Origin of the sequence: Desulfovibrio sp. (genome assembly GCF_034006445.1) — a bacterium.
Classification (GTDB): Bacteria; Desulfobacterota; Desulfovibrionia; order Desulfovibrionales; family Desulfovibrionaceae; genus Desulfovibrio.
In genome coordinates this window covers 1-57,671 of record NZ_JAVESS010000019.1, presented here as the reverse complement: position 1 = coordinate 57,671, position 57,671 = coordinate 1, and the positions used below count along the sequence as shown (strand labels likewise).

General features: G+C 60.1%; 42 protein-coding genes and 2 pseudogenes. 22 read left to right on the top strand and 22 right to left on the bottom strand.

All coding sequences use genetic code 11. The features are described 5' to 3' along the window. Nucleotides 1-725: 725 nt before the first annotated feature. Genes cobM through RBR41_RS12290 form a run of 4 tightly spaced genes read right to left on the bottom strand, consistent with a single transcriptional unit; the run spans nucleotide 726 to nucleotide 6,136 of the window. A complete protein-coding gene (gene cobM, locus RBR41_RS12305; protein WP_320352917.1) occupies nucleotides 726-1,583 on the bottom strand; it encodes a precorrin-4 C(11)-methyltransferase in 858 nt (285 codons plus the stop codon). Continuing rightward, nucleotides 1,576-3,786, bottom strand: a complete 2,211-nt coding sequence (gene cbiE / locus RBR41_RS12300; RefSeq protein ID WP_320352916.1) for a precorrin-6y C5,15-methyltransferase (decarboxylating) subunit CbiE — start codon at nucleotides 3,784-3,786, stop codon at nucleotides 1,576-1,578. The genes cobM and cbiE overlap by 8 nt, the downstream gene beginning before the upstream one ends. Then, nucleotides 3,783-5,228 (bottom strand): cobalt-precorrin-5B (C(1))-methyltransferase CbiD, encoded by a 1,446-nt coding sequence (gene cbiD / locus RBR41_RS12295; protein ID WP_320352915.1) that lies wholly within the window; start codon nucleotides 5,226-5,228, stop codon nucleotides 3,783-3,785. Before cbiD ends, cbiE begins: the two co-directional genes overlap by 4 nt. Before the next feature lie 2 nt (nucleotides 5,229-5,230). Then, nucleotides 5,231-6,136, bottom strand: coding sequence for a hypothetical protein (locus tag RBR41_RS12290; RefSeq protein WP_320352914.1), 906 nt, complete (start codon nucleotides 6,134-6,136; stop codon nucleotides 5,231-5,233). Nucleotides 6,137-6,448: 312 nt separating this feature from the next. Between RBR41_RS12290 and RBR41_RS12285 the strand changes: the two genes are divergently transcribed. Together RBR41_RS12285 and RBR41_RS12280 are read left to right on the top strand one after the other, a co-directional pair. Beyond that, complete coding sequence (locus RBR41_RS12285; RefSeq protein ID WP_320352913.1) at nucleotides 6,449-7,444, top strand: OmpA family protein; 996 nt, start codon at nucleotides 6,449-6,451, stop codon at nucleotides 7,442-7,444. A gap of 78 nt (nucleotides 7,445-7,522) precedes the next feature. Then, the gene (locus RBR41_RS12280; RefSeq protein ID WP_320352912.1) at nucleotides 7,523-8,098 is read left to right on the top strand and encodes a translation initiation factor 2; all 576 of its coding nucleotides are present in this window, start codon (nucleotides 7,523-7,525) and stop codon (nucleotides 8,096-8,098) included. A gap of 553 nt (nucleotides 8,099-8,651) precedes the next feature. Here the strand turns inward: RBR41_RS12280 and thrB are convergent. After that, on the bottom strand, nucleotides 8,652-9,254 hold the full coding sequence (gene thrB / locus RBR41_RS12275; protein ID WP_320352911.1) for a homoserine kinase: 603 nt from the start codon (nucleotides 9,252-9,254) through the stop codon (nucleotides 8,652-8,654). A 403-nt stretch (nucleotides 9,255-9,657) separates the two neighbouring features. Between thrB and RBR41_RS12270 the strand changes: the two genes are divergently transcribed. The 12 genes from RBR41_RS12270 (at nucleotide 9,658) to RBR41_RS12215 (ending at nucleotide 22,368) form a co-directional block, all read left to right on the top strand. Further along, nucleotides 9,658-10,653, top strand: coding sequence for a hypothetical protein (locus RBR41_RS12270; protein ID WP_320352909.1), 996 nt, complete (start codon nucleotides 9,658-9,660; stop codon nucleotides 10,651-10,653). A gap of 307 nt (nucleotides 10,654-10,960) precedes the next feature. Next, nucleotides 10,961-11,095, top strand: a complete 135-nt coding sequence (gene rpmH, locus RBR41_RS12265) for a 50S ribosomal protein L34 (RefSeq protein ID WP_165064844.1) — start codon at nucleotides 10,961-10,963, stop codon at nucleotides 11,093-11,095. 41 nt (nucleotides 11,096-11,136) lie between these two features. Next, complete coding sequence (rnpA, locus tag RBR41_RS12260) at nucleotides 11,137-11,529, top strand: ribonuclease P protein component (RefSeq protein ID WP_320352907.1); 393 nt, start codon at nucleotides 11,137-11,139, stop codon at nucleotides 11,527-11,529. Further along, nucleotides 11,526-11,795, top strand: a complete 270-nt coding sequence (yidD, locus tag RBR41_RS12255; RefSeq protein ID WP_179979959.1) for a membrane protein insertion efficiency factor YidD — start codon at nucleotides 11,526-11,528, stop codon at nucleotides 11,793-11,795. The genes rnpA and yidD overlap by 4 nt, the downstream gene beginning before the upstream one ends. Nucleotides 11,796-11,803: 8 nt before the next feature. After that, nucleotides 11,804-13,444 (top strand): membrane protein insertase YidC, encoded by a 1,641-nt coding sequence (yidC, locus tag RBR41_RS12250; protein WP_320352906.1) that lies wholly within the window; start codon nucleotides 11,804-11,806, stop codon nucleotides 13,442-13,444. Between the two features lie 42 nt (nucleotides 13,445-13,486). After that, nucleotides 13,487-14,923 (top strand): Jag N-terminal domain-containing protein, encoded by a 1,437-nt coding sequence (locus tag RBR41_RS12245; RefSeq protein ID WP_320352905.1) that lies wholly within the window; start codon nucleotides 13,487-13,489, stop codon nucleotides 14,921-14,923. 351 nt (nucleotides 14,924-15,274) lie between these two features. After that, the gene (gene mnmE, locus RBR41_RS12240) at nucleotides 15,275-16,687 is read left to right on the top strand and encodes a tRNA uridine-5-carboxymethylaminomethyl(34) synthesis GTPase MnmE (RefSeq protein WP_320352904.1); all 1,413 of its coding nucleotides are present in this window, start codon (nucleotides 15,275-15,277) and stop codon (nucleotides 16,685-16,687) included. Nucleotides 16,688-16,702: 15 nt separating this feature from the next. After that, on the top strand, nucleotides 16,703-17,347 hold the full coding sequence (locus RBR41_RS12235; RefSeq protein ID WP_320352903.1) for a 3'-5' exonuclease: 645 nt from the start codon (nucleotides 16,703-16,705) through the stop codon (nucleotides 17,345-17,347). Further along, complete coding sequence (locus tag RBR41_RS12230) at nucleotides 17,344-18,603, top strand: 2-phospho-L-lactate transferase CofD family protein (protein ID WP_320352902.1); 1,260 nt, start codon at nucleotides 17,344-17,346, stop codon at nucleotides 18,601-18,603. Before RBR41_RS12235 ends, RBR41_RS12230 begins: the two co-directional genes overlap by 4 nt. Next, nucleotides 18,604-20,199: a pseudouridine synthase gene (locus RBR41_RS12225; RefSeq protein ID WP_320352901.1), complete on the top strand. Its 1,596-nt coding sequence runs from the start codon at nucleotides 18,604-18,606 to the stop codon at nucleotides 20,197-20,199. Between the two features lie 542 nt (nucleotides 20,200-20,741). Continuing rightward, nucleotides 20,742-21,371, top strand: a complete 630-nt coding sequence (locus RBR41_RS12220; RefSeq protein ID WP_320352900.1) for a DUF47 domain-containing protein — start codon at nucleotides 20,742-20,744, stop codon at nucleotides 21,369-21,371. Further along, nucleotides 21,364-22,368, top strand: coding sequence for an anion permease (locus RBR41_RS12215; protein WP_320352899.1), 1,005 nt, complete (start codon nucleotides 21,364-21,366; stop codon nucleotides 22,366-22,368). The genes RBR41_RS12220 and RBR41_RS12215 overlap by 8 nt, the downstream gene beginning before the upstream one ends. Nucleotides 22,369-22,793: 425 nt before the next feature. Here the strand turns inward: RBR41_RS12215 and RBR41_RS12210 are convergent, their stop codons facing one another. The 5 genes from RBR41_RS12210 to RBR41_RS12190 form a co-directional block, all read right to left on the bottom strand. Then, a complete protein-coding gene (locus tag RBR41_RS12210; RefSeq protein WP_320352898.1) occupies nucleotides 22,794-23,012 on the bottom strand; it encodes a TraR/DksA family transcriptional regulator in 219 nt (72 codons plus the stop codon). Nucleotides 23,013-23,139: 127 nt separating this feature from the next. After that, nucleotides 23,140-24,345: an aspartate aminotransferase family protein gene (locus tag RBR41_RS12205; protein WP_320352897.1), complete on the bottom strand. Its 1,206-nt coding sequence runs from the start codon at nucleotides 24,343-24,345 to the stop codon at nucleotides 23,140-23,142. Nucleotides 24,346-24,413: 68 nt separating this feature from the next. Further along, nucleotides 24,414-24,938, bottom strand: coding sequence for a dUTP diphosphatase (dut, locus tag RBR41_RS12200; protein ID WP_320352920.1), 525 nt, complete (start codon nucleotides 24,936-24,938; stop codon nucleotides 24,414-24,416). Nucleotides 24,939-25,661: 723 nt separating this feature from the next. After that, a complete protein-coding gene (locus RBR41_RS12195) occupies nucleotides 25,662-26,333 on the bottom strand; it encodes an adenylate kinase (RefSeq protein ID WP_320352896.1) in 672 nt (223 codons plus the stop codon). A 146-nt stretch (nucleotides 26,334-26,479) separates the two neighbouring features. Beyond that, a complete protein-coding gene (locus tag RBR41_RS12190) occupies nucleotides 26,480-29,677 on the bottom strand; it encodes an AsmA-like C-terminal region-containing protein (RefSeq protein WP_320352895.1) in 3,198 nt (1,065 codons plus the stop codon). A 120-nt stretch (nucleotides 29,678-29,797) separates the two neighbouring features. On the opposite strand from RBR41_RS12190, the gene RBR41_RS12185 reads away from it, so the two are divergent. Next, nucleotides 29,798-30,820, top strand: coding sequence for a glycosyltransferase (locus RBR41_RS12185; protein WP_320352893.1), 1,023 nt, complete (start codon nucleotides 29,798-29,800; stop codon nucleotides 30,818-30,820). A gap of 143 nt (nucleotides 30,821-30,963) precedes the next feature. On the opposite strand, the gene RBR41_RS12180 is transcribed toward RBR41_RS12185, so the two are convergent. Beyond that, nucleotides 30,964-31,467, bottom strand: a complete 504-nt coding sequence (locus RBR41_RS12180) for a hypothetical protein (RefSeq protein WP_320352892.1) — start codon at nucleotides 31,465-31,467, stop codon at nucleotides 30,964-30,966. A gap of 86 nt (nucleotides 31,468-31,553) precedes the next feature. Between RBR41_RS12180 and RBR41_RS12175 the strand changes: the two genes are divergently transcribed. From RBR41_RS12175 to RBR41_RS12160, 4 genes are all read left to right on the top strand, one after another. Beyond that, entirely contained in the window at nucleotides 31,554-32,960 is a 1,407-nt protein-coding gene (locus RBR41_RS12175) for a radical SAM protein (RefSeq protein ID WP_320352891.1), read from the top strand. Nucleotides 32,961-33,846: 886 nt separating this feature from the next. Beyond that, nucleotides 33,847-34,293 carry a flavodoxin gene (locus RBR41_RS12170; RefSeq protein ID WP_320352889.1) on the top strand — a complete coding sequence of 149 codons (447 nt, stop codon included), beginning with the start codon at nucleotides 33,847-33,849 and terminating at the stop codon, nucleotides 34,291-34,293. A 328-nt stretch (nucleotides 34,294-34,621) separates the two neighbouring features. Further along, nucleotides 34,622-35,608 (top strand): UDP-glucose 4-epimerase GalE, encoded by a 987-nt coding sequence (gene galE / locus RBR41_RS12165; RefSeq protein ID WP_320352888.1) that lies wholly within the window; start codon nucleotides 34,622-34,624, stop codon nucleotides 35,606-35,608. A gap of 565 nt (nucleotides 35,609-36,173) precedes the next feature. After that, nucleotides 36,174-37,223 (top strand): bifunctional methionine sulfoxide reductase B/A protein, encoded by a 1,050-nt coding sequence (locus tag RBR41_RS12160; protein WP_320352887.1) that lies wholly within the window; start codon nucleotides 36,174-36,176, stop codon nucleotides 37,221-37,223. 336 nt (nucleotides 37,224-37,559) lie between these two features. On the opposite strand, the gene RBR41_RS12155 is transcribed toward RBR41_RS12160, so the two are convergent. The 3 genes from RBR41_RS12155 to RBR41_RS12145 all read right to left on the bottom strand — a co-directional run bounded on the left by RBR41_RS12155 (nucleotide 37,560) and on the right by RBR41_RS12145 (nucleotide 41,264). Then, complete coding sequence (locus RBR41_RS12155; RefSeq protein ID WP_320352886.1) at nucleotides 37,560-38,639, bottom strand: ABC transporter substrate-binding protein; 1,080 nt, start codon at nucleotides 38,637-38,639, stop codon at nucleotides 37,560-37,562. A gap of 325 nt (nucleotides 38,640-38,964) precedes the next feature. Next, entirely contained in the window at nucleotides 38,965-40,134 is a 1,170-nt protein-coding gene (locus tag RBR41_RS12150) for an MFS transporter (protein WP_320352885.1), read from the bottom strand. Between the two features lie 41 nt (nucleotides 40,135-40,175). Further along, nucleotides 40,176-41,264, bottom strand: a complete 1,089-nt coding sequence (locus tag RBR41_RS12145; protein WP_320352884.1) for a BMP family ABC transporter substrate-binding protein — start codon at nucleotides 41,262-41,264, stop codon at nucleotides 40,176-40,178. 782 nt (nucleotides 41,265-42,046) lie between these two features. Here RBR41_RS12145 and RBR41_RS12140 point away from each other — a divergent pair. The 3 genes from RBR41_RS12140 to RBR41_RS12130 all read left to right on the top strand — a co-directional run bounded on the left by RBR41_RS12140 (nucleotide 42,047) and on the right by RBR41_RS12130 (nucleotide 49,455). Continuing rightward, the gene (locus RBR41_RS12140) at nucleotides 42,047-43,438 is read left to right on the top strand and encodes a radical SAM protein (RefSeq protein ID WP_320352883.1); all 1,392 of its coding nucleotides are present in this window, start codon (nucleotides 42,047-42,049) and stop codon (nucleotides 43,436-43,438) included. Between the two features lie 800 nt (nucleotides 43,439-44,238). Beyond that, nucleotides 44,239-47,241, top strand: coding sequence for a hypothetical protein (locus tag RBR41_RS12135; RefSeq protein WP_320352882.1), 3,003 nt, complete (start codon nucleotides 44,239-44,241; stop codon nucleotides 47,239-47,241). Between the two features lie 1,014 nt (nucleotides 47,242-48,255). Beyond that, nucleotides 48,256-49,455, top strand: a complete 1,200-nt coding sequence (locus RBR41_RS12130) for an iron-containing alcohol dehydrogenase (RefSeq protein ID WP_320352881.1) — start codon at nucleotides 48,256-48,258, stop codon at nucleotides 49,453-49,455. A 231-nt stretch (nucleotides 49,456-49,686) separates the two neighbouring features. Here RBR41_RS12130 and dapA read toward each other — a convergent pair whose 3' ends face one another. The 8 genes and pseudogenes from dapA to RBR41_RS12090 all read right to left on the bottom strand — a co-directional run. Then, complete coding sequence (gene dapA, locus RBR41_RS12125) at nucleotides 49,687-50,565, bottom strand: 4-hydroxy-tetrahydrodipicolinate synthase (protein ID WP_320352880.1); 879 nt, start codon at nucleotides 50,563-50,565, stop codon at nucleotides 49,687-49,689. Nucleotides 50,566-50,679: 114 nt separating this feature from the next. Next, nucleotides 50,680-50,955: an HU family DNA-binding protein gene (locus RBR41_RS12120; RefSeq protein WP_179979932.1), complete on the bottom strand. Its 276-nt coding sequence runs from the start codon at nucleotides 50,953-50,955 to the stop codon at nucleotides 50,680-50,682. A 377-nt stretch (nucleotides 50,956-51,332) separates the two neighbouring features. Further along, complete coding sequence (locus tag RBR41_RS12115; RefSeq protein ID WP_320352879.1) at nucleotides 51,333-52,145, bottom strand: MinD/ParA family protein; 813 nt, start codon at nucleotides 52,143-52,145, stop codon at nucleotides 51,333-51,335. After that, a complete protein-coding gene (locus RBR41_RS12110) occupies nucleotides 52,145-52,969 on the bottom strand; it encodes a diguanylate cyclase domain-containing protein (RefSeq protein WP_320352878.1) in 825 nt (274 codons plus the stop codon). Before RBR41_RS12110 ends, RBR41_RS12115 begins: the two co-directional genes overlap by 1 nt. Then, nucleotides 52,953-54,066 (bottom strand): peptide chain release factor 2 gene (gene prfB / locus RBR41_RS12105; RefSeq protein WP_320352877.1). Its coding sequence is split into 2 segments (ribosomal slippage): nucleotides 52,953-53,990 and nucleotides 53,992-54,066, totalling 1,113 coding nucleotides; the frame shifts between segments, so codons are not numbered across the junction. Before prfB ends, RBR41_RS12110 begins: the two co-directional genes overlap by 17 nt. 69 nt (nucleotides 54,067-54,135) lie before the next feature. After that, nucleotides 54,136-56,058, bottom strand: coding sequence for an apolipoprotein N-acyltransferase (lnt, locus tag RBR41_RS12100; RefSeq protein WP_320352875.1), 1,923 nt, complete (start codon nucleotides 56,056-56,058; stop codon nucleotides 54,136-54,138). 248 nt (nucleotides 56,059-56,306) lie between these two features. Further along, nucleotides 56,307-57,131, bottom strand: a pseudogene (locus RBR41_RS12095) (hemolysin family protein); the annotation flags it as partial. A 304-nt stretch (nucleotides 57,132-57,435) separates the two neighbouring features. Then, nucleotides 57,436-57,671 (bottom strand): annotated as a pseudogene (locus RBR41_RS12090) (hypothetical protein); the annotation flags it as partial.

Sequence of the window (57,671 nt, the reverse complement as noted above, 5' to 3'; positions counted from 1 at the left end):
TGTTATAGGGTTGTGAAACGGAAAGAGTGATACAATGTGCTTTAATTGTGAAAAAAATATCAAATCAATGGTGTAGTGTTCGGAATTGATACAGTCAAAACACGTCACCATGTTTGATGAAAGAAAACGCCAAAAGAGAAAAATCGGCAACTGTATCACGCTCTGCATGATTATCAGGATAAGTTATAAATAAATTGCCTGCGATTCAGGTCAGATGGATGTATGACTACGGCATCGGCGCCATCTGTTCCGTAATGTGCCCTATCCAGGCGGACTTTTTTGAAAAGCGCAGCGTATGACGCGAGGTGCGTGTGGCGTTGGGGAGCGATATGTCGGGGTGCAGTGAGGCGGCGGTGTTACGGGGCGGGTTTATCTGCAACTGTATGGGCGGCTGTGTGAACGGGGCTTCGCTGTGGGTAGATCTGGGGGAGACGCTGTCTCTGCCTCCCTTTTGGGATTATGAAAAACTTCGTGTCACGCTGGAATATGATGAGAGTTTTAGGGGGAGGGGGTGTGGGGGAGGCGACCCTTTTTTAGAGCATTTAATTTCGTCAAAGTTAAATGCTCTAACGCTGCACGAGAGTGCAGCGCGCCACAACGTGGCGTGGATCCTGCCGAAAATCATACTTTTCGGCAGGATGACAACTTTGAAATGTGAAGCATTTCAAAGTGAATCTGGCCTAAGAAGGGTCCCTCCCCCACAAAGTATTTTAAAGTCCGAAATCCTAGTCTTGACCGGACTGCCTGTAGCCGTGGCTGAAATTGGCCGCATACAGGAGCGAGGCCGTGTCAGCGGCGTTTTGACCCGGCAGCACCAGAAAAACGGTCTGCCGCACAAGGCCGTGCTCGTGTACGCAGTGGGCCAGGGTTCCGGCGGTGGCCCATATGAGGCGCTGTTCGGGCCAGCCCACGCGGTAGGCGCATAAAACGGGCGTGTCTGGCGGGGTGTGGGCCAGCAGTTCTGCCTGCAGATCTTCGCAGGCTCCGGCTGAAAGATAAATGGCCATGGACGTGCCGTGGGCCGCCAGCAGGTGCAGGGCCTCGCGTTCCGGCACAGGGGTGCGGCCTTCCATGCGGGTGATGATGAGGCTCTGGGTCACTTCCGGCACGGTAAAGGTCACGCCTGCGGCGGCGGCGGCCGCACAGGCTGCGGTAACGCCCGGTATCACGCGCCAGGGGATGCCGTCCTGATCCAGCAGGCGGGCCTGCTCACGCAGCGCGCCGTAGAGGGAGGGATCGCCAGTGTGTACGCGCGCCACCGGGCCGCCCGCCAGAGCCGTGCGCCGCACAAGGTCATGACACTGCTCAAGGGTCAGGGGGGCGGAGTCCACCACGGGGACGCCGGGGGCCGCGCAGGCCACCACGTCCGGCGGAACCAGCGACCCTGCATAGAGCACAAGGCTGGCCTCTTCAATGGCTTTGCGGCCTTTGAGGGTCAGCAGTTCCGGGTCGCCGGGGCCTGCCCCCACAAAACTGACAAGACCGGGGGCTGCGCCTCTGGCGTGGGAGGGGCCGTTCGCGCCCGATGGGGTGGAGGCGTTCAAGTTGTCGACCGGAGGTGTTTTTGTGCTGCCGCTATTCATGTTCACGCTTCTGCATGACGCCGTCGGGGGCGGGTTTTTGGGCTGTAAGCAAAAATACGGGATTCATGGCCGCCAGGTGCACGTCGCCGCCCAGTTCCCTGCCTTCTGAAGCCTGAATCTGGCAGATTTCCACAGGCCAGCCCAAGCGCTCGAAAAAGTTGCGGCAGAGGCAGAGGGTGTCCAGCAGAACGCAGCTTGCCACCACACGCCCGCCTACGGGCAGGCGCAGGCAGACGTGGCCAAGGATGTCCTCACCGTCCTCGCCCGAAAGACCGCCGCCAATGAAAACCCGGTGCGGATCGGGCAGGGAGGTCAGACATTCGGGCGCTTCGCCCAGGCGCACGTCCAGAATGGCCACGCCAAAGCGGCGGCGGTTTTCCTGAATGCTCATGGCCCGACCCACGGAGCGCTCCACAGCGATGACGCGCCCTTCATGGGCCAGTACGGCGGCTTCAAGGGCCACGGCCCCGGAGCCAGCGCCCACATCCCAGACCACATGGTGCGGCTCGATGCGCAACAGGGCCAGAGCGGCGGCCCGCACGGGTTTTTTGCTGATAAGCCCCCTGTCCACGGCCAGTTCGTGAGCCTCAAGGCCGAGGCGCGCGCGGCGCGGCGTGTCGGCGGGCACAAGAACAAGCGTGCAGGCGGGGCCAAACGAGGTGCTGGCGGCTTGTGCCATGTCCAGATTGTGGCAGATTTCATCCGGCGCGCCCATGCGTTCAAAAACGTGGGCGCGGAACCAGTCGACGCCACGGTCAAGAAGGTGGCGCGTGAGGAAGTCCGGGGTCATGCGCGCGTCGGTGAGCACGCAGAGCGGCGCGTTTTTGCTCACAGCCGCATTGAGGGGGCCGAGATCGTCACGCCCGTGCAGGGAAAGGCAGATAACCCTGTGCCAGGGCAGGGCCAGCCGGGCGCAGGCCTGCTGCAGGGAACTGACGGCAGGCAGGAGGCGCACTGCGTCCTGCCCGAGAAGGCGCACCAGGGTTGCCCCGATGCCGAAAAGCAGGGGGTCGCCGTCGGCCAGCATGACAACGCGCTCGCCAGAGGCGCGCATCTGGCTCAGTCTGGTGAGTACGGGCTGCAACGGAGTGCTCAGGGGCAGCAGACGCGCCTTGAGCGTGTGCGGGCCTGCATTGTCTTCATAGGCGGCAAGCGTAGAAACGGGCGCAGAACCTGGCGCAGAATCTGGTGCAGAAGCTGGCGCAGGGGCTGGGGAAGCAGTGTCGGAAGACGCATGGGAAGAAGCGCGCGCGGCGTCGCTCTGGTCAGCGGGATTTTTCTCCTCAGCCGCGTCGGTCAGTTCGCGTAAAAGATGACGTCCGCCGCATATGACGTCCGCCTTTTGCAGCAGGTCGCGTTGCGCGGCAGTGAGATCCAGCAGGCCGCGCGGGCGGGCGCAGTCAAGGCCGAGAACCGTGATGGGCGAAGGTTCTGCCGTGGTGGGCTCAAAAATGAAAAAAGATTGCAGAATTTCGGACATGGGCGGCCAGTCGTCCGTCTGGGATTCCGCAGGCTGGTCTTCCGTGAGTTGTGGCGAGAGCTGTGGCGAGAGCAGTGGCGCAGGCGATGTCGCTGGCTTGCGCTGTTTTTTGGCCGGACGCGCTACGGCAACCGTTTCTGCGGGTCGGGCGGCAGTGCCGGGAGCGCCATGTACGGCGCTGTTTTCAGTTTCTCTGGCAGGGGCGGCTGCATCGGGGATTTCCCATGCAGCGGGCGACACCTGAGGGGCGGAAGCATCCTGTGAATCCGGGGCAGGCGAATCCGGGGAGGGCGAATCCGGGCCGGGCGAATCCGGGCCGAGCGAATCCGGGCTGGGCCATGCGGCTGGCCCCTCCTGCGGGTGGGGGGCAGGCTCGGACGCGTTGAAGGAATGTGGGGCCGCGTCCGAGGCGGAATCGGGAAGAGATGGCGCGGCATCCTTTGGCGAAGCGGCCCCTGGTAGGGCAGCCTCTGGTGTTACTGCTTCTGATGCAGCGGCTTCTGGCGCGGTGGCTTCTGGCGCAGCGGCTTCCAGTGGGGCGGCCTCGGGCGCGGCAGCTTCCATTGGAGCGGCTTCTGGCGCGACAACAGGGACGTCAGGCGAGATGACCCTGACCGCGCCGGGCGCGGCTTCGGGTTTGGAGTCGCCCCTGCGCTCGCTTGCGCTTTCGGGGCCGCTCGGTGCGGGCACGGCGATGCCGGGCAGTGCGACCTGATTTTTCATAGTGCCAGTAATTCCCTGCCGTCGGTGTGAAAAAGATGCAGACGCACATGGCGGCCTGCGAAATTTGCCGCCACGGCGGCGGCTTTTTCGCCTGTGAGGGCGATGACATCGTTTCCGGCCTTGTCCTGCAGGAGCAGTTCCAGAGCGTGGGCCGCCGTGACGCAGTGGCCCACCTGATCCGCGCAGGACGCGCCGCACTGGCGGCACAGGCGCGCGAGTTCCTCCATGTCCAGTTCCGCGTGACGGGCATGGGTGTAGGCATGCCCCTGGGCAAGTTTGACCAGTTTGCCGAAAAAACATCCCCATATAAGATTGTCAAAAGGCATGGCGCCGGCAGCCTTGAGGGAAAATGCCGCAAAGTCCGCCACCTGAATGAAACTTCTTTGCGGCATCTGCGGATATTTGTCCATAAGCAGGCGCTCGGAGCGTCGCCCCGTGGTCAGGCCCATGTCGCGGCAGCCTGTGGCCGCAGCCACGGCCAGACCCTGCTCAATGGTGGCCTTCCACGCCTGATGGCTGTAGGGCCGCACCGTTCCCTGCGTGCCAAGGATGGAAATGCCGCCCACAATGCCCAGGCGCGGGTTAAATGTTTGCCGGGCCAGACGCTCCCCTTCAGGAACGCTGACAATGACCCTCAGGGGAGGGCACGGGCCTGTGCCGAACACCCGCGCGCCGTGGCGCATGGCAAAGGCTATCTGCTGGCGCGGCGTGGGATTGACGGCAGCTTCACCCACGGGAACGGGAAGCCCCGGCAAGGTGACGCGCCCAACGCCCGGCCCGCCCTCAATGCTGACGGCAGGGGAGTTGGCGGCGTCCGTCCCCGTGGCGGCGGCAGCGGTGACGCCAGTTTGTCCGGTCATGGCGAAATTTTCAACTACCGTCACTGTGATAAGCGCGCCGGAAGTGGCGTCGGGGTCATCACCGCCGTCCTTGCGTATGGAGGCGTGGGCCACGCGAAGGCCGCCATTGCGTCCCTCTGCCCCGATGGACTGGGCGCAGCCCCCCTCAACAAAAAGCGGCGCAAATTCCGGACATGCGGCCAGCTCCGGGGCCGGGCCATGGCCGCAAACAGCCACCTCAAGCCGCAGCCAGCCCCTGGGCGTGGGGATATCTGCGTGTTCGGGTGTTGCATCATTTGCCGCGCCCGAGACAGCGTCCGGGGCAGCGTCCGGGATTGCCGCGTCCGTGGCCGCGTCCGAGGCAGCGTCCGAGACAGCGTCCGAGACAGCGTCCGGGATTGCCGCGTCCGTGGCTGCATCCGCTGCGACGGCCGCCGCGGCATCCCGCGGCCCGGAAGAAGCGGAAGAGCCGGAACTGAAAGGGGGCAAGGGCACGTCCACATGACCTGGCGCGCACCCGGCGCGCAGGAGGTGCAGGGCGGCCAGAGCCGCGCCCGTTGCTGCCGACCCGGTGGTAAATCCTTCGCGCAGTCTGGCGGTCATGATTAATCGGCCGCGTCAGGCAGCCAGACCTGCCCCTTGGCCACCAGAGACACTGGCCCGTCCACACCGGCCATGGACACTCCGCCCTCGGAAAAAAGACGTACATCAAGCGGGGAACCGCTGGGCTGCATGATGCTGAAGCTTTTGGCTCCGGCAGTCTGCGCACGGCTCAGAGCCAGGGCCAGCGCGCCGGAACCGCAGGCGCTCTCAAGAAAATCGCTGCGCGTGTCGCGCACGTGCACCAGGGGCAGCATGTCCATCTGGCCCTGAAGCGTCCTCCACCATATGACGCCCACGGCCGCTTCCTGTTTGAGGTCGTAGCGCTCACGCAACAGGGCCGCTGCGGCAAAGCAGTCCTCGGGCTGGCTGTGTATGTGCCTGTCGAGCAAAAGGTGGCTGATGCCGGGCAGGCGTACCAGATGTATGCCCTCGGCCTCGCGCTGTATGGTGATGTCGGGCAGTTGCAAAATGGCTTCCACGCGCCAGTAGGGCGCGTACCCGCGCACACGGAGCTGCACGGGGCTCTGCCAGCCAGAAACGCTGATTTCATAGCGCCGCTGTAATGCGGGGCCGTCAGGAGCGTCGGGCAGGGGGCTATCGGCAGATTCGACGGACAGCACGCAGTTTTCATGTGGTCGGGCCGTATCGTCAGTCTGCTGGCGACAGTCGTCGGCGCTGGCCAGTAGTGCGCCCACGGCCCGGCTGGCGTTGATGCAGAATTCGCCCCCGGCCATACGCAGACTTTGGGCTTCAATGTTGACAAAACCGGCCTGTTCGCCGCCAAGGCAGGATTCGGTAAGGGCCTGTCTGGCCAGTCGGCACTGCAAGGCGGGAGCGAGCCCGTCTGACGGAAACAAGAGAGTGGTGTTGCCGCCTGGGCTCCATTTTGAAAAAGGCAGGGTAGGCATAGAGATACTTTCCTTTTATTCTTCCTCAAAGTATGCCTCAGGCTCGGCAGGCTGTCCAGCCGTGGGGGGTTGCTATGGCTTTTCCTATGGAACGGGGCACCGTAAAAACCCTTGGGGAATCGTAAGCAACAGGCAGTTATCAGAGAATATTTCCTATTTAAAACTTGCGGTTTTTCATAAAGGCGGTTATGTCTAAGCCAGTTGCCGTCTCCATAGGCCAAGCCTGGAGCGAGCCGGCAACGTGGCGGGCACACCGCGATTTACTGTTGGTTGACGGTAATTCGACGAACTTATCAACGTTTGGGAGGCAGTATGAAATCGTTTCGTCTTCTTGTTCTGGCCGCTGCTCTGGTATTGAGCTACGCTGTGGCCGCCGCGGCCGCACCGGCCTGCACCAAGAAAATTGACAGCTTTGACTTCGTTGTGGACTATTCCGGTTCCATGATGATGAAGAACGCTCAGCTGAAGCAGGATAAAATCATTGTGGCCAAAAGCGTGTTGCAGCGCATCAACGCCGCTATTCCTGCCTTGAACTATAATGGCGGCCTGCACACCATTTCGCCCAACGGCGTTATCGTTGCCCAGGGTCCCTGGGACCGCGCCACCATGGCCGCTGGCATCAACAAACTGCGTTCTGGTTTTGACGTCTTTGGCCGCATGACCCGTATGGGTACCGGCCTGCAGGCTTACGAACCCTTCCTGTCCAGCATGAAGCGCGACGCCGCCGTTATCCTCGTGACCGACGGCGACAACAACCGTGGCGCCGATGTGGTGGAAGTTGCCCGTCAGCTGTATGCCAGCCAGCGCAATCTGGTTGTCCACATCATCTCCTTCGCCGACACCAAGAACGGTGAAGAAACCATCAAGAAGGTCGCCGCCCTGAACCCCGCCACCATCGTGGTGCGTGGTGAAGAACTGGCCACCAGCGACGCCGCCGTTGAGCGCTTCGTTCTGTCAGTGTTCTGCCAGGATGAAGACGTGATCGTGCTGCGTGGCGTGCACTTCGCGTTCAACTCCTATGCTCTTGACAGCAAGGCCATGGGCATCCTGAACGAAGCCGCCGGTCTCATCAAGGCCAGCCCCAACAAGCGCGTCGTGCTTGCTGGCTGGACTGACTGGATCGGTTCCGACGCTTACAACATGAAGCTTTCGCAGGAACGCGCCAACAGCGTGAAGAACTACCTTGTGAAGCAGGGCATCCCCGCCAGCCGCATGACCGCCATCGGCCGTGGCAAGTCTTTCAAGTACAACAACGAAACCGCTGAAGGTCGCGCCATGAACCGGCGCACCGAAATCTCCTTCGAATAATCGAAGGCGGTTTCCACTGGAATAATATGCAAAAAGCCGGGTGGCCCTATGCCGCCCGGCTTTAATGTGTGAGGTGCTATGCGCAAACAAACATTTCTGGCTCTTTTGCTGACTTTCGGTCTGACCTCAGGCGGTTGCGCCTGGTTCGGCGGCGATTCTTCTTCTACGGAAGCGGCGGTAACACCCGCCCAGCCCGCAGAAATTGCGGAACCCGCGCCCGCGCCTGAAGCTCCGGCTCCCGCCAAGGCTGGCAAAAAAGTTGACAAGAAAGCCGCCGCCAGTGCGGAGAAGAAGCAACCCGTGGCCAAGGGCGCTAAAACTGAAGCTCAGATAGCAGCCGAACTGGACTCCGTGGGACACAAGCTGGTCGCTCAGGCTGGCAGAACTGTGGTTCCCTCCAAGTCCAAAAAGGACGTGCAACAGGTCGGCAAGGACTATGTGGCAAGCTATGTAGAAGTGGACGAAAGCACCATCACTACCGAACTGCGCCCCGGCGCGTCAGGCCAGTACGTTGGCTTTGTGCGTTACAAAGAAAACGTTTACGAATGCCGTGGCGCTACCCGCCAGGCTGCGCTGACGGCGGCCTGCCAGCAGGTCAAGGCCCGCAGGATCAACGAACTGATCAGGTATGACGGCAAAAGCTGGCAGTTCTAGAGCAATTTCACTTTGAAGCTGCCCTGGCGGCAGCGGAACAGAGGCGCACGCCGTAAAGACGGCAGCCCATGAGGCGCGTCACTATGCAAGAATACGCACCCATCCGGGAGGTTCGCGCCACAGCGGGCGTGCCCTGGTTGGGGATGCATATTCTCAATAAAAGTTGTTCTGGCGCACGTGTCTTTCGTACTGCACTGCATCATGACAGGTGTCATGCACAGGCAACAGATACTGGCAACAGGCACAGGTTTTTTCAGCGGGGCTTCGGCCCCGCTTTTTTTGTGGGCAGATCTCGGTATGGGCCTGCGCAAAGGGCGTGCGGCATGATCTTGCAGCGGCCACGCCAAAGACTTTGCCAAAGACTTTGCCAATGATTTTGGCAGAAGCCAGGGCGGAAACCAGAGCAGAAGCTTGGGCTGCCGATCAGGCAAAGCAGGCAGGGATATGCGGGTGTGCCCCGTCAGTCTGCGCTGCGGCGCAGTGCGGACCAGCGAAGTGCGGGCCAGCGCGGTGCGGGCCAGCGAGGCACGGGCCAGCGGGGCACGGCCGCAGGTCAGTTTCTTGTGGCGTCGGAGGCAATGACCTGCGGGGGTAGATTGTCCACAATCCAGTCCACGCACTGCTGCGGATTTTTACAGGTGGCTTCACAGCACAGGGTCGCGTAGAGGGTGTACAGTTTCTGGCGTTCCATAAAAAGGTCGTTCAGGGTTTGCCCTGGCCCTATGGCCAGACCCCGCTGCGGGTTGCGGGCTATGCGCTCCTCGACAATGGCAAGCGGCACATCCAGGTGCACGATGGGCCCCAACGAGGCGAGATGGCGCATGGCCTTTTCGCGGTAGACCACGCTGCCGCCAGTGGCGATAACGGTGCGGTTGGCCTTTATGGCGCTGATGACGGTGGCTTCCACATCAAGAAAGGCGTCCTTGCCAAGGGCGTCGGTGACGTCTTGCAGACGCGCGGCGTAGACGGATTCAATAAGGTGGTCGCTGTCCATAAAGGCCCAGTCCAGACGTTTGGCCAGGGCCTCGCCTATGGTGGACTTGCCAGCCCCGGCCATTCCTATAAGGATGATACATGGTGATGGACTGGCCGGAGCCGTGATGGATGAGGGGCCAGAGCGGTCAGGGGTGGCGTCTATGGAAGAGGGCACGGACATTTTTGCTCCTTGGCCGTTGAAAAAAGATGCCTGAAATGTGCCCAAGGGGGGCGCTGCTGTCAAGGCGCGGGCACGATGCCGGGGCTGCCTCTGCGGGAATTGTCCCTGCTGGAGCTACGGGGGGGGGGCTGGCGAGCCTGCGGTGCGCGGGCGCTATGCCGGAAAGGCGCTGGCTCGGCATCCCCTTCAGATCAGAAAACTCGTCGTGCTCCCCAATGATACAGCATCCCCTTCAGATCAAAAAAAATCGTTGTGCTCCCCAATGCTACAGCAAGAGTTTTAGGGGGTGGGGGCGTGGGGGAGGAGACCCTTTTGCAAAAGGGTCCCTCCCCCACAAAATCGCGCAACTTGCCCTCTAAACTTTACTGCGGTATCTGCCGATAAGGAGGGAAGAGGTGGTATTATGTTCGTGACACACTACAAAAACGCGGTATTGGCCCGTACCCTGCGTCCTGTGGCTCTGGGCGCGGCCATTTTGTGTTTCGGCGTCATGCCCGGCCTGTCCGGCGTGTCGTTTGCCGGTGTCGCCGAGTCTTCGCTTCCCCAGACCCTGCCCGATGGCGGGCCCAATCTGACCGAGGCATGGATGCGCACTGGCGGCGCACGTCTTTACTGGAATACCCTGACGCAGCCGAGGCAGATACGCATGGTGGGCGCGGCTTTTGCCGATCCCGCCGCTGTGCCGGAACTCATGTCCAGCCCCCAGGGGCAGCCTGACGGAAAATCCGCTGGCAAGGGCAGCCGTGGCGGCAAAACAGCCCCGCACAGCATTGTTGTTGATCCAAACGCTCCTGCGCGGCCCTGGCCTCACGCATCGTCCCGGCCCGCAAAGCAGGGCGGGGCGGCCAGTCAGGCCGGTAAAAAAAGTGAAGCGGCGCAGGCCGCCAGCGCCCCGGCGGAAAAGCCGGTTTCAGTCAGTCCGGCGCTTACGGCCCCGACATCAGCGCGGCAAGGCAATGGCACGGCGGCGGTTGCACCGCCATCTGCGCCCGAAAAAAACGGAACGGGCGGCAACGTGCAGGCCAATGGCAGCATGGCGCAAAATACTGCGGCATCTCCTTCGCCTTCCATCGGTGTTGGCAACGGCGTCGCAATGCCCGCAGGAGCGGCCATGCCTTCGGGCGTGCCGTCAGCGGCTGCACCCACTGCCGCGTCTTCGAGCGCCTCGACGTCTGCCGCATCGTCTTCAATGGCGGTAACTGGATCGGGCTCGGCTGCCGGGGCTTTTGGAAGGGCCGGCGTTGGTTCCGCCCGTTCGTCCAGTGGGGTCACACCGCCGGACGTTCCGGCGCCTCCGTCCATACCTTCCCTCTCTGCGGACGATTTGCTGCCGCCCAGCAACGGGTCTGCCGGCGGTTCAGGTGGGGGGGGCGCTCCCGCGCGGGCTCCCTTGCCGTAAGATTTTGTTGTTTGACCAACGGCCCGTGTGATGGCAGGATGCTTTTTGCCATGCCGGGCATGCCTGACAGGCGGCGTAACGCCGCCTGTTTTTGTGACGGCCGCCATGTTCGGCCGATGAACGGCCCAGTCTGCGCTTGACGGGGGGGCTGTGCGCGTGTATGTAGCTTCTTCCATATATTTTAACGCCAGGGCCTTGCCGTCCCTGACCGCTATAACAAGTGGACGGCCCCTAACCGCCAAAGCCCGGCGTGCCGCAAAGTCCCGGTAAGGGCGCTGGTCATACCGGAAATTTTAAGGAGTCAATCATGAAGAGAACATATCAGCCGAGCAAGATCAGAAGAGCCCGCACCCACGGTTTTCGCGCCCGTATGGCCACCCCCGGTGGTCGCGCCATCCTGCGCCGTCGTCGCGCCAAGGGCCGCAAGCGTCTCAGCGCCTGAGTGAGCGGGGGGTATCCCCCGTTCGTCGTCAGGGAGCTTCCATGTGCCGGTACCTTCTGCCCAGGCAGTTGCGCATCCGCCGACGGGTGGAGTTTACGGCCTGCTATGAGCGGGGCAGGCGTTACCACACCGAGCATTTCCTTGTCTTTGTGTTGCCGGGAGGCTGTCCCGGTCTTCGCGCGCGCACAGGCATGGCCGTCTCCCGTAAGGTAGGCAATGCCGTGGTGCGCAATCGCGTCAAGAGGCTCCTGCGGGAATTCTACCGCCTGCACAGAGAAGAACTGCCCGTGGAGGCCGACATCGTTACCATAGCAAAAAAGCATGCCGGAGAAGCCGCACTGGACTATGCCTGTGTGGCTGCAGAACTTTTGCCGTTGCTACGGCGTGCGGCCCGACACCAGTCGGGCTCTTCGGCATTGGCTGGTCTGCCATGAGCCGCATGCTGCGCACCCTCTGCGTATTTCCCATACGCGTGTACCAGCGCTGCATCTCGCCCGTGCTGCCCCCAGCCTGCCGCTATTACCCTACCTGTTCCGCCTATGCCGTAGAGGCCGTAATGACCCACGGCGTGTTGCGTGGCGGCTGGCTGGCGCTCAAGCGCCTGGCCCGCTGTCATCCCTGGGGCGGATCGGGCTATGATCCAGTTCCACCACCATCAGGACGACGTCGCCGCGACGTTCCGCCATTGTCCCAGGAGTGAGCGCCCACATGCAAGACAGTAAAAATCTTATCATTGCCATTGTTCTTTGTCTTATTGTCATTGTCGGCTGGGGATATCTGGCCGAGCATATGGGCTGGACCTCAAAACCCGCCCCCGTGGCGCAACAGCAGCAGAACCAGCAGGTGCCGCAACAGCTGGCGCAGACAGCGCCCGCGCCCGCTCAGCCCAGTCTGCCTGTTTTTACGCCTTCGGCGGGTCGCGACATCACGGTAGACACTCCCCTGTATGAAGCTGTTGTTTACAGCGGCGGCGGCGCGCTGCGTTCGTTCAAGCTGAAAAAGTTTCAGATTGGCCTCGCGGCGGATTCGCCCCTGGTAAACATGGTTGACGCCAAGACGGCCCAGGTGGCCCCCATGGGCCTTGTCATCAACAGCCAGCCCTCGTGGAGCACTGGCCAGTGGACTGCGGATTCCGGCGAAAACGGCCTCACGCTTGGTGAAAGCCAGCAGGGTTCCCTGCGCCTGACGGGCGAAGTGGACAATCTGCGCGTGGTGCGCGACCTGACCTTCAACGCCTCCTCCTATGTCATCCAGGAAAAGGTTCGCGTGACGAACCTGAGCGAACAGGCGCGCAGCGTGCGTGTGAGCTACACGGCGGCCGCTGACGCCAGCAATGCCGCCGGTGACCGTTACGACGCCATGCGCGTCGCCTGGGACAACGACGGCAGCCTCAAGGAAGAAAGCTCCGCGAGCACCCTTGAAACCACCGGCGTTCAGGCCGTTGGCAAGATTTACTGGGCTGGCGCCATGAGCACGTATTTTCTCACGGCCGTGATGCCCGGTGAAGCCAGCAACGTGACCGTCAAGGGCGTCATGCAGCAGAATGTGTATCGCGCCGCTGTCGAAGAACAGGAAACCCTGCTTGGCCCCGGCCAGGAAAAGGAACTGTCTGTTTCCTACTGGGTCGGCCCCAAGGTGCGCTCCGAGCTAGAGGGCGTTTCGCCCCAGCTTGCCAAAAGTATTGACCTGGGCTTTTTCCATATCATTGCCAAAGGCTTGCTGTGGCTGCTGGAATTCTTCCAGAAGTATGTGCACAACTGGGGCCTGTCCATCATCCTGCTGACCGTGCTCATCAAGGCCGTGTTCTGGCCCCTTACGGCCAAGAGCTACGCGTCCATGGAAAAGATGAAGAAGCTCCAGCCCCATATGACGGAGCTGCGCGAAAAGTACAAGGACAACAAGGAGCAGATGAACAAGGAGGTCATGGCGCTTTACAAGACCTACGGCGTCAATCCCGCCAGCGGTTGCGTGCCCATCCTTATTCAGCTGCCCGTGTTCTTCGGCCTGTACCAGGCCCTGCTCACCTCCATCGAGCTGCGGCATGCGCCCTTCATCAAGTATCTGCCCGGTACGGACATGCTCTGGCTGGCCGACCTCTCCACCAAGGATCCCCTGTACATCACCCCCATCATCATGGGCGTGACCATGTTCCTGCAGCAGAGGATGAACCCCCCGGCCGCCGATCCCATGCAGCAGAAAATCATGATGTTTTTACCCCTTATCTTCACGGTGCTTTTCCTGAACTTCCCGGCAGGTCTGGTGTTGTACTGGCTGGTCAACAACGTGTTGTCCATTGCGCAGCAGCAGATGATGATCCGTAAGCTCAAAGGCCACGCCGCCGCGAAATAGCCGCAATGGCGGCCTGTACCGCCCATTGGAACGAGGACGAGTATGGAAGGGTTTAAAGAATTCCAGGGAAAGGACCTGGACAGCGCCATAGAAGAAGCCTGCGGCTACTTCGATGCGGCGCGTGAAAAGCTGGAAATCGAAATTGTGCAGGACTCCAAGTCCGGCATCTTCGGCATAGTCGGCGCGCGCAAGGCCAAGGTCCGCGCGCGTCGGGTGCAGCTTCGTGAAACCGTTGAAAGCATTCTGGGCCGCAAAGGCGCGCAGGCTGACGCTTCTGAAAGTGTGCCAGCGGCTGCAGCGCCGGAAAAAAACCGCGCCCCGCGTGAGGAAGGCGATCAGGCTGCCAACGGCCAGCAGGACAAGCGCACTGGCCGCTCCCGCAACCGCAAGCCCGCACAGGAACCGGCAGCCGAACAGGCCGAAGGTTCTCAGGGCCGTGATGCCCGTCAGCCCAGAGGGGCAGGCCCGCGCCCTGAACGGCAGGGTGAGAGAAGCCCGGAACGTGCCGCTGAAAATGGCAATGCCCGCGCCGGAGCCAAGGCTCCCGACAGAGGCAGTGACAAGACCTGTGACAGGAGCGCCGACAAGCCCTCCGACCGGCCCGACGGCGAAGGCCGTGGCGACAATCGTGGCGAGAGCCGCGGCGACAGGTCAAGGGACAGGGCCAAGGCTTCGGGCCGTGCGCAGAATGGCCAGAACGGCCAGAACGGCCAGAACGGCCAGAACGGCCAAAATGGCCAGAACGGGCAAAATGTCCAAAATGGTCAGAACGGTCAGAATGACCAAAATGGCCAGAACGGTGAAGAAGGCAGACGCGCTGAAGGGCGCGGTCGCCGTGGCGATTCCCGAAGCGAATCCCGTGATTCCCGTGACAGCCGTGACAGCCGCAACGCCGCCAAGGAAGGTGGCCGTGAGGCTGCCCGCCAGCCCAAGGGTATGGACGTTCTGGACGATGATTTTGAAGAAGCCGCCGAAGGGCTGCCCGCCATGCCCATGGAGCAGCTTGACCAGGAACGCCTGGACGCCCTTGTGCGCGAAACCGTCCGCCAACTGGTGCGCCCCATCGTGGGCGATGACGTGCACCTGGATGTAAAGCTTGGCGGCGACAGGGTTCAGGTAGGCATTGACAGCGAAGAAGATTCGGGTCTGCTCATTGGCCGTGAAGGGCAAACGCTGGCTGCGCTTCAGTATATGATTTCGCGTATCGTTTCGCGGGGCATGAACGCCGCTGTGCGCGTGCAGCTCGACGCCGGGGAGTACCGCCGCCGTCAGGACGAAAAGCTGCGCGAAATGGCCTTGGCCCTGGCCGAAAAGGTGCGCCTGAGCGGTCGTTCTTATTCCACGCGGCCCCTGTCTTCGTACCATCGCCGTATTGTGCACGTCTGCCTTCAGGAAGCTGTGGATGTGCAGACGCGCAGCACGGGCGACGGCCCCATGAAGAGGGTTGTCATTTTGCGCAAAAAGGCCGAAAAGAACTAGGGAAACGCTGATTTATTCCGTTTTGCGGTGTTGTTGACGGCGTTGCTTCACTTTTTTTGAAACAGTCGAGGACGGAAGAGTCCACTCCTGCTTCAAAAAAAGAACGCGCCTTGCCAAACGAAATACCAGCGCGTTTCCAGGAGGCTCTTTAATCAGTGCTTCCTTAATCTGCTCCAGAGTGGTTATACTTTTTCAACGGTAAAATACTCTCGTAGCGCTGTTGGACAGAGCTTGCATATCAAGGCGGCTTCCGCATTTTCGCCTTTGGCGGAAGGCGGGAGCCGCATTTTCCTGAACCCTGAAAAAATGCCGCCAGGGTAAAACCGGCGCACCCGTAACTGTAGCGCACTCATGGGCAACACTACACGCGACACCATAGCGGCCATTGCCACGCCACCCGGATCAGGGGGGATTGGCATTGTGCGCATTTCCGGGCCTGAAGCCAAGCAGGTGCTCGCGCGCATGTTTTTGCCCCTGTCGTCCAGGTTTGAAAACTTTCGCCCCTGGTTTTTACACAGAGGGCGCGTTCTGGACTGCAACGACGAGGCGCTTGATGACGTGCTGGCCGTATTTATGCCTGGCCCACGCAGTTTTACGGGGGAAGACGTGGCTGAAATCCATTGCCACGGCGGCGCGTTTATTGTTCAGGCCGTACTGGAGAGCGCCGTGCGCCGTGGCGCGCGTCAGGCGGACAAGGGTGAATTTTCTCGGCGCGCCTTTGTCAATGGACGTATGGATCTGAGCCAGGCCGAAGCCGTGGCCGAACTTATCGCCGCGCCCTCGCGCGAGGCCCTGCGTTACAGCCTTAACCGGCTGGACGGCCTGCTGGCCCGACGCACCGAGGCCCTGCGCACGAAGCTTGAAGAACTGCGCATGCAGGTGTGCGTGGCCGTGGATTTTCCCGAAGACGAAGTTGAAGGTATGGACGCCCCCACCTTCAGCGCCGCTGTGGAAAACGTTTCCGCCGCGCTGCGACACCTGCTCAAGGGCAGCCGCCGGGCGCGGGTCATGCAGCAGGGCGCTGTTGTGGTGCTGGCGGGCGCCGTCAATGCGGGCAAGTCCAGCCTCATGAACGCATTGCTTGGGCGCAACCGGGCGCTGGTCACTGATATTCCCGGCACCACGCGCGATTTTCTTGAAGAGGCCTGCGACCTCAATGGCCTGCCTGTACGCCTGACGGATACTGCAGGCTTGCGCAAAGCAACGGAAAGTATTGAAGAACTGGGCGTCGAACGCAGCCGTCAAAAACTGGCCGAGGCGGATGCCATTGTTCTTGTACTGGACGGCGGCGCTCTGGGCGAGGCCGGGGCCACGGCCGAGGTCTGCCCGGAGCCGGCAGCCCGCGAAGTGCTTGAAATGGCAGGCACAACGCCTGTGCTGGTCGTGTGGAACAAATGCGACCTGTGTATGCCCAAAAAATTTCCCCCAAGCTGGATTCAGAACCAAACCTGTTGCGCAACCAGCGCTTTTTCCGATACACAGGTGGAGGACATGGCTGAACACCTGCGCGCGCTGTTGCTGGCTGAAGGTGATGGGGCTGCCGGAGAAGAAGGGCTTGCGCCCAATGCCCGGCAAACACTGGCTCTTGAGGCGGCTCTGGCCGAACTGACGGCCCTGCGCGAAGATGTGGATGCCGGGCGGTCGTATGACTGCTGCGCCGTGCGCCTTGATGTGGCCGCCGCCCATCTGGCGGAAGTTACCGGGCTGAGCAGCCCGGCTGAAGTGCTGGACAGGGTTTTTTCTCAATTCTGCATTGGCAAGTAGTCTGGTAAACAACCTATGGATATGGATGTATTACGTCGCCGTCTGAGCAGTGAGGAAGTGAACGCTCTGCCCCTGTGTCATTTTGAGGGGCATGTGCATGTGGTGCGCAGCGAAGAAGACTGGCAATGCGCGCTGCCTCATTTGCGGGAAGAAAGCGTTTTGGGCTTTGATACGGAAACGCGGCCTTCCTTTCGCAAGGGACGGCGCAACGCTCCGGCGCTGATCCAGTTGGCCACGGCGCAGGCCGTGTACCTGATACAGCTGGCCTGGATGCCCTTTGGCCCAGATCTGGCAGCCTTGCTGGCAAACCCGGCGCAGGTCAAAGCCGGTGTGGGCATCAGGGATGACATGCGTGATCTGGCCAAGCTGCACGATTTTGAACCGGCAGGGCTGGTTGATCTGGGCGGCGTGGCCAGGGCGCACAAACTGCCCAGCCAGGGGCTGCGCAGCCTGACGGCCAATTTTTTTGGCTGGCGGATTTCCAAGGGGTCCCAGTGCTCCAACTGGAGCCTGCCTGAACTCAGCGCCAAGCAAATCGCCTATGCCGCCACCGATGCCTGGATCGGCAGGCTCATTTTCATGCGCATGTGCGAGTTGGGGCTCATCCCCACCACGCGGCCCGTAACCTGGCCTGTGGGGGCCAGCGGGGGCGGTGCGTGAACGGCGCTCCGACGCTGACAGATTTTCCGGCCCTGGGGCCGCGCCTGACGTTTTTTACTGGCGGCACGGCCCTGCGCGGCCTCAGCCGGGAGCTGACCCGCCATACGCACAATTCCGTCCATCTGATCACCACCTTTGATTCCGGCGGCAGTTCGGCGGTGTTGCGTCGGGCCTTCGCCATGCCCGCTGTGGGCGATATCCGCAACCGGCTGCTGGCCCTGGCCGACAGCGCTGTGGTACCTGCCGCTGTGCTGGATTTCTGCGCCTGCCGCCTCCCGGCCGAAGGTGATGACCTGCCCGAAAACGTGGCGTCCATTTTGGGCGCAGCGCCTTCCTGCTCGGGCAAAAAAGCCTCGGCGGATTTTCTCAGACGGCAGCTTGCGGGCATGGGCAGGGCAGGGCACCGGGTCTGGAAAAGCATGCCCGGAGTTTTTGCCGACGCCCTGCGCCTGCACCTGAATTTTTTTCTCTCCCGCATGCCCGGCGATTTTGATCCCTATCGCGCCTGTTTCGGCAATTTGCTGCTGGCCGGGGGCTATCTGCACCACAAGCGCAGCTTTGACCCTGTGCTGGCCTTTTTCAGCCGTCTGCTGCAAACGCGGGGCGTGGTGCGCCCCATTGTCCGTGAAAGCCTGCACCTGGCGGCTGAACTGGACGATGGCTCGGTACTTGTGGGGCAGCACCTCTTTCGCGCGCTGCCCCGGCCTGTGCGGCGGCTGTTTCTTACCGTGCACGAACCGGAACGGCTCAATGAGCAGGATTGCCTGGAGTTGCCCGCAACGCCATGCCGTCCGCCGCTCGCGCCTGCGGCAGGCGTCTATCTGAGTTCGGCCGGGGCCGTCTGCTATCCCATGGGCAGTTTTTACACCAGCGTGCTGGCCAACCTGCTGCCCCAGGGGGTGGGAAGCACCGTGGCCGAAGCGGACTGCCCCAAAATATTTATTCCCAATTCCGGCAGTGATGCCGAACTGCTGGGGCTGAGCGTGGCGGGCCAGGCCGCCATGATCCTGCGCCATTTGCGGGAGGACGCGCCGGAAGCGCCAACCGAACGCCTGCTGCACCATGTGCTCATAGATTCCCGCCACGGGCGCTATGAAGGCGGCCTTGGCGAAGAGGTGCGCAAATCCATCAGTGACATGGGCCTCAACATTGTGGATCGGCATATCGTGTGCGAGAACAATCCCCAGTATCACGAGCCGGAACTGACGGCCCGCGCCCTTCTTGATCTTTTGCCGGGCAAGGCTGCGGAGATCTGAGTGAAACCCCAATTTTGCGGTCAGAATGGCCCTGAACGGAACTGCGCCAGCCCCGATACGGATGGACGCATGCGGGAATTGCGCGTGGAGCAGCAGGCGGGCCAGCGGCTTGACCACGCGCTTGAGGCCCTTTTGCCCCACCTGGGCGTGCGGGGGCGCAAGCGCTGCATCGAGAGCGGCCTTGTGCTGGTCAATGGACGTCCCGCCGCCGCGTCACGGCGTATGCGCCAGGGAGACGTGATTTGTCTGCTTGACGCGGCGACAACACAGACCGCCACCGCGCCGCCAACACAAGCTACGCCGGGGGCTGCCACAGCGTCCACAGCGGGGACCGCCACAGCGTCGTTGGCACAGGCCGCGCCGGAGGGCACCCCCATGTCCGCCCCAACGTCTGCGCCAACGTCTGCTCCTGAGGGCGACCTGACGTCTGCGCCGGGGGCCGCCACAGCGCCCACAGCGGGGGCCGCCACAGCGTCGTCGGCACTGCAGGCCGCCACAGCGCCCTCGCCGGAATCTACGCCAGCACTTCTTGCGGCCACTCCGTACAGCGACCCCTGCGCACAGGCCGCCGCCCTTGGCCTTCGCCTGCTCGACAGGCAAGGGGAATATTGTTTTTTCAGCAAACCGGCCAACATGCACAGCGCCGCTCTGGCGGGCAGCACACAGGCAAGCGTGGAGGCTCTGGCCCCCGCACTGACGGCAGCCTGGGGCGGGCCTTCCTCCTCCTGCCGGACTTCGGGCCAGACTTCGGGCCAGACTTCGGGCCGGGCTTCGGGCCGGACTTCAGGCCAGGCGTATCCGCCGGTCATGTACGGCGTCCGGCATGGCTGCGGCCAGCCCCTACAGGGCCAGGCACAGGGCCAGAATCAGGGCCAAGATCAGGGCCAGGATCAGGGTCAGACGCCACACAGCGCGCCACAGGGCCAGCCCGTACACGGGGCGCCACAGGGCCAGGAACTCATGCTGCTGCAACGACTGGACTTCGGCACGTCAGGACTGCTTTGCGCCGCCCTGACGCCTGCCGCCGCTGCCGCCTTTCGGGCCGCAGAGGCTAAAGGGCACTGTGAAAAGCGCTATGTGGCTTTGCTGACGGGCGTTCTTACAGGGCCGATCACGGCGCGGCAGTCCCTGGGCGTAAGCGGACGCCGCAAAAGCCGTTTGCGCGACGCACAGGCTGACAAGACCCGCTGGACGGATTTTTGGCCTTTACATGTCTGGCATCCCGATGCAATGGATGCCGAGGAATTGCGGCTGCTTTTCGGCGTTTCTCCCGATTCGGCAGTCCCGATCTCTTTTCCGCCGCAGGGGCTGACCCTGGCTGCCTGCCGCATCCGCCGTGGCGCGCGCCATCAGATACGGGTGCACGCCGCAGGGCTGGGACACGCGCTGTGGGGCGATGCCCTGTATGCGGATGGGGAGGGCGCGTTGCCGCAGGATTCCGGCGGCGTTGCGCCATCCACGGAACTGCACGGATTTTTTTTGCACCACGGCGGCCTGCGGCTGCCTGGAGCCGCCTGTGTTGACTATCCCCCCTGGCCTCTGCCCGAAGCGCTCAATCGTCTTGTGCGGGCGTGGTTTGAGGGTGTTCTGCCGTAGGCGGGACACCAGAGCAGATCAACTTTGAAATGAAAAGCATTTCACGGCTTTCATTCAGCCGAAAAATGCGATTTGCGACAGCCGTCAGCAGGCTGCACGTTCTATTAACCAATTGCTGTCTTTGCGGCAGCCGTTGCCCGCAGGGTTTGCCTGAAGCTGCGCTTGCGCCTCTGTGGCGGCGTCTGCTTTCGCATCCGCCAGAACAATTTCAAGCGGCAGCCGTTAGACGAAGAAGCCTTACGGCTGGCGACAGCGTCGCTAATATAAGAGCTCTGGGCGGTTAAAAAATGTTGAGTGTTCAAACAGTTTTTAGTTCCCAAAAAATGAGTCTGTAACATGCTTAAAAGAATGTAAATCAGGCGGATCTGGCTAAAACTTTTATTTGTTTCGGGTGTGGCCTCTTGGCACGTGCCCGCTGTGAGTATACATATATCAAATCAAAAGACGGCGGTCCCCCAGAAGCGGACAACCGCCGGAACGTCAACCGGTATGGTGCGTGGCATTGAGGTCATGCGTGCGTGTACCGATCCCAAGGAGAAAGGATGTTTCCAGCGCTGTTGCCTAAATCCGCACCGTTTTTCGCCATGCTGGCAGAGCAGAACAGTCTTCTGCGGCGTATGGCGGGCCTGCTGGTTGAAATGCTGGACGATGTGGCCAATATGGATCATATCCATAAGGAAATCGCCTTTCTGGAAGAAGAGGCGGATGTGCTGCACAGCCAGATCATCCGCGACCTGACGCAGACCTTCATTACGCCCATCGACCGTGAAGACATCCTGCGCATCAATCAGGAGCAGGAAGAGTGCATGGACTGTCTCCACAGCCTGAGCACCCGCCTGCACATTTTTGAATTCACGCGCATACGTTTTCCCGCGCTTCAGATGGCCCGTACCATAAGCGCCATGCTGGATATGAGCCGTCTTATGCTTGAGGGGCTGACCCACAGACGCGACTGCCATAAAACACGCGCCTTCCGCAATCTGCGGGGCGAGTGCGACATGTTGCTGGCCGTGGGCCTGGCGGAACTGCTGGACGAGCAGCAGGAAATCACCGTGCCCCAGATTATGCAGACGCTCAAATGGAGCCAGGCCTACGAACGCATGAGCATCTTGCTTGAGCAGGTCAATGCCCTGGCGGAAACCATTGAAGAAGCGGTGCTGAAAAATGTTTGATATTCCTGTGCTGCTGGCGCTCATCGTGCTGGTGGCGCTTATCTTTGACTTTACCAATGGCGCGCATGACTGCGCCAACGCCATTGCAACGGTCGTGTCAACCAAGGTGGTCACGCCGCGTTTTGCCGTGGGAGCGGCCGCTTTGCTCAATCTGGCCGGTGCGCTGCTGGGCACGGAAGTGGCCAAGACCCTGGGCAGCGGCATAGTCCTGCCTCAGGTTGTCGAGGGCAGCCATGTGCTTGTTCTGGCGGCCCTGGTCGGGGCCATAGTCTGGAACTGCATAACGTGGTATTTTGGCATTCCTTCGTCCTCGTCACACGCGCTCATCGGCGGGCTTATCGGCGCGGCTGTGGCTGACGCCGGGTTTGACGCGCTCAACGGCAAGGGGATTATCGACAAGGTGCTTATCCCGCTGGTGGCTTCGCCATTGGCGGGTTTTTTTATGGGCTATCTGATCATGTGGATCATTTACTGGCTGTGCTCACGCATGCCCAGGCGAAAGGTCAACGGGGCTTTCAGGCGCTTGCAGCTGGTATCTGCGGCCTTTATGGCCACCAGTCACGGCTTGAACGACGCGCAGAAAACCATGGGCATCATTACCCTGGCGCTGCTCATTTTCGGCAAGATCGACGCGGTTGAAGTGCCTTTGTGGGTCAAGCTGTCCTGCGCCGGAGCCATGGCCATGGGCACGGCTGTGGGCGGCTGGAAAATCGTGAAGACCATGGGGCACCGTATTTTCAAGCTGGAGCCGGTACACGGTTTTGCCGCTGAAACGTCGGCATCTCTGGTCATTACCGGAGCCTCGATGATGGGCGCGCCTGTGAGCACCACACATACCATCACGGCCTGCATCTTTGGCGTGGGCTCCACCAAGCGGCTTTCGGCCGTACGCTGGAACGTGGCCGGAAGCCTGCTCACGGCCTGGGTGTTGACCCTGCCAGCGGCGGGCGTCGTTGGCTTTGTGTCTTACTGGCTGCTGCACTTTATCTGGAACTAGGCAGCCTGTTGCCAAAAGTTATGCAAGAGCCCCGGCCAGTTGGCCGGGGCTCTTGCATTTTTGCGTCGGGGCGGCCCCTGGGGGCCAATGGCGCGTGCCGTAAGGGGTAGAATTGCAAAGGTGTGGGCGTCAAAATGGGGAAGCCCAACTCGTGTAGTGGAACGCCCGCCAAAACACAGGCCATTCCTGTAATCATCCTAGCCCCTAATAAAAGTTTTAGGGGGAGGGGGTGTGGGGGAGGGGACCCTTTTGCAAAAGGGTCCCTCCCCCACAAAGCATTTCATATGCCAGACGCAGCAATAGGGTGCGGCCAGATGTCCGGCCCCATGGCCGCCGGAAAAAGGGCGAGCATCAAGACCAGGCGGTAGCCGAAAAAAGGGCAACGGGGCCGGGCAGGCCCTGTGGCAAATGTCGGGGAGGGGCGGCTAGTCGCCGTTTTCGCGTTCTTCCTGGCAGGCGCGGCACAGGCCGACGCCGGGAAGGGCCTCAAGGCGTTTCAGGGGGATGGGTTCGCCGCAATCACGGCAACAGGCTACTCCGTCAATCATTTCCGGGCCACCGCGGTCAATGGCGGCACGGGCACGCATGAGAGCGGATTCCCGATCCAGGCGCTCCAGTTCTGTAGCTTGATCAAAAACGTCCATGGCGTCTCCTTGTCAAAGTAAGCGGCAACCCCGCCGGAGCGGGGTTGCCGTACTAATCATCATCGATTTTCTACGCAGACTATTTAGTCCACAATTATTTTTCTGTAAAGCCCCTGAAAGCGCTTTTTCAGGCGGTAAGACCGCTCAGGATGTCTTCAAGGGTCTGCATGAAGGAATCAAGATCAGCCTTGTCGATATTCAGGGCAGGCAGAAGGCGCAGGGTCACGCCGTGGCTCAGATTGCAGATGTAGCCCCGGCGCAGCAGTTCTTCCCACACCGCTTTGCCGTCCACGGCAAGCTCAATGCCGATCATGAGGCCCATGCCGCGTACTTCCTTGATTTTGCCGGGCAGGCGATCCTGCATGGCGGCCATCTCACGCTTTACATGCGCGCCCAGATTGGCGGCATTGTCAGCCAGATTGTCGCGCAGCAGTATTTCCACAACCTTGGTTGCCACGCCAGAAACCAGCGCGCCGCCGCCAAAGGTGGTGGCATGACTGCCAGCTTCAAAGCCGCAGGCCACAGCATCGGTTGCCAGTAGGGCCCCCATGGGCAGGCCGTTGGCCAGGGATTTGGCGATGCAGATGGCGTCGGGCGTCAGCCCGTAATTCTGGAAAGCCCAGAATTTGCCCGTGCGGCACAGCCCTGCCTGCACTTCGTCACACATGAAGAGAACGTCCCGCTCGCGGCACAATGCTTCAAGCTGGCGCAGATAGTCGCCGCACAGCGGCACCACGCCGCCCTCGCCCTGCACCACTTCCACCAGCACGGCGGCAGTGGCGGGAGTGATGGCTGCCTTCATGGCCTCAAGGTCACAGGCCGGAACCTGTTTGAATCCTTCGGGCAACGGCGTGAAGCCGTCGCTGAGGTTTTCGCGCCCAGTGGCGGCCAGAGCGCCGAGGGTACGCCCGTGAAAGCAGCCGTCAAGCGTGATGATTTCATAGGCGTCGCGCTGCTTGATCTTGCGCATGTAGCGACGGGCCAGCTTGATGCACGCTTCGTTGGCCTCCGCGCCGGAGTTGCAGAAAAAAGCCTTGTTGTGGTGGCTTGTGGACAGCAGCACGCGGGCCAGTTCAAGCTGTTCGTTCTGGTAAAAAAGATTGCTCACGTGCCAGAGTTTTTCAGCCTGGGCGGTCAGGGCCGCGTTGACCTCGTCGTTGCAATGACCAAGCGCGGTAACGGCGATGCCCGCCAGCAGGTCCACATATTCCTTGCCGTCAACATCCCACAATCGCGCGCCTTTGCCTCGGACCACAGCCACGGGATAACGGCTGTAAGAACGGCAGAGCAGGCTTTCTTCCCCGGCTTTGACGGCAGCAAAGGCTTGTGACATGGACGGACTCCTTTTCTCGATGAACCTATGGTGTTGAGGTGATGTACCGGTGTTTCGGTACTGCGTGTTCAGCGCCCTGTGTGGCCGAAGCCGCCGGAACCGCGCTCGGTGGGAGCCAGTTCCTGCACTTCGTGCCAGCGTGGTCGCATAAAGGGCTGAAAGATGAGCTGGGCAATGCGTTCGCCATTGGCGATGCGGCGTTCCTGCCCGGAGGTGTTCAGAAGAACCACCAGAATTTCCCCCGTATAGTCGGGGTCGATGACGCCCACGCCCTGAGCCACGGTCAGACCGTCGCGCGCGCCAAGGCCGCTGCGGGAGTAAACAAAGCCCGCAATGCCCGCTGCGCGGGGCTGCACGGCAATGCCCGTGCCGATCTTGAGGCGCTGGCCGGGGGCAATAACCGCTTCCGCCCCTTTGTCGCCAGTGAGGCAGGCGCGCAGGTCAAAGCCTGCGGAACTGCTGGTGGCAGGGGCAAAAAAATCGTCGCCGTCCTGGGCGTAAAGCTGACGGGCCTCAGGGCGGACAAAGGCCACATCCACAGTGCTGTCGGCCTGCGCCGCATCGGGCAGACCGAGCACGTCGTCCAGCAGCATGGACGCGCTTTTGGCAAAGCCATTGGTGTTTTGTGAATTGCTCATGGCCGAGTAGTAGCGCAGCTTGGGCTTGGGGGCAAGTATGCCCGTGAGCCTTCGTCTTGGACGGACAGCGTCGTCACGAGTGCCTTTCCTGGTATTTCTGCGTCGAACTTCGCCTTTTATTCCGGTCGAGTACCATCAGAGTATACTCCCTGCATAAAAGGCTCGTTCTCCTTGATATAACAGGAAATTCATCTCGTGACGACGCTGTCAAAACCTTTATTGCATGTCAGAACATTTTATCTTTGAACATGGTCAACAGAGCTGCCGCATTCTGTGAGTGCAGCGCGCCACAATGTGCGTGGATTCGGCTGAAAGCGCTTTTTCAGGCAAATGACTCTGAAACCGACCCGCCATTTTGCCTCGCGACGGCACAGATACGCTGCATTTGGGCCTTCACGGCAAGCGACGGTTCCCGCAGGCGTCAGAGTACTCTCAGCGTGAACTTTTATGCGGGCCACGCAAAAAGGGGCTCCTGCCTTGCGGCTGGAGCCCCTTTCCCGGTGTTGCGGCCGGTGTTTCCTGTGGGAACGGGTAGGGCGTCAACGGGAATATGGTCTTTTATCCATAAGGGCGGTCAGGGTTTGGGTGGCTGCGGCAACCGCGCTGCCCGAAACTCATCCGCACTGCCGAAACGCATCCGTTGTGGCTCCCGGACTGCGATAAAAGACCTCCGCTGGTCTAGGCCAGTTTGGACAACAGGGTTTCCTTGATGGAGTCGATGCTGCCTTCGCCGTTTAGTTCAATGTATTTGGTCTTGCCCTGAGCGGCAAGATCCTTGAAGAAATACGCGGCGGCCAGGGTGCCGTCAGTGGTATTGTAGTAAATGTCGTGGCGCTTGTTGATGGCAGTCTCGTCCTGGTCGTCGGAACGGCTGGAGAGAGCGCCGCCACAGACGCGGCACACGTCGCCATTGGGCTTGATGGCCTCAATGAAGATGTTGTTGGGGTGGTTGTTGTTGTTTTTGCACAGACGGCGGCCCATGATGCGGTTTTTGGCAACTTCGCGCGGCAGCAGGATTTCCACCACGTAATCCAGAAGGATACCTTCTTTCTTGAGGGCGTCCCACAGTTTTTCGGCCTGCACCATGTTGCGCGGGAAGCCGTCCAGCAGCCAGCCGTGCTGCCCCTTGCTCTTCAGGGTTTCAAGCACCATGGGAATGGTGATGTCGTCAGGCACGAGGTCGCCACGGTCAATATAGGCCTTGGCTTTTTTACCCAGTTCAGTACCGCCGCCGATGTGTTCACGGAATATGGCGCCGGATTCGATGTGGGCGAGGTTATACTTCTGCTTGATAAGGTCGCCCTGGGTGCCTTTGCCGCTGCCGTTGGGTCCGAAAATCAGAATATTCACCGTTTCTCTCCTTGGCGGAACCGCAATTTTGGTTGTGCAAAAAAGAACACGCAATGAGCCTAGCCCCTAAGGCCGCCCCTGTCAACGGGAGACAGGAAGAATAGTCGACAGAGCGTTGAAGCTCTGTACCCGAACCAGCTTATTTATCAGCGAAAGAGTTTCCATGTGCCTTCGACAATACCGCCGAGCACATCCACAAATCCCTTGGTAATGTCGCCAAGAGTGTTCAGGATAAATGTGCCCGCGCCAATGGAGGTTTTTGTGTTGCTCAGGCCGCCGTAAAGGCGCAAGGGAAAGTCAGGGACGTTCTTCATGCTGACGTTGAAATTGCAATCCAGGGTCTCGCTGTTGAAGTTGATCCAGCCGCCGCCGCCGACCTGCAGCCCCGGCCCCTTGAGATAAAAATCACTACTGCGCGCCACGCCATTGGTAATGCTCCCTGACGCGCCCGAAGCGGTAATCATTGTGGGTTTGCCCTTGAGCTTGCCCTCCGGGGTTCTCTGCTGGTAGGAGCCGCTGAGCACCTCGACGCGCCATTTGCCGTTGAGCAGGGCGGGCAACTGATCCGGCCCGGTGAGGTTGGCATGCACCTCCGAGTGGATGGAGCCCCTGCCGCTGAGTGCGGCTGCGCCACCCCTGGCATCGCTGGCGGCCGTCAGGTCAAAGTCGTTGATGATGAGGGTATTGGCGAAGCTGAGGCCCCTCGTGAAGTTGATGGAAGCCCTGCTGACGATGGGCGCGCCGTAAAACTGGCCGGTAATGGAGTCGGACGTGAGCTTGCCGTTTTCAAGTTTGTACTTGGTGCGCAGGTTTTGCACTGTGAAGCGCATGGCGGTGAGCTTGTTGACGCCAAATTCGCCAGAGGCGCGGAAGTTGCGCATAAAGCGGAAATCCCACGGTTTGTTCCCTGACTCGCCGGATTTTTCCTCATTGGTCTTCATGTAGCGGTCAAGGTCAAACTGGTCGGCGGTGAGCTTGAAGTTGAGGCTGAGCTGGTCGCGCCAGTCAAGGTTCAGTGTGCCGGTGACGGTGCTCTGGTCCAGTTTGGCCCGGATTTCGCGCAAAGAAAGAGAATTGGGGTCGCCCCTGAAGCGGGTGTCCATTTCAACGCTGCTAAAGCCCTTGGGCATGGTAATCTTGCCAAGGCCCGCCAGGCGCAGGGTGTGGGCCATGTCGGGGCTGTACGCAGACACCTTGCCCTGCCACGAAACCCCCTCCGAAGCGGCGGTAAAGCTGGCCTGGCCGTGGGCCTCCACGCCCAGCGCGCTGAAGTGTCCTTCGGACACCGAAAATTCATTGCGGGCCGACTGGCCGGTGAAGCGGCCCGAAGCCTGTACGTGTACCCCTTCGGGGTTGAAGGAGCGCTCTGCGTCCATGCGCAGCGAAAACGAGCCGGGCAGACTGGTGAAGTCCATCTGCCCGCCATCGGCCCCGTCGCCGCTGAACCACAGCCTGCCGTTGATGTCGGTGGCCATGTCCAGCCCGGCGGCGGCCATGGCCGCGTTCCATTGCCCCTCAAGGCCGAGCTTCTGGCCGTCCCAGGCCGCAGTGCGCATCTTGAGGCCAATGTCCAGAGAGGCAAAGGCGAACGTGGTTTTTTTGCCGCCGCTGATACGGGGCGGCGCGCGCAGAAAGCCGTTTTCCGCCCTTGTGGTGATGCTGCCGCGCAACTTGCTCAAAAAAATGTCCAGGTTGCGCCCCTGGCTCATGATGTCCACATCGGCGCGCAGGCGGCCGCCTCCCACGGGCATGACCTTGAGGTCTTTACCCAGGTTTTCGCCATTCACGTCGCGCGCCCGCAGGCGTATGGAGTAGGGCGTGCTTGTGTCGCCGCCAAGGATGGTCTCGCCCTTGATGCTGCCGCCGTAAAGCTTGCCTTCCACAAGCAGCAGGGTGTCTTCAAGGCGGCTTTGGGCGTCGATCAACCCTTGCCGGATAACCACAAGAGCGTCATTGATGACGATGGGGCCGTAGTCCACTTTTTTGGCGGCCAGGCGGATGTTGTAATCCACGCCGATTTCGCCGGGAATGACGGGCCCGCCCGGCATGGGCGTGAGCGGCCCGTAATCGAATTTGGGCTCTTCGGGCGTGTCGCCCACAGCTTCGGGGATGGCGCGCCCAAGATTGACGTTCTCGGTGGTCATGTCCAGGGCCACTTCGGGCTTGTGCCAGTCGGCCACGCCGCCCGATCCTGTAAACCTGGCGCCTGCCGCCGTCACTTCAATGTGCGGTACGCGCAGCCCTGCCGCGTCCATGTCAAAAACAAGCAGCCCGCCAGAAAGGTCGTCCAGGGACAGTTGCAGTCCGGGGGCCAGATTGCGGGCAAAACCCAGCCAGCGCGTGAGGCTTGCGCGGTGCAGTTGCAGGCTGCCTCCAAGGGCGGGGCCAGTGGGGCCTTCAAGCTGCACTGTGCCGTCAAAGCTCACACTGTCCGGCCCAAGGGTCAGTTGCAGCTTGTTCAGGCTGACCGCCTGCGGGTCGGCGTGCCGCCATGCTGCGCCGCCCGCGAACGTGAAGGGAATGCTTGCCCCATCCTTGGAGATGGATCCGCCAAGGTCGGCCACAAGGTTGAGGCCCTGTTTGCCGGGGATGATGTCGGGCGTCAGGTTGAAAGAAAATTTCAGTTCGGGCAGCCAGTCCGGGAGGTGCAATACGCCGCTGCACGCCATGCGAGGGCTTTTGCCCAGGGGATCGACAAGGCTGGTTTTGCCGTCCACATTCAGGCTGTCCAGGCGCATGGGCTGGCCGTCGGTGGGCACAAGTGTGGCGGCGGCCCATGAAAGGGTGCCCGTTATGTTGTCGCCCGGTTTGGCTTCGAGGTCGCACTGCACGCCCTCGATGACGAGGCTTGAGTCGTCGGCCCCCTGGATACGCAGTTCGCCCTGCTGCACCGCAAGGCGGCAGCGGCCAGGCAATGTCGCCGCTCCGTCGCTGCCAGAGGCGAACAGACCCTTCAGGTTCATGCCGAGGCTGAGGGTCACGGGCACGGTTCCTTCCACGCGGGGGCGCAGGAGGGAGATATTGCGGGGTTCAAAACGCCCTTGAAGAAGCGCGGCAAAATCGGGGCGCAAGGTGGCATAGGCTGCGGTAACGTGCCAGTTTTCGCCTGTGATTGCGGCGTTGCTCACGGCCAGTGCCGGTACGGGCAGAAGGGCTACGCTGACGGCGTCCACAGAGATGGACAGTCCTGTACTGGCGCGCAGTTTTTCGATAAAATGCTCTGCAAGGGCTTCGGGGTTGCGCTGCAACAGGTAAAAGGCCCCTGCCGTCAGGCCGGACAGCAGGAGGATGAGCGCCAGGAGGATGCGCGCGAAAAAGCGTAGGCGGCGGGCATTCAGAAGCATGTTGCAGTCTCTCGTCTTGACGCGGCGAAGCGTCGAGGCTAGGTTTCTAGCCTATTGTATCTTGTCTTTATTGGCAACTGTATGACATGCAAAAGACTTTCTGACAGTTACCGGAGAACCATGCAGCGTATCTTATGGCTGGGCAGCCCTTTTTTTGGTGTGGAACTGCACGCCATTGGCTGGCAGAACGTGGCCATGCACAATGTCGGGGGCGATCGCGTCTTCGGCTGGGAGGATCTTGTGCGTCTGGCGGGATTTGTGCCCGACGTGCTGGTTGTGGGCGATAACAGCCGTCCGCCCTTTGTGCTCGGGGTTGAAAACTTTCCCTGCCTGACGGTTTTTTACAGTGTGGATTCGCATATCCATAGCTGGCAGCCTTTCTATGCCCAGGCTTTTGACGCCTGTATGGTTTCCCTGCGTGATGACATTCCCCGGTTCCACGGGCCATTTCTTGGTAAAGACAGGGTCTGGTGGTCGCCGCCCTTCGCCTGGGCGCAGGATCAGCCCAACCCCGACGTGCAGCCCGTATGGGACTGTCTTTTTGTGGGCACTGTCTCGGAAAACACGCCCCTGCGTTCAGAATTTTTGCGCGCTCTTGGCAGTCAGCTCCCCGGCTTGCACGTGGAAACGGGGAACTACAGGCGGCTTTTCCCCCAGGGGCGGGTGCTGCTTAACCATTGCGAGCGCGGCGACCTGAACTTCAGAAGCTTCGAGGCCCTTGGCTGCGGCGGCTGTCTTGTGACGCCCCGCGTGGGACACGGTTTTGCCGAGCTTTTTGTGGACGGCGAGCACCTTGTGGGCTACGCGCCCAACGATGTGGGCGACGCCCTTTTTCGCATAAAATTCTTGCTGGAACACCCCGACGTGGCGGCCCATATTCGCGCCACAGGGCTGGCCGAGGTCAATGCGCGCCACCGCGCGGTTCACAGGGCACAAACTTTTACCGACAATATCTGCGACCTGTGGATCTGCGGACACGAAGAGCTTGTGGCCAGCCGCATTGCCAGGAGCGACGTTGTACTTGAACAATGTCTCAAGTTGCTCTATCTGCACTGGGCCGAAGAGTGCGTTTGCCCTGACATGCGCAGGGCGTATCTGGCCGCAGCCACGGGCCGCTACGGTCTTGCAGGCCCGGAGGCCTAGGGCAATTTAATTTTTACATTGCCCTGGCGGCTGCGTGAGCAGACGCCCGCCGCAGAGGCGTAAGCGCAGTTTATTGCGCTGTTACGCGCCGACGCGGGCGTCCTGGAAACATCAAGAATAGATACCTTCATTAGCAAAATGCCCTAGCGTTGAGCCTGTGCCGCATCCATTGGATCAAAATGCAGATCCAGCGCCGGGTCAATAGCTGGCGCGCCAGTCGGGCGCGGCCCCTGACTCTTGCTGGCAGGCGGGTCAAAACTCAGGTGCAGCAGGGGATCATTGCCAGCGGAGGCCACGGGCTCGTCCACACGTGCCGTCAACCTTGCGGCCCGCGTCTGGTGGCGTGCATTCTCGTGCGGGTTCGAGTCCATATCCAGCTCGGTTTCCGTCGAAAAAGCCGGGGTGGCATAGTCCTGCTGCCCAGGGGAGTCATTGACGCTGACGTCAGCGGCGCTTACATCAGCAGCGGAGGGCTGGCTGCCGCCCGGATAATCCAGGCGTGACTCCATAGCGCGCAGCATCACACGCAACTGGGCGTGATCTTCGCGCAGTTGCCGCACCAGCTTTTCCTGGCAGCGCAGCATGTAGACAAGGACGGCAAGAATGCCGAAAAAACACAAAAAAATGAAAAGCATTATGGAAAACATGAAGGGCCTCCAAAAGTACGGGCCGGGATCGCCCGGCCACGTTGGGCCGTTATATACGTTCACCCCCGCCGGGGCAAGGAGCATTTATGGCCGCGCAGCATATTGAGCCGCATCTTGTCATGGCGGACGAGCAGGGCAATATTTACGATGACGAACGCCTGCTCATGGTCTGTCGCAGGGGCGCGCAGTGGGGGCTGCCACGCCCTGACGAACTCATGCCCCTGCCTGAAGAAAGCGAATTTTTTCTGCTGCCTGGCCGACAGGCTGTGGGGCTTGACCCCGAAACAGGCGAAATAGTGCCGCCCGAAGGCGAAGCCCAACTGGCCGTGGCGGCTTTTGCCGCCCCCGCGCACACGCTTTCGGCGCATCCGGCCTATGCCAGCAATCCTGACGCGCCCCTGCTGCCCCTGTTCGCGTATGGGGCCATTGGCTTTGCGCGTGGGCGCTTTTATATCTGCGCCCGCAAGGTCGATACGGATCAACGCCAGGTTTTCAACCGCATTCCGCGCCACCGTATAGAACAGGGCGCGCGCAGGCTGCTGCAGGACTATCCCAAAAACCGCCTTGTGCGGCATATCCTGGATAACTGTGTGGCCCGCTATGACTGCCCTGCGGCACGAAACTTCGCTCTTGGCCGTTACGAAGCGCCCCTGCCCTCGTCCCGCTCCTGCAATGCCCGTTGCGTGGGCTGTATTTCGGCCCAGGACAAGGATTCGCCCGTGGCCGTGACGCCCCAGTGCCGTCTGGCCTTCACCCCGGAACCAGCGGAAGTGGCCGAGGTCATGCGCATTCATGCCGGGCGCGAAAGCCGCGCTCCCATTTATTCCTTCGGGCAGGGCTGTGAGGGCGACCCCCTCATGAACCCCGACCTTCTGGAGGAAAGCATAAAACTGTTCCGTTCCGGTGGCGGTTTGGGAACCATCAACTGCAATACCAACGCCTCACGACCCGAAGCCGTGGCCCGTCTGGCCGACGCCGGGCTCACAAGCATGCGCGTGAGCATCAACAGCGCGCGTCCTACCCTCTACCACCGCTATTACCGGCCTGCGGACTACAGCCTGGATGATGTCTGCGCCTCCATCCGCGAGGCGCGAAGCCGGGGCATTTTTGTGTCTCTGAACCTGCTCTTCTTTCCCGGCATTACCGATACCGAAGAAGAACTGGAAGCCCTGGCGCGCATGGTGGGCGAAAATGGCGTCAGCATGATCCAGTGGCGCAATCTCAACATCGATCCCGAGTGGTACTTTGACCTCATGAAGCGGGATATGGAAGACGGAGGCAAGCTTGAGCTTTCGCCAAGCATGGGCCTGACCCAGTTTATGAAAAGGCTGAAAAAGCTCTGCCCCTGGCTGCGCCATGGCTACTTCAATCCCTATGTGGGTGAAAAAGCGGAACTGACGGCCCCCATGCCCGGCACATGGAACCTGCCTGAACCCCGCGCCAAGGAAGGCGCTCTGGCCCCCGGCGAAAGCGCTGAAACGGACTTGGAGTAATTTTATTTTGAAGTGCTGTGTGGGGGAGATTGAGGTGCTTTGTGGGGGAGATTGAGATGCTTTGTGGGGGAGGGACCCTTTTAAAAAAGGGTCGCCTCCCCCACGCCCCCACCCCCTAAAATTTTTATCGTGTTGTAGTATGCCACAAGGCCTTGTCTGCTTTGAGGGGCGGGTCAGGAAACAACATCCTTCAGGCATTGCAGCATCTCAATATTTACCTGATCCATCGTGAACTGCCCCGCGGCAGCATACGCGGTTCCCACCACGATGGTCTGCGCGCCAGCGATCGTGCACTATGGCGACCGTTCATCCCGATCCTTGCGACTGCCGATGGCGGCGTGAGAAAAAACAATCTATAAATGTGACGATAGTCACAGATGTTTTTTTTACCCTTTGTAAGCTGAAGACGCTGGCCCTGGCTGGCGTCTTTTCAGTTCCGGGGCAGAAGGACAGTCTGTTTTGAAAATGACAACGCCCCGGCCTCCAGCGATTCCAGCGCGAGGCCAGCGCGGACGGGCCGCCAGACAGCCGGGGCGGCACCAGGGGCAGACATTCCCCGGCCCTGCGTGGAGACTCGTGCACAGCATTGTCCGGCAGCCAAGAGACGCGGCAAAGCGAGAGGCCCGCACGGTGCCCGCGAAAAGCCAGCCGCACAGGCTGCCAAAAATTCCACGCACGGCCCTGTGCGTGGCAGGTGCGTGGCAGGCGCGTGGCAGACCCGCCAATGACTGAAGAGTGGCCTGATCGGTGGCAATCAGGGAATCTTCTGGCGAAACCTGTCAACCTTTGGGGATATGGGCTTGACACAGGCGGGGAACCTAATTATCTCAATTGAAAATGAAATTCATTTTATAAATGTCCGGTCAATGATCGGAAGGAGCGCACCATGAGCAAGGTTATGATTCTGTTTGGTTCCAGCACCGGCAATACCGAGAGCATTGCCCAGAAGCTGGAAGAGCTTATTGCTGCCGGTGGTCATGAAGTGACTCTGCTGAACGCCGCTGAAGCCGCCGCCGACAACCTGGCCGACGGTTACGACGCCGTGCTTATGGGCTCCTCGGCCTGGGGCATGGAAGATCTGGAACTGCAGGACGACTTCGCCCCCCTCTTTGACGAAATGGAAAGCATGGGCCTCAAGGGCAAGAAGGTAGCCGCCTTTGCCTCGGGCGATATGGAGTACGAACATTATTGCGGCGCTGTGCCCGCCATTGAAGAAAAGGCCAAGGGCCTCGGGGCCGAGATCATTTGTGAAGGCCTCAAGATGGAAGGCGACGCCTCCAGCGATCCCGACGCCATTGCCTCCTTTGCCGAGGATGTACTCAAGCGGTTGTAGAATAGTTTTAGCACTGTCACGCAAGGCGCAGCGGCAGCCCGGTAGTTACGGCTGCTGCGGCAGATATGCCCGCAAGGCCCGAAGCCCCTGGCTGGTTTCGGGCCTTGCGTCGTTTTTTGGGGGCGAGTGAGCTTTCTCGTGGCAAGAATGACGGCATGCGGGCGCAGCATAAAAAAAGTTGTTCATGTGCTGGCTTCACAGCAAAAGACGTGGCAAAATACATTCACGGCACTGGTGGGCTTGCCAGACCGCAGTTGATGTGCAAAAAGCGGAACTCTACCCGCGCGGTGCGACCGCGATGCTATGCTTTCAACAAAAGAGAATGCTCATGTCCATACTGGTTTGCGGTGGAGCTGGCTACATAGGCTCCCACAATGTGCGCGCGTTGCTGGCGCGCGGCGAAGACGTTGTTGTTGTGGACAATTTTTTGACCGGCCACCGTGCCTCCCTGCCTGACGGCGTCAACCTGTATGAAGGCGACATACGGGACGGAGCGCTGCTGGATCAGGTGTTTTCGAGCCACAGGGTGGATGCCGTGCTCCATTTTGCCGCCAGTTCGCTGGTGGGTGAAAGCATGGAGCAGCCGCTGAAGTACTTTCACAATAACGTCCACGGCATGCAGACCCTGCTGGAAGCCATGGTGCGCAACCGTGTGGACAAGATAGTTTTTTCATCGTCGGCTGCTGTCTACGGCGAACAGGAAAGCGTGCCCATCAATGAGGACGCGCCGCTGCACCCCACCAATCCCTACGGCGAAAGCAAGCTCATTATGGAGCGCATGATGCACTGGGTGGGCAAGGCCCACGGCATCCGCTTTGTGAGCCTGCGGTATTTCAACGTGGGCGGCGCATGGCCCGGCGGCGCCATAGGCGAGGCACACAATCCCGAAAGCCATCTTATTCCCCTGATTCTTCAGGTTCCTCTGGGCCGCCGGGAAGTGGTGACCATTTTTGGCAATGACTACCCCACACCTGACGGCACCTGTATCCGCGACTATCTGGATATTATGGATCTGGCGGACGCGCATATGCGCGCTCTGGACTATCTGCGTACAGGGGGCGGCAGCGAAATCTGCAACCTTGGCAATGGCAAGGGGTTCAGTGTGCGTGAAATGGTGGCAGCGGCCTGCCGTGTGACCGGGCATGACATTGGCGTGACCCTGGCCACGCGCCGCTTTGGCGATCCCGCGCGGCTCGTGGCCTCGGCCGACCGGGCCAGGGAGATCCTCGGCTGGCAGGCCAGGGCGGGCATTGACCAGATCATCGCCTCGGCCTGGGAATGGCACAAGACCCATCCCGACGGATTTTCTTCCTGAGGTTTTGCCGCCCCGTAGAACATGTTCATATTTGAATGTTCGTGTGGTCGGGACAGAGGCGCTCGTAGCGCAAGCGCAAGAGCAAAATAGTTGTGCGCACCCCGCAACCGGCATGATGCAACGTTGAAACGCGTATTTTCGGGCTGGGCTGCACTGGCGGCACGGGCCATTATGGTATGCCATTACTGCATGCCATTGCCGCATGCTGTGCCGCCTACCATTGCTACCCGCCGTTGCCGCATGCTGTGCCGCCTACCATTGCTGCCCGCCGTTGCCGCATGCTGTGCCGCCTACCATTGCTGCCCGCCGTTGCCGCATGCCGCTACTGTATGCCGTTGTCCCATGGCGGTACGACGTGCGGCAATGGCGTGAATGCTGCCGGAACTTTTTTCAGCACTCCCCTGGGTCGCGCTGCCCTCAATACCCGTCTGCTCCGGCTATCTGGCCCGCCCATCCACGGTGGGCTTTTCCATCCTCCCTTTCTTACGGCTGAAGGCCTTTCCCGCAGGCAAGCATTGACCCCGTCGGCTGGGTGGTTATGTTAACAGGAACCAGTGAGTATACCATGCGTGATCATGCTCTTTTTCTGATTCTGGCCGTGTTCCTGTTTTGCGGCCTGTACTCCGTAGTCACGGCGGCAAAGGCAAATGCCGCTGTCGCTGATCCAGCCAGCCCTTCACAGGAGGCTGCCATGAAGCCCACATATCCCATGCCGCCTCTCAATGAACGCGAGGCGGACGTTATCTTGCGCAAAGGCACGGAGGCTCCCAACTCCGGCCAACTTAACAGCAACAAGGCGGCGGGAACCTACGTCTGCCGGCAGTGCGGCGCGGCGCTGTACAGTTCAAAAGACAAGTTTGCCTCCGGCTGCGGCTGGCCAAGCTTTGACGACGAATTGCCTGGGGCCGTGCGGCGGGTGCCCGACGCGGACGGCAGAAGGGTCGAGATAGTCTGCGCCCATTGCGGCGGGCACCTTGGTCATGTGTTTGAGGGCGAAGGTTTCACGGCCAAAAATACGCGCCATTGCGTCAACTCGCTGTCCATGGCCTTTTATCCCGCTGGCAGTCCTGAAGAAGCCAAAGCCCTGGCGCAGCGCGCCCAGGCCACCGCAACAACAGGCACGGCCATTGTGGCGGGGGGCTGCTTTTGGGGAGTGGAGGACGCCTTCAGGCGTATGCCCGGCGTGCGTGACGTTGTTTCTGGCTACACGGGCGGCCGCACGTCAAACCCATCCTATGAGGACGTGTGCCGGGGCGACACCGGCCATGCTGAAGCCGTGCGCATTGTCTTTGATCCCGCGCGGATCACCTATGAGCAGATTCTGCGCCGCTTTTTTGAAATCCACGATCCCACCCAACTGGATCGCCAGGGCCCCGATGTGGGCGATCAGTACCGCTCTGCCGTGTTTTACCTCGACGCGGAACAAAAGGCCGTGGCCCTCAAGCTCATGAACCTTTTGCGGGAAAAGGGTTATGACGTGGTGACGCGCCTTGAGCCAGCCGGGCCTTTTTATGAGGCCGAGGCCTATCACCAGCGCTTTGCCGAGCGCACCGGGCGGGGCCGCTGCCATATGTCCGTGCCGCGTTTTGACGAACCGGCCAGGAGCAGCCGCTAGCCAGTGCCGCCACGAGCGCCTTTCCTGCTATTTCTGCGTCGAACGTCGCCTTTTATTCCGGTCGAGTACCATCAAAGTACACTCCCTGCATAAAAGGCTCATTCTCCTTGATATAACAGGAAATTCATCTCGTGGGGGCACTGTCTGGGGGGAATGGTATGGTGAAGCGCTTTGTGGGGGAGGCGCCCCCACCCCCTAAAACTTTTATTCTCTGTCGCCAGACCAGATGACAACGGCAACGGCGCGGAATGCTCCGCGCCGTTGCCGTTGTTCTGTGAGGTTTCGCGGGCTGGCCGCCGAATTGCCGCCGAATTGCCGCAAGACGGGGCCGCCGTGTTATTTTTTCAGCTTGAGGTTGGGCGGCACCAGTTTGATGTATTTGCCGGTGGCGTAGGATGAAGTGCTGACTCTGGACATCTCGTCCTTGTTCAGCCGCCCCAGGCTGCCGAAAAACCTGGCAACATCCTCAATGTCTTTCTGCGCGCTGCTACGCCCGTTGGTCTCGTCAAAAAGGCTCTGCTGCTCGGCCAGGGGCAGCACCTGGTGGCTTTTTATGTCCCGCCGCAGCAGTTCTTCATCATAGTCCTTGCCTGCCCATTCAAGGTAAAAGCGGCGATAATCCTGTAAAAAAGTTTCAGGGCTTTTGCTCATGTAATCATCCACAGCCCGAAAATATACCGTGAGAAATTTGGCCGTTATTTCAGGATTGGCCTTGGCATACTCCGCATCGGCCACAAGGTAGGTGTAGCTTTCCTTGCCGCAATATTTCAGGTCTGCGGCGAGCACTCCGCCCTTGTCCAGCGCCAGATACAGTTGTGGCGCCCACAGGGCGGCCCCGTCGCCGATGTGGTTTTCAAGACTGGCCACCACCAGCCCCTGCGCCATGTCGCGTATGCTGATGTCGCTGTCCTGAAGGCCAAGCACCTTCAACCAGGAGGAGAGAACATAGTGCGCCGAGCTGATGTCGGTAAGCACAAAGGTTTTGCCGCGCACGGTGTCCGGGCTGCCCAGCACATTGGGGTACTCTTTGTTCCAGCCCCTGACCTTGGCAATGGGGCTGTCGGCAGGCACCACCACGCCATTGGCGGCAGCCTCGTCCACACCAATGGCCATGGCGACGACATTGTGGTTCATATTGCCGAAAATGGTGGGGATTGTCCCCATGCCAGCATATACCCATGCCCCCGTGGAATGGGCATTGAGAATTTCCGCGCCGGAATTGTACTGATTAATTTCAATATCCAGTCCGGCTTCTCTGTCCCACTTCTTTTCTTTGGCGTACCACATGAGAAATGTTTCAAACTCGTCCACCCAGGCGGTGGGAACGCGCACCAGCCTGGCCGCGTCCACTCCGGGCGCGGTGAAATGCAGCAGCATGAGGGCGGCAAGAAACAGGACAATATATTTTTTCAGCATGATTTTCTCCCGGAAAGATATGGAGACGCAGGAAGGTGGACAGATTGCAAGTGGGGGATTTTGCGGGGATTAGAGCAATTTCACTTTGAAACTGCTCAGGCGGATGCGTGAGCAGACGCCCGCCGCAGAGGCGTAAGCGCTATTTATTTGCGCTGTTATGCGTCGAAGCGGGCGTCTTTAAAGCATCAGGAATGGATATCCGCAATGCGAAAATGCTCTAGGGGTGCAACCCGCGTGGCCCGGTTTGAGGCGGGCATAATCTGTTTACCTGTTTTTTTATTGTGCGGCAATGCCTGAAGGGAGGCCTGGGCCGCTCCGCGCGCTTTCAGCTGAAGCTTCCGTCACCACAGAGCCTGCGCCCCCACAGGTACAGCGCCGCAGTGCACAGGGCCGTGACCAGCAGGGCCGGCCCGAATGAACCCGCGTATTCGCGCACGTTGCCCATAAGCAGGGTGAGCAGCACGTTGATGAAGCAGGCCACGGTAGTCATAAAACCCACTCCGGTGGCCACAAGCCCCGGCCCTGTGGTGCGGATGGTCAGCACAAAAACCGCAGCGTAGGTGCCGCCGCAAAAGAAGGCCAGGCATACGCCCGCCGCCAGTGTGGTCAGCGGGCCGGGCATGAGGGCCATGGCCGTGTAGAGCAGGGAAATACCGAGCACAAGGCGTGTCAGCAGCTTGTGGAGGTCGCTTCTGCCGCCCAGTTCTCCGCCGCCCATGCGGGCAAAGGTTCCTGCCAGAAGCACCGCGCCTGTGGCCAGAGCCCAGTGCTCGGGCCCAGTGCTCTGGTCGCGGTCGGCAAGAACGGTGGGCAGCCAGCTTCCCAGCGCCGTGATGGTGCCAAAAGAAAATCCGTGGCAGCAGCCGAGAAACCAGAGATGTTTTGATCTGGCCACGGTTTTGAGTGACAGCCATATGCTGACGTTGTTGTCTGGGGCGGTTTTTTGCCGCAATGGGGCGCGTGGCGTCCAGAGCAATGCGAGCAGCAGCAGGGCGGGCATCAGGGCCACCATGATATAACTCGCCACCCAACCCCAGGCCTCAAAGAACGGCAGCACAAGGTAAGGAACCATGGTGCCGAGGCTGAAGGCCGCGCCCTGTATTCCCTGTGCGCGGGCCAGAAACTGCGGTGGAGCCAGAACCTTGACCACAAAGACAATGCCAAGAAAAAGCATGGCCGAGGCAACGCCCACCACAAGGCGCATGGCTATGGCAAGGCCGAGATTATGGGGGGCCAGAAGGGGCGCGAGGGAACATACAGTGCAAAGGATGGCCGAGATCACAAGAGAGCGCAGTATGCCCAGCCTGTCGATAATCAGCCCCGCAGGAATCTGGCCCAGGGCGTGCGTCCATAAAAGGGCGCTCAAAAGAAACGACAGCCCGCTGTAGCCCACATGAAAAAGCTGCATGAACTGCGTGGCCACCGGCGGAATGTTCATGAACATGAAGCCGATTCCCAGACAGCCGAGCATGGGAAACCAGTAGTAAACGGGCATCAGGATTCTCCGGATTCGCCGCGCCCTTGCGCGGCGTCACGCTACAGACAGTCGCAGAGTGTTCTTTCACGCAGGGATTTCAGGCGGATGCCGCCGTTCTCAAGTTCGCCGCGCAGTTCGTGCAGCCTGCGATCCATACCCGCCGGAACGTTTTTGCCAGCAGATGTGCGGAACGGCCCCATATCCGTAATGTCCACGCCGCCGTTCTTGAGGTCGCGCACGAGAATTTCCTTGCCCTTGAAGTTGCCCGATGCGGCGGCGGCCACCAGGTCATACACGGCGTCGTCTGCCTTTTTGACTATGGAGGTGATCACGCGCCCCGGCAGTCTGCCGTCCTGGTTTCCGTCAAGTCCAATGACATACGCGCCTCGCCTGGCGGCTTCTTCCAGGGCTGGCCCGTTGCCGAGCCCGCTGGCCAGCACCAGAATGTCCGCGCCCTGGTCCAGCAGTTCGCTGGCGGCCTTTCCCCCGGCGGCAGCGTCCGTGAAGGAGCCCGTGATCCGGTTGATGACGCGCACCTCCGGGTCCACAAGGCGCGCGCCCTCCACAAAGCCGTTGAGCAGTGAGCGCATGGCGGGCACGTCTTGCCCCGACAGCCAGCCGATGGTTCTGTCGGCATTGATGCCGGGCAGGGATGTCTGCGCCGTAAGCATGGCCGCCGCCGCTCCGGCAAGGTAGGCTGCCTGCTCGTCTGCAAAGGTTATGCACATGATGTTGGGCGCGCGTATGCCCGCATCAATGCAGCCAAAAAGGGTTCTCCGGTAGTTGGCGGCATTGTTGCGCAGGGCTTCGTGCAGCCGGTCAGAGGCCACCAGCACAAGATCATGGCTGGATGCGGCATTGCGAAAAAATTCCTGGATGGCGGCGGTGTCGGCCTGGGCAGGAGCCACCAGAACCTCGGCGGCAACAGGCAGTTGCCGTGCCCGTTCAAGGCCGCGCAGCAGGGCGTCGTTCCAGCCGCCGTCACCGCCGGGATGCTCCAGCAGCAGGGCCACGCGCAGCGGACGCCCGCCGGAAGCAATGGCCGTTTCCGCCGCGTGGGGGGCGCTTGTGGCGCAGAGTGTCAGCAGTATGAGGCAGAGCAGAAAAAAGACAGGGGACGGAACAAAAGACGATTCACTGTGGCGCATGAGCGGTATTCCTACGGAAGCATTGATTAAAGAGCCTTCAGGAAACGCGCAGGTATTTTTTGGGGCAAGGCGCGATCTTTTTTTGAAGCAGGAGTGGACTCTTCCGTCCTCGACTGTTTCAAAAAAGCGAAGCAAAACCGCCAAACGGAATACACCAGCGTTTCCCTTAAACACGTAATGGGGCCGAAGGGCCGGGCGGCAAGCATACGCCCGCGTGGCGCAGCCCGCAATACCCTGATACGCATAGGAAATGGCGCAGGTTATCCCTTTTCTATGAGTATGAGCAGTTTTATTGTGCCATGCTTTGTGGGGGAGGGACGGCAAGCAGGAGCTATTTTTCTTTACCATGCTTTGTGGGGGAGGGACCCTTTTGCAAAAGGGTCTCCTCCCCCACGCCCCCACCCCCTAAAACCTTTATTGCCTTTATCCGCAACCAGGTAGGAAGCAGTCGCACAGGGCAAGGCAGCCTCTGCAGACTGTCCGCACGGTCATGCCGAAAGGCCAGCAAATGAGCGCCAGGGCTTTTTGTAATGAGAGCCAGGGATTTTTGTACGGCTACGGGCGCGGCAGCGGCATGCCCTGCGTATATTCGGCGTGCGCGGTGTGCGCGCTTTTGCGCGCAATTCAGGGGCAGTGGCTGCTGGTGCGGTGCAAAATATTTGGAAGTTCTTTCTTGACAGTATAATGTGAAATATTGGACAATCAAATCATCGACAGCACGTGTACATAAAAGAAAATTTTCTAACAGACATTTTTGTGAAATGCACGAGAGGGTGAACAGCATGTCTGCGGAATCATTGCCTCTATGGTTTGATGTGGCCGCGATTGAAAAGGCCTTGAGTCGGCAAAAGGCTCCAGACGCCATCGAACTTCGCGATATTCTGGATAAATCCATGCGGATGGAGTCCCTCAATCAGGACGAAATCGTCGCTCTCATGCGTGTTGATGATCCGGTGGGGCATGAGCGCATTCTTGCCGTGGCGGACGAGGTGAAGCAGAAGGTCTATGGCGACCGCATGGTGCTTTCAGCGCCCTTGCACCTGTCCAACCATTGCGGCAGCGAGTGTCTGTATTGCTCAAACCGGCGGGAAAACGAGCTTGTGGAACGCAAGTACATGACCTCGCCGGAGATGCGCGAGGCAGCGCTGAAGCTCATTCGACAGGGCCACAAACGCATATTTCTGGTCAGCGGGCAGTTGCCCAACGCCGATGTGGACTACCTGGCCGAGGCCATAAGCATTTTGTATACGCTTTTTGACGGTGTGGGCGAAATCCACAGTGTCAACGTCAACGTGGGGCCGCTGGAAAGCAGCCAGTACCAGGTGCTTCTGGACGCCTATGTGGGCACCGTCCTCATCTATCAGGACACCTATCATGAGGCCAGCTACCGTGCGGCCCATGTGTCGGGTCCGAAAAGCAACTACGTGAAGCGTCTTGTCGCTCCGGATACGGCCTTTGCAGCAGGCGTGCCCGATGTGGGCATGGGCATTCTGCTGGGCCTCGGGCCATGGCAGTTTGACCTGCTCGCCCTTGCGCAGCATGTGCAGCATCTTGAGCGCGTGTATGATATGGGGTGCCGTACCGTAAGCCTGCACAGGATGCGTCCCGCGCCCGGAAGCCTCATGGACGTGCCCTATCCGGTGAGCGATGCCGACTATCTGCGGTGCGTGGCCCTGGTCAGACTGGCCCTGCCCTATGCGGGCATCATCCTGACCACAAAGGAGCCTGCCGGACTCTGGCGCGACGGCTGTGGCGCAGGGGCTTCGCAACTGCTCACGGGCAGTGTGGCCAATCCCTACGGAGGATGGACTGTGGCCCCCGGCCAGCAGGTGCCCTTCCCCCTGGGCGAGGATTGCCATGTGGACGAAGTGGTGCGCTTTCTGCTTGAAGACGCCCGCCATCTGCCGTCGTTTTGCGCGGCGTGTCCACGCCTGGGCCGCAGGGGCGAGGAGTTCCTTGCCATGGTGCGCGAGTGCGGCATGAAGGGACAGTGTGGCCCCAACTCGGCTGCATCGTTTATGGAATTTTTGCTGCATTACGCCACGCCCTATACGCGCATCCAGGGCGAACGCCTGCTGGAAGAAAAGCTGGGTAGAATGTCCCTGCATGAGCGCGGCGCGGCTGACCGCCTGCTCAAAAAAGTGCGGGCTGGCTGTATGGACGAGTTTATCTGACGTCAGCTTCGGTTGACGTCGCACACGGCCCCGCCACGTCAGGCCTGCCATGGGCTGCGGCACAAGGCAAAAGCCTTGGCATGGCACTGCGAAACTGTTTTACGGCGTGATCAAGCATTTTTTTGGCGGACCACAGGGGATTGTCTTTTGCCAGGCAGTCGCCATCTGTGCCTTCAGTCCCGGAACCGGCGGGACGCGATGGCCGGAGTGTGTCCGGGTTGCCTCAGGGCAACCGGGGGACGGGCTGTAGCATCCGGCGGCTCGTCCCCCAATTTTATCAGGGCCGCAGCATCGTGCGCCCCCTGTCTGGCCTCTGTCTGGCCACTGCCCGCACTCTGCCCGCACTCTGCCCGTACTCTCCTGCTTTTTCGATCTCTCCTGTGTTACCCAGGCTTCTTCTAGAGCATTTAACACTTGAAATGCTCGCGTACGGCAGGCAAAAGCCCGCCTGCTCGCATTTCGTGGCAAGGATTTTTCAGAAAAATCCTTGCAGAGCATTTAACTCATTTCATTCGTAAACTGCTCTAGCTTCCCTGTGTTTTGGCTGTCTTGCCCGGCTGACGCTTCTTTTTATCGCCTGCGGGGTACGTCTGCGGCTTGGTTTCGCCGTCCCGCGCAGGCGCGGGCAAGCAGGGTCAAGCGCGATCAGGCGCGGGCAAGCAGGATCAAGCGCGATCAGGCGCGTTTTGAGGTAAAACCGCTCAGAGATCGGGTATTTGACGTGAGCGTCGGTGCGCGGTAGTGTTGCAGATGGTTTGTTCCAACCGCCGTCAGGCGGTTTTTCGCAAGGAGCATATGGCGTGAGTTTCTTACGGCGTGGCATTTATTTTGACAGGCAGGACAGGGATATCCTTTTGCTTGTCAACCGCATACTGGAGTCCGATAACAAACCTTCGGATAACAGTCTTTTTGACCCCAGCCTGCACCCGCACGGCATCAAGGAACTCGTCGCCACTCCGGTTTCACGCATGGCCTATGCCGTCATCAACCTGCTGCGCAACCTTCAGGTGGGGCGCACCCAGGCCAGAGACCGCCTGCTGGCCCTGCAAACCCTGTATGACGAGGTGCTCAACAGCGCGCATTCGACGCTGCGCCGCAATACGGCGCGCGTGCTCATGCAGATCATGAAAAGCATTGTGCGCGCTCACGACAACGCCCTGGAGCAGCTCAAGCTGGCGCACGACTTTCGCCGGACGGTGCAGGGCACGCCGCGCGTTGTACGCCGCATGCTGGCGCGGTATCATCTGCCGGAAATGCCAGAGGCGTGGAACCAGATCGCCTTTGACGACCACGTGTACGACGCCAATACCAAGGGCCGCAAAACCCCGACGCATCTCATCATGGACGCCTGGATCAAGGGGCTGCGCTCGCTCACTGTGGCCTATGAGTACTGGGTGCAGCCCGACGCCGCGCGCGAAATTCTGCGCGCAGCCGAAATTACGGGCATTGCGGTGCGTATTGGCCTGGAATTTCAGGTGCCTTTTTACGGGCGCTTTGTAAGCGTGTTCTGGATACCGCGCGGCTTCAGCTCGCACGAAGATTTTCTGGAGTTTCTGCACAGCCCCAAGGTGGCGGAAATGATGAAGCGTGGCCGCGAAGTGCTGCGCTGGCGGCGTGATCGCGTCCTGCACTGCCTTGCGTTGTGGAACGAGCACCAGCGCCCCAAGATGGAAGCCGCCTGGGGGGTGGAAATACCAGAACTGTCGGCAGATGAATTTTTGCGTTTCGTGGGCCGTGGCCAGGCCAGCAGCCTGCATCTGGCAGAAGGGCTGCACCGTCATGTGCAGCCGGCCCTGCGCCAGCGCGCCGCCAGGCTCGCCGAGATTGACGACGCCGTTTCACGCGCCGAACTGGCGGTTCTTGAGCGCATGGGGCCTGAGCATATAGCCGAGGAATGGCTTTCTGCCGCCCTGCATCCCGGGCTGCCCGATCTGGACAGTCCGCCGCCCCCGGAAGAGATGCCCCACCTCATGCGGCTTTCCCTGTTCGAGCTTACCCGTGAACTGGCGGAGCTTACACCGGGCTACCGTCTGGTGCTCTGCACCTCGGGCCTGAGCGTTGAGGACGTGGCCGAACTTTTGTGGGATGCCAAGGGCAATATTACCCATCTGGAAATCTTCAACATGAAGAGCTGGATGGAGCGGCAGCAAACCAACCTCAAGCCCATCAGCGAATTGCAGCAGGCCTTCAATGAAGGACTCGGCCCCCGCGTAAAGCAGATGATACGCCAGATGGCGCGCCGCATGCGCACCGTGGACGAAGAAAGGGCCGCCAAATTTCGCGACATACTGCACAACGTGCCCAAGCTGTGGGAGCACTACCGCCACAAGCCCCTGGGCTCGCGCCTTGGCACAAGCTCCGCCAGCCGCATTACCTACGGCATGGGATTTGTCATCAAGGATACCCTGCCCAAGGGGCGCTTTACGGCGCACAAGGGCAGGGGGCAGCAGCAGTTTGAAATCCCCATCTGTTCGCCGGTGGAGGAAGTTTACAGCTACGCCAAACCCCGTAATCCCTCGTCCTGGCAGCGGCTGGCCGCCTGTCTGCACTGGCTGCCCGGTTGCCGCCATCTGGGCCTGGAGCGCCGCAAGACCTGGAAGACCGCCAGCGAAGATTTTCGCGTGTGCAACCAGGGCAACGTCATCAATCTTGGCGGCCTCAGCACGGCCACAGGCAACAATTTGCTTGGCAAAAAGCAGCAGGTCGATCCGGGGCACCCCGGCTTCGCCTATCTGAACAGCTCGTTCTGCAACTGGCTCAAGGTGCTGCTGGGCTTTGTGCCTGCCTTTTTCTCCTTTTTGTACACCCAGGACTGGTGGGTGCTCGCCTGGGGCGGCACCTTCATATGGTTCGGCATCACGGGCGTGCGCAATGTGATGCAGATGGTGCTGGCCGCCAAGGGGGCCACGCGCGATACCCTCCTGCACTGGAAGGATCAGGTCAGCGTGAGCCGCTTGTGCGACTCGCTCATGTATACGGGCATCTCTGTGCTGCTGCTGGAAGTGATGGTGCGCGTGTGGCTGCTGGACAGAACCATGGGCATCACCGTGGCCCATAATCCCTGGATCGTCTTTACGGTTCTGAACATCATCAACGGCTTCTATATCTGCGCGCACAATGTCTTTCGCGGTTTTCCCAAGGAGGCTGCCATCGGCAACCTCTTCCGCAGCGCTCTGGCCATTCCCGTGTCGTCCGTTTACGGCTACATGCTGCAGTATGGCCTTGAGGGGCTCGGCGTGCTTAATCCGGAAATCTATCTGGTGCCCAGCGCGGCGGTGGTGTCAAAGATGGCTTCAGACACGGTGGCAGCCCTCATTGAAGGCTATGCCGACAGCCAGGTAAACCTGCGCATGCGCCGCTGGGACTACAAAAGCAAGCTTAACAATCTCTTTGACTGCTATACGCGGCTGGAACTGCTCTTCCCGCATGAAGACGCCCTCATCAAGCTGGCGCGTCCCGGTGGGCTCCAGGGCAGCGGGGGCATCAAGGGCAAGGAACTGGAAAAGGCCTTTATCGTCAATGCCCTTGACCTGATGTATATCTGGTTTTACCAGCCACGGGCGCAGGACGCTTTTCGGCAGGTGGCGCGCGCCATGCCCGAAGCTGACCGAAATGTGCTGGCACGATCGCAGCTGGTGCTGACCCGCGAACGCGAGATCAGCCAGCTTCTGGTGGATGGCCTGCTGGGACGCAACTTTTCCCGGCCTCTGGCCTTCTTTCTGGATAAACGCAAAGCCTATCTGCGGAGCCTGAGCCGCATGTGCCGACCCGGCAAGATGAAGGAGCCGGGCGGACAGCGGTGAGGTTCATTTTTTATTGAAATACCTTGTGGGGGAGGGACCCTCCTTAGACCAGATTACCTTTGAAATGCTTCACATTTCAAAGTAGCCATTCTGCCGAAAATGCGATTTCCGGCAGAATCCACGCCACGTTGTGGCGCGCAGCACTCTCGTGCAGCGTTATAGCATCTGACTTTTCTCAAAGTCAGATGCTATAAAAAGGGTCTCCTCCCCCACGCCCCCACCCCCTAAAACTTTCATTATAGAGCATGTTATCTTTAACAAAGGTAACATGCTCAAATGCTATGCGCATCTGTCAGCGCCGCCGTCAGAGATCCTCCCCCTGCCAATGCCCATTCCCAGAGCTTCAAACATCCATTTCGGCATGCAACCGCAGGGATAAATGCCCATTACGCTTCGCGATTCGCTGACAGCGCGGCCGAACCCCCTTCACGCTGGCGGCAGATGTTGCCAGGTATGCGGTGCGGCGTGGGCGCAGTCGCGACCTATGCCCGCATATCCTTCTGAAAGCCGCTCTGTTCCTCAGTTATGCAAGTAAACGCCGTGACAGGCATGATGTCTCTTTTATGAATGCATCTTCTCAGCGGTGTCCATATTGCCCGCGTAGTGACACTGGGATTTGCAATGCGGCGTCGTGCAAACTCGGGAGTACCAGCCCCGAATCCCTTTGCGCCTGCTATTGTTTTTTGAGCCATTGACGGCCAAGAGTCGAGGCATGCCTGTTTTATCAACAGGCTCGGTATGATAGGCGTGTAATCATCACGCTTTTATTTTTTTGGGTGAACAATCAACCAATGTTGTATTGTGCAAAAAAGAACAAAATGTATCTAGCTGTGTAAAAAAGAACATATACAATAAAGTAAAAAATAATTTAAAAGGTTTGGTAGTTACGCTCTGCAGCTATTGCAATGGATTTTTCTATGCTGTACTGTCTCCATAAAGGACGCTTTCTTATCACTGCGGCACATACATTAAGTAACTTAAGTATGTTGTGATCGCATAACGCCAGGAGTCGCTATGAGTACTGAGCTTAAGAGCATGCACATGGGCCAGATCACTTCCTTCTTCATTCCCAATGTTACCCTTGTGGGCGAAGGATGTTCCAAGGAAATTCCCGCTCGCCTCAAGAATATCGGCGGCACGAAGCCCCTTATCGTTACTGACCAGGGCATCGTCAAAGCTGGTATTCTGAAGCAGATTGCTGGCGTCCTTGATGCCGCAAAGATGAAGTATGCCATTTTTGACCAGACTGTGCCCAATCCCACTGACAAGAACGTGGACGCAGCCTTTGCCATGTACAAAAAGGAAAAATGCGACAGCATCATCACCCTTGGCGGCGGCAGCTCGCATGACTGCGGCAAGGGCGTGGGTTTTCTCGCTGGCAACGGTGGCAAGATTCATGACTACGAAGGCGTGGACAAGTCCTCCAAGCCCTTCCCGCCCTATGTGGCCGTCAACACCACCGCTGGTACCGCTTCTGAAATGACCCGTTTCTGCATCATCACCGACACGTCCCGCAAGGTGAAGATGGCCATTGTTGACTGGCGCTGCACTCCTGGCGTCGCCATTGACGATCCGCTGCTCATGATGGGCATGCCCCCGGCCCTTACCGCGGCCACCGGTATGGACGCCCTGACGCACGCTGTTGAAGCCTATGTTTCCACTGCCGCCACCCCCATGACCGACGCATGCGCCGAAAAGGCCATGGAATTTATCAACCGTTATCTGCGCCGCGCGGTTGCCAACGGTCAGGACAAGGAAGCCCGTGAAGGCATGTGCTACGCCCAGTATCTGGCCGGTATGGCCTTCAACAACGCCAGCCTGGGTCATGTTCACGCCATGGCGCACCAGCTGGGCGGCTTCTATGACCTGCCCCATGGTGAATGTAACGCCATTCTTCTGCCGTACGTCAGTGAATACAACCGCATCGCCACCCGCCGCCGCTTTGGCCGCATCGCCCGCATTCTTGGCGAGATCACCGATGGTCTGAGCGCTGATGAAGCTTCCAAAAAGGCCATTGCCGCCATCAATACCCTGTCTCAGGACGTGGGCATTCCTGCTGGCCTTAAGGCTCTTGGCAAGAAGTACGGCAAGGATGTGAAGGAAGAAGATATCCCCACCATGACGGGCAATGCACAGAAGGACGCCTGCGGCCTTACCAACCCCCGTACCATGACAGACGCAGCCGTGGCCGCCATCTACAAGGCCGCCATGTAAGTTTTGAGAGCAGGCGACCTGCACGGGCAGCGCCGTAAAAAAGCAGACTGGTCACCCCCTGGGGCGGCCAGTCTGCTTTTTTATATGTAGAAAATCCCCGGCAGTACACTGCCGGGGATTTGGCTTACAGGCTTCCGCAGGGCGGGCCTAGCGCTTGAAGCGCTGCGGTCGAATGTTTTCAGCCCAGAGCATTTAATTTTGAAATGTGAAGCATTTCAAAATAACTCTGGTCTAGATGAGCTTCATTTGGCGCAACACTGCAGTAAGCTTTTCTTTGGCCGCCGTGCCTATGGCGCAAAGGGGCAGGCGCAGTTCGGCTTCCATCTTGCCCATGAGGTGCAGGGCCGTCTTGGCCGGGATGGGGTTGCTTTCAAAGAACATGGCTTCGTGCAGCGGGAAAAGTTCATGATGGATGCGCGCGGCCCCGGCAACGTCGCCCTTGCGGAAGGCGTTGACCATGGCGGCCACACGGCCAGGCACAAGGTTGGACGTAACGGAAATGATGCCATGGCCGCCCAGTGCCATGAGGGGCAGGGCGGTGAAGTCGTCACCGGAAAGCACACTGAACCCCTGTGGGCAGCTGGACAGGGTTTTGCTGCCCTGGGCCATGTCGCCGGTGGCTTCCTTGACGCCAACAATGTTGGGAAAAGCCTTGGCCAGGCGAGCCAGGGTTTCCGGCAACAGGTTGCACCCGGTACGGCCGGGCACGTTGTAGGGCACAAGGGGCAGGTCAACGGCTTCTGCTATGGCCTTGTAGTGCTGGAACAGCCCTTCCTGAGTCGGCTTGTTGTAATAGGGCGTGATGAGCAACGCTCCGTCGGCCCCGGCCTTTTTGGCGAAGCGGGTCAGGCGGATGGCTTCAATCGTGTTGTTTGAACCGGCTCCGGCCAGAACGGGAACGCGCCCCTTGGCCTGATCGATGCAGATTTCAATGACCCTTTCGTGCTCCTCGTGGCTGAGGGTGGCGGATTCGCCAGTGGTGCCGCAGGGCACCAGGCCATGAATGCCTTCAGTGATCTGGAACTCAATGAAGTTTCGGTAGGCTTCCTCGTCAAGGGCGTTGTTCTTGAAAGGGGTGACAAGCGCTGTCATAGCACCGGAAAACAGCATGACGGTCTCCTTGGCGCGCTTTGCGCACCTATGGATGGCCGAACGCCGAGATTGAAGGCGCACCCTCATCCCGTTCGGCTCAGATTGCGGCAAAGCCGCGTTATGCAACTATGCCTATTGATTTATAAATTCTTTCAGTTCCTTGCCAGCGCGGAAAAAGGGCAGACGTTTCGAGGATACGGTGACGCTTTCCCCCGTCTTGGGGTTGCGACCCGCATAGCCCTCATACTCTTTGATTTTAAAGCTGCCAAAGCCGCGAATTTCAATGCGCTCTCCGGCAAGAAGGGACTGCTTCATGGCGTCGAAAAAGGTGTTTACCACCATTGACGCGTCATCAAAGGGGATATTGGTTTCGTCGGCCAGCGCCTTGATAAGTTCGCTTTTGTTCATCACGCCTCCGTAACTGCGTTTGTTACTCGCGGAAGCATTCTGCCTGAAACGGTAGAGCTCGTCCAGTATCTTGGTGGTATTGTTGGCAATTTTTTGTGTTCGCCACAATCCTCCCCACGCTTCAAAGGCCAAATGCCAAGCAAGTGATCAATAGGCATCTATTGCTAATTCAAACCTATACCTTTTGTGCGTCAAGGTAAACAGTCCACGCAGGCTTTTTACGCTCTTCTTGGAGCAGATCAATTTTGAAATGAGAAGCATTTCAAAATTTCATTCAGCCGAAAAATATGATTTTCGGCTGAATCTACGCCATGTTGTGGCGCGTTGCACGAAAGTGCAGCGTTAGAGCATGTACACTTTTTTAAAGGTAAAATGCTCTAGTGTTTATCGGGAAGCGGCTGAAGAATTTTTCGGGGGGCCAGCCAGTCGGCCATGCCAAGGCGCAGCCTTTGCAGGCGCAAAGCCAGATTGTGCAGGTCCTGGGCCGCTGGGCAGCCTGGGGCGTAGTGCATGAGGGGCTGCTGGTGACAGACTGCTTCGGGCAGTTTTTTGTCATTGCGGATATGCCCCAGCAGCACGGGCTCAAGATGCAGAAAATGGCGGCACGCGCCGTGCAGCTTGTCAAAGGCGGACTTGGCCTCGCTGGCGGAAGCGACCTGATTGACGATGACCATAAAGTCGCGCAGCCCGTAGCGGGCGTTGAGCACCTTGATAAGCGCGTAGCTGTCTGTCAGCGATGTGGGTTCCGGGGTGATGACCACAATGCGCATGGCCGCCATGGAGGCAAAGGTCTGCACTGTGCCGGAAATGCCCGCGCCCACGTCCATGAAGACATAATCGTACCTGTTCAGTTCGGGCTCAAGGCGGGCCAGCAGCACATCGCGCATGTCGGGCTGCAGTTCGGTGAGTTCGGGCACACCCGATGCGGCAGGCAGCACGTCAAAGCCTTCGGGCTCCACATGGTGCAGCACGTCGCGAATCTGCGCCTCGCCCAGCAGGGCGTTTTGCAGATTGCCCTCGGGCGTGATGCCCAGCAATACGTCAAGGTTGGCAAGGCCCAGATCGCAGTCCATGAGCAGGTTTTTAAAGCCCATCTGGAACAGAGCGCAGGCCAGATTGAGCGAAATATTGGTTTTTCCGACCCCGCCCTTGCCGCTGAGCAGGACCACGCTCAAGGTTTTATTTGCCATCAGTTGTTTCTCCCGAAGAAAAGAAAGCGTTTTTCACTGGAATGTACAAGGCTTGCCCGTTCTTCCAGGCTTGCGCCGCCCGCAAGGCAGATATGGCCGCTTTGTTGCGACAGCGCGTTTTTCAGGGCGTCTTCCGCCTGGGTCAGCAGGGTTTGGCCGGTGGCGCCTGTTCCCGGATTTATGCAGGCAATGCCAAGCGCGCACACAGGGCCGTTGCTGGCCAGCGCCGTATTGCGCAGCCCGACCTGGCGCACAAAGGTTTTTTGTATCTGGTCGGCCAGCAGACGCGCCCGCAAAGGGTTCACCCCTGGCAACAGCAGGGAATAGCGCCCCCCGGCCACATGACTGAGGCTGTCGCAGGCTTCGCTGTGTTCACGCAAGGCGGCGGCCAGGGCAGCATCCAGATGCTCAAACTCATCCCGTCCCCACGGCGTGTCGGCTGCGTTTCTGTAAGTAATATCGGCATATATGAGGCAAAGGTCGCCCCCTGAACGCGAAAAACGCAAGACTTCGCGCTCTATCTGATCCAGGAAAAGCCTGTTGATGAGCACGTTGACCACCTGGCTCGGCAGTTCGGGCCGGGGGTCAGGCATGGTATCGGGCAGAGCCGACCCTGCCACGGGCAGCACGCACCATCTGCTTTCCGCGTAGTCGCGGCAGAAGCTCTGCCAGCGGTCGGGGCTGAAGCCCGACAAAAGGCGGGCCACCAGCACGGTATGCGGCAGTTGAGACCCCGCGCCGGGCACGGGATCGTCCGCCGCGCCCGCCGTGCGCAGGGCCAGCAGCTCGCGCGCCAGGGCGTCAAGTTCAGCGTTGCTGCTCATGGCGATACAAAAGGTAGTCGTGTTGGAAGGCGTCGATATGGCCGTCCAGAACAGCATCCACATCGCCCACTTCGGTGCCCGTGCGGTGGTCTTTGACCAGGCGGTAGGGTTGCAGGGTGTACGTGCGTATCTGGCTGCCAAAGGCTATGGCGTCCTTGCCCGCGTACTGGGCCTGACGGGCCGCGTCGCGCTTTTCAAGCTCCATGTTGTACAGGCGGGCGCGCAGAACGCGCATGGCGGTTTCCTTGTTGTGGTGCTGCGATTTTTCATTCTGGCACTGGGCGGAAATGCCCGTGGGAATGTGGGTGATGCGCACCGCCGAGCTTGTGGTGTTGACGCTCTGGCCACCGGGGCCGCTGGAGCGGAAAATGTCCACGCGCAGGTCGGCTTCCTTGATATCCAGTTCGATATCGTCGCCAGCGTCGGGGATGACGTCCACCGAGGCGAAGGACGTGTGCCTGCGGCCCGAAGAGTCAAAGGGAGAAATGCGGATAAGGCGGTGGATGCCGCGCTCGCCCTTGAGAAAACCAAAGGCGTGGGGGCCGGCTATGCGCAGGGTAACGCTCTTGATTCCCGCTTCATCGCCGCCCAGAAAATCCATCTCTTCAACCTTGTAGCCGTGGTCGGCGGCCCAGCGGTTATACATGCGCAACAGCATTTCGGCCCAGTCCTGCGATTCGGTGCCGCCAGCTCCGGGGTGGATTTCAAGTATGGCGTCCTGGCTGTCTTCCTCGGCGGAAAGCAGCATCACAAGCTCGGTCTCGTCCAGCAGCGCGGTCAGTTCTTTTTGCTGGTTGGCCAGAGATTCGAGCGCTTCGGGGTCTGCGCTTTCAGTGGCTAGGGCCAGCCACTCGTTCATGTCGTCATGACAGGTTTTGAGCCTGTTCAGGCGGCCAACTTCGTCTTCAAGTCGCCGTTTTTCCTGCAGAACAGGTGTAAGAGTCTCTGGCTTGTCCCACGCGCCGGGGCGTGAAATTTCTGTTTCTATGGCTTGCAGCCTTTTTTCGCTGGCCGCAACGTCAAAGTCGCCCCCAGAGGGAGGAAAAGCGTTGGGTAAGCGGATTGCAGGCGGCGCGAAGATCTGAAAGTTGCAACATGACGGGTCGATTGGTTGAAGGTGAGCCCGGACTGTGCCGGAAAGCGACCGTAATGGCCGCCAATCAATATCAGGCGTCGGTATTGCGCCGTGACCTGCAGCGGCAGCCTGGCAAAAGCAGGACAACCAGCAGGACGGCGGCTGCGGGCAGGGGCCACGGCCACAGGCGGTGGTACAGGCTTGGCGCGCTTTCAAGCGCGGCGCGGCCCCAGAGCGCCTGTTCCCTGAACTGTGCGCCGCGCATGGTCAGACGCCCGCGGGCGTCCACCACCACGGAAATGCCGGTGTTGGTGCCACGCAGTATCCAGCGGTTCTGTTCAATGGCGCGAAGCGCGGTCAGGTACAGGTGCTGGCGCGGTGCGGGGGTAGCGCCGAACCAGCCGTCGTTGCTGATGTCAACCAGGATATTGGCGCCATCTGCGACACGTGCCTGCGCCAGCCAGGGAAATATGCCTTCATAGCAAATGAGCATGCCCATAGCAAGATTGTCGTAGCGCAGGGGCGCGATGGCCGTGCCTGTCTGGTAGACGCCAACGCCCTGCAGCAGGGCTTCAAGAAAGCTCCAGTTGAGCCATTCCGGCAGGTATTCGCCAAAAGGAACCAGGTGTTCCTTGTCGTAGTATCCGGCCACAGCGCCGTCGGGCGGCGTCAGCAGAAAGGCGCGGTTAAAGACGTCGGGCTCTTTTTTGTCCGGCCGGCGCTCAAGGCCGGGCGCGCCCACAAGCAGGGGGCTGCCGGTGACGGACGACAATTGCCGCACCCGTGGTGAATGCAGCTGGTTGGTCTCAAAAAAGAAGGGCAAGGCCGTTTCGGGCCAGATGATAAGCGGGTGTTCGCCAGGCCGTTGCGCCAGGGCATCATAGGTAAGACGCAAATACAGATCAACGGTCTGGCGCTGGAAAGCGGGCAGCCACTTCTGGTTCTGATCCACATTGCCTTCCACAAAGAGTGCCTGCACGCTTTGCGGCCCCACGGGGTCGGTTATGAGGGGCTGCTGATGCAGCCGCAGCGCGCCGTAGCCCAGCAGCAGGCAGGTCATGGCAAGGCCGCAGACAAGGCTGGCGGGCCGCCATGATTTCTTCGGGCCAGCAGGGCCAGGGCCAAAGTCAGGGCCAGGGCCAGGGCCAAAGTCAGGGCCAAGGTCAGGGCCGGAGTTGCCGGGCGTGCCAGAGGCCGCCGCGATGTCTCCCGCGCCGTCTTCCGCGATGTCATTCGCGATGTCATTCGCGCCGTCATTCGCGCCGTCATTCGCGCCATGTTTTGCGTCGCCTTTCTTGCTGCTTTTTTTGCCGCTTTGCCCGCCGTCTTCTGCTGCGTCTTTACAGGCCGCAGCAGTGGGGCCAGGGGTGGCATTGGGGCAAGGGGAGGCATTGGAACAGGGGGCGGTATTGGGGCAAGGTGTGGCGGCAGGGTGCGGCAGCAGGCCCAGGGCGAAGAGAAGGGCGGCCATGACCCACAGGCCGGACAGGCCGTACGCGCCCACCGTGTCTGCCCCCTGAACCAGCAGGGGCCATGCGGCAAGCGCGCCTGAAAGCTCCAGCCAGGGAAAGCCCAGGGCCAGAGCGTAAAGGGCTTCAAGCACATACCACAACAGTCCCAGCACTACGGCCCACAGGATGGGGGGGCGGCGGCGCAGCAAATGCGCTGCCACGGCGAACAGCCCTCCGGCGCTGGAAATACAGGCCACGATGAAGAGGGCGCAGGGTATGGCCAGAAGCCACGGCAGGCCGCCCACATTGTGTACGGGCATGGTGAGCCAGTAGAGGGCCGCCATGCCTCCGGCCATGCTGCAGAGCCAGCCCCGACGCAGTGCGGCGGCGAACGTGGGAGCGAACAGGCCGAGCCAGGCCAGGGCTACTGGCCACAGCAGAACCAGCGGCGGCAGGCCAGCCATGTCGTTGGGAAAGCCCAGCCATATGCCTGCCGCGCCCGCCATGCCTGTAAGCAGCGCGGATCTGTCAGGACGGAAGGTGGCGGCCAGCGTAGGACTCATACTCTGGGCAGGACTCATACCCTGAGCATGGCTCATACCCTGGCCGGAGAATCCACCGGGCGGACAGCATCGGTTTCCGTCAGCGTGTTGGCCTGAGCGGACTGCACCATGGTGCTGTGGATATCGTCAACCATGGCTGTGGCCTTGGTGCCGAGAGTTGCCTGTTCGTCTTGCGCACCGGCAGTAACGGAGGATGAAGCCTGATCAGCCTCATGCGCTGTCCCGATTTCCGCGTCTGAACGGCTGGCGGCGCTGCTCGCTGGTTCCATGCGCAGACGCAGGATGAGCTTGCGGTCGGCTTCAAGCACGGTGAAGGTCCAGCCGCGCAGCGTAAAGCTTTCGCCTGGGGCAGGCACATGACCGGCCTCCATGCTGAGGTAGCCGCCAATGGTGTCGACCTCGTCGGAATCCAGGTCAACGCCCATGTCCTCAAGGTCTTCAAGCAGGGCGCGGCCCGTGAGTTCGTAAGCATTATCGCTCAGGGGGCGGATGTCTTCCTTCCGGGGAGCGTCGTGTTCGTCCTCAATATCGCCGACGATTTCTTCCAGTACGTCCTCAATGGTAATGAGCCCGGAGGTGCCGCCGTACTCGTCCAGAGCGATGGCAATATGCTGCTTGCGTGCGCGAAATTCCTGAAGAAGCGTCCGTATGGACTTGGTTTCGGGCACAAAGAAGGGCTCGCGGATAAGCTCGGCGATGGACGAGGGTTTGCCGCCCTTGTCAAGCATGCTGCGCAGCAGATCCTTGGCGTGCAGAATGCCCACGATGTTGTCGCGGGTCTCCTTGTATACCGGAATGCGCGAGTGCCCCGAGCGCACGATGATGTGCGCCACTTCGCTCAGGGGCATGTCGTGGGAAACGCAGTCGATATCGGTGCGGGGGATCATTGTGTCCTGCACCTGAAGATCGTTGAATCGCAGAATGCCGAGCAGCATGGATTCCTCATCGGGTTCCACCTCGCCGTCAGCGCTTGCTTCAAGAATGGCTTTTTCCAGAGATTCCTGATCGTCGTGCCCGAACAGTCTGCTCAGGCGCGACCAGATGGTACTATGACCTTCCGAGCCGCCGTCCAATGTAGTCTCCTTGGTTGAAATTGGGGCCGGGCGCGCCTGCCGCGCCGGCAATGGCCTGCATTACATTTGCTGCCAACGGTTTTCGCTGCCGGGGTGGCCTGCGTTCAGCCTGTCCCGGCTTTGAAGCATGGCCGCAGTCTGGATCAGATGACCTTTGAAGTATTTTACATTTCAATGTGTCATTCTGCAGACAAAAGCAATTATTGTCTGAATCCACGCAACATCGCGGCGCGGTACCTTGGTACAGCGTTACTGTTTCAAAAAAACAAAGCAACACCGCCAAACGGAATACATCAGCGTTTCTTCAGAGCAGTCTGCGCTGCTCCATATCCATATGCATAACCCACTGGGTTATGGGCGACACCCCCCGCGAGGGAGTGCTGTGGAACCAGTTAATGTCCGATTTGCCCTGCTCAAGTACGGCCCAGTTGGTAAACTCCGTGCCGAGTACAAGAGCCGGGTTTGGCCCTTCATGCACACGGGCGTGCAGAACGGAACAGGTGCACCAGAAGGTGACAATTTTTTCATCCTTGCCCATGT

What these genes read in the sequence shown, in the direction of transcription:
- galE (WP_320352888.1), top strand. Translation starts at nt 34,622, where the DNA reads ATGTCCATACTGGTTTGCGGTGGAGCTGGCTACATAGGCTCCCACAAT.
- RBR41_RS12245 (WP_320352905.1), top strand. Translation starts at nt 13,487, where the DNA reads ATGGAAGGGTTTAAAGAATTCCAGGGAAAGGACCTGGACAGCGCCATA.
- RBR41_RS12215 (WP_320352899.1), top strand. Translation starts at nt 21,364, where the DNA reads ATGTTTGATATTCCTGTGCTGCTGGCGCTCATCGTGCTGGTGGCGCTT.
- RBR41_RS12150 (WP_320352885.1), bottom strand. Translation starts at nt 40,134, where the DNA reads ATGCCCGTTTACTACTGGTTTCCCATGCTCGGCTGTCTGGGAATCGGC.
- yidD (WP_179979959.1), top strand. Translation starts at nt 11,526, where the DNA reads ATGAGCCGCATGCTGCGCACCCTCTGCGTATTTCCCATACGCGTGTAC.
- RBR41_RS12170 (WP_320352889.1), top strand. Translation starts at nt 33,847, where the DNA reads ATGAGCAAGGTTATGATTCTGTTTGGTTCCAGCACCGGCAATACCGAG.
- RBR41_RS12220 (WP_320352900.1), top strand. Translation starts at nt 20,742, where the DNA reads ATGTTTCCAGCGCTGTTGCCTAAATCCGCACCGTTTTTCGCCATGCTG.
- cbiD (WP_320352915.1), bottom strand. Translation starts at nt 5,228, where the DNA reads ATGACCGCCAGACTGCGCGAAGGATTTACCACCGGGTCGGCAGCAACG.
- RBR41_RS12210 (WP_320352898.1), bottom strand. Translation starts at nt 23,012, where the DNA reads ATGGACGTTTTTGATCAAGCTACAGAACTGGAGCGCCTGGATCGGGAA.
- RBR41_RS12190 (WP_320352895.1), bottom strand. Translation starts at nt 29,677, where the DNA reads ATGCTTCTGAATGCCCGCCGCCTACGCTTTTTCGCGCGCATCCTCCTG.
- RBR41_RS12290 (WP_320352914.1), bottom strand. Translation starts at nt 6,136, where the DNA reads ATGCCTACCCTGCCTTTTTCAAAATGGAGCCCAGGCGGCAACACCACT.
- RBR41_RS12185 (WP_320352893.1), top strand. Translation starts at nt 29,798, where the DNA reads ATGCAGCGTATCTTATGGCTGGGCAGCCCTTTTTTTGGTGTGGAACTG.
- RBR41_RS12140 (WP_320352883.1), top strand. Translation starts at nt 42,047, where the DNA reads ATGTCTGCGGAATCATTGCCTCTATGGTTTGATGTGGCCGCGATTGAA.
- dut (WP_320352920.1), bottom strand. Translation starts at nt 24,938, where the DNA reads ATGCTGCTGGACGACGTGCTCGGTCTGCCCGATGCGGCGCAGGCCGAC.
- RBR41_RS12115 (WP_320352879.1), bottom strand. Translation starts at nt 52,145, where the DNA reads ATGGCAAATAAAACCTTGAGCGTGGTCCTGCTCAGCGGCAAGGGCGGG.
- mnmE (WP_320352904.1), top strand. Translation starts at nt 15,275, where the DNA reads ATGGGCAACACTACACGCGACACCATAGCGGCCATTGCCACGCCACCC.
- RBR41_RS12280 (WP_320352912.1), top strand. Translation starts at nt 7,523, where the DNA reads ATGCGCAAACAAACATTTCTGGCTCTTTTGCTGACTTTCGGTCTGACC.
- cobM (WP_320352917.1), bottom strand. Translation starts at nt 1,583, where the DNA reads ATGAATAGCGGCAGCACAAAAACACCTCCGGTCGACAACTTGAACGCC.
- RBR41_RS12110 (WP_320352878.1), bottom strand. Translation starts at nt 52,969, where the DNA reads ATGAGCAGCAACGCTGAACTTGACGCCCTGGCGCGCGAGCTGCTGGCC.
- RBR41_RS12130 (WP_320352881.1), top strand. Translation starts at nt 48,256, where the DNA reads ATGAGTACTGAGCTTAAGAGCATGCACATGGGCCAGATCACTTCCTTC.
- dapA (WP_320352880.1), bottom strand. Translation starts at nt 50,565, where the DNA reads ATGCTGTTTTCCGGTGCTATGACAGCGCTTGTCACCCCTTTCAAGAAC.
- RBR41_RS12120 (WP_179979932.1), bottom strand. Translation starts at nt 50,955, where the DNA reads ATGAACAAAAGCGAACTTATCAAGGCGCTGGCCGACGAAACCAATATC.
- RBR41_RS12160 (WP_320352887.1), top strand. Translation starts at nt 36,174, where the DNA reads ATGCGTGATCATGCTCTTTTTCTGATTCTGGCCGTGTTCCTGTTTTGC.
- cbiE (WP_320352916.1), bottom strand. Translation starts at nt 3,786, where the DNA reads ATGAAAAATCAGGTCGCACTGCCCGGCATCGCCGTGCCCGCACCGAGC.
- RBR41_RS12155 (WP_320352886.1), bottom strand. Translation starts at nt 38,639, where the DNA reads ATGCTGAAAAAATATATTGTCCTGTTTCTTGCCGCCCTCATGCTGCTG.
- RBR41_RS12270 (WP_320352909.1), top strand. Translation starts at nt 9,658, where the DNA reads ATGTTCGTGACACACTACAAAAACGCGGTATTGGCCCGTACCCTGCGT.
- RBR41_RS12180 (WP_320352892.1), bottom strand. Translation starts at nt 31,467, where the DNA reads ATGTTTTCCATAATGCTTTTCATTTTTTTGTGTTTTTTCGGCATTCTT.
- RBR41_RS12285 (WP_320352913.1), top strand. Translation starts at nt 6,449, where the DNA reads ATGAAATCGTTTCGTCTTCTTGTTCTGGCCGCTGCTCTGGTATTGAGC.
- yidC (WP_320352906.1), top strand. Translation starts at nt 11,804, where the DNA reads ATGCAAGACAGTAAAAATCTTATCATTGCCATTGTTCTTTGTCTTATT.
- thrB (WP_320352911.1), bottom strand. Translation starts at nt 9,254, where the DNA reads ATGTCCGTGCCCTCTTCCATAGACGCCACCCCTGACCGCTCTGGCCCC.
- RBR41_RS12145 (WP_320352884.1), bottom strand. Translation starts at nt 41,264, where the DNA reads ATGCGCCACAGTGAATCGTCTTTTGTTCCGTCCCCTGTCTTTTTTCTG.
- RBR41_RS12205 (WP_320352897.1), bottom strand. Translation starts at nt 24,345, where the DNA reads ATGTCACAAGCCTTTGCTGCCGTCAAAGCCGGGGAAGAAAGCCTGCTC.
- lnt (WP_320352875.1), bottom strand. Translation starts at nt 56,058, where the DNA reads ATGAGTCCTACGCTGGCCGCCACCTTCCGTCCTGACAGATCCGCGCTG.
- rpmH (WP_165064844.1), top strand. Translation starts at nt 10,961, where the DNA reads ATGAAGAGAACATATCAGCCGAGCAAGATCAGAAGAGCCCGCACCCAC.
- RBR41_RS12235 (WP_320352903.1), top strand. Translation starts at nt 16,703, where the DNA reads ATGGATATGGATGTATTACGTCGCCGTCTGAGCAGTGAGGAAGTGAAC.
- RBR41_RS12175 (WP_320352891.1), top strand. Translation starts at nt 31,554, where the DNA reads ATGGCCGCGCAGCATATTGAGCCGCATCTTGTCATGGCGGACGAGCAG.
- rnpA (WP_320352907.1), top strand. Translation starts at nt 11,137, where the DNA reads ATGTGCCGGTACCTTCTGCCCAGGCAGTTGCGCATCCGCCGACGGGTG.